This is a genomic window from Streptomyces albiaxialis, assembly GCF_039530985.1.
In the GTDB taxonomy this organism is placed as follows: domain Bacteria; phylum Actinomycetota; class Actinomycetes; order Streptomycetales; family Streptomycetaceae; genus Streptomyces; species Streptomyces albiaxialis.
Genome location: NZ_BAAAPE010000005.1, coordinates 99,361 through 155,687 on the forward strand (window position 1 = coordinate 99,361; position 56,327 = coordinate 155,687).

The 56,327-nt window shown below is 74.1% G+C and carries 47 protein-coding genes and 3 pseudogenes (1 of these 50 running past the window's edge); 29 read left to right on the forward strand and 21 right to left on the reverse strand.

Going from position 1 to position 56,327, the window contains the following annotated elements; genetic code table 11:
- Positions 1–166 precede the first annotated feature (166 nt).
- Both ABD343_RS08550 and ABD343_RS08555 read left to right on the forward strand, forming a co-directional pair.
- Positions 167–1,357: an AAA family ATPase gene (locus tag ABD343_RS08550; RefSeq protein WP_344525786.1), complete on the forward strand. Its 1,191-nt coding sequence runs from the start codon at positions 167–169 to the stop codon at positions 1,355–1,357.
- Positions 1,354–2,859, forward strand: a complete 1,506-nt coding sequence (locus tag ABD343_RS08555) for a VWA domain-containing protein (RefSeq protein WP_425578138.1) — start codon at positions 1,354–1,356, stop codon at positions 2,857–2,859. Before ABD343_RS08550 ends, ABD343_RS08555 begins: the two co-directional genes overlap by 4 nt.
- A 137-nt stretch (positions 2,860–2,996) precedes the next feature.
- On the opposite strand, the gene snpA is transcribed toward ABD343_RS08555, so the two are convergent.
- The gene (gene snpA, locus ABD343_RS08560) at positions 2,997–3,668 is read right to left on the reverse strand and encodes a snapalysin (RefSeq protein WP_344525788.1); all 672 of its coding nucleotides are present in this window, start codon (positions 3,666–3,668) and stop codon (positions 2,997–2,999) included.
- Positions 3,669–3,911: 243 nt separating this feature from the next.
- Between snpA and ABD343_RS08565 the strand changes: the two genes are divergently transcribed.
- Entirely contained in the window at positions 3,912–5,060 is a 1,149-nt protein-coding gene (locus ABD343_RS08565) for a M24 family metallopeptidase (RefSeq protein WP_344525789.1), read from the forward strand.
- Between the two features lie 165 nt (positions 5,061–5,225).
- Positions 5,226–6,098 carry a calcium-binding protein gene (locus ABD343_RS08570; protein ID WP_344525790.1) on the forward strand — a complete coding sequence of 291 codons (873 nt, stop codon included), beginning with the start codon at positions 5,226–5,228 and terminating at the stop codon, positions 6,096–6,098.
- 71 nt (positions 6,099–6,169) lie between these two features.
- Here the strand turns inward: ABD343_RS08570 and ABD343_RS08575 are convergent, their stop codons facing one another.
- Complete coding sequence (locus tag ABD343_RS08575) at positions 6,170–7,117, reverse strand: methionyl-tRNA formyltransferase (protein ID WP_344525791.1); 948 nt, start codon at positions 7,115–7,117, stop codon at positions 6,170–6,172.
- Positions 7,118–7,370: 253 nt separating this feature from the next.
- Here ABD343_RS08575 and ABD343_RS08580 point away from each other — a divergent pair, with 253 nt between their 5' ends.
- From ABD343_RS08580 to ABD343_RS08615, 8 genes are all read left to right on the forward strand, one after another.
- Positions 7,371–8,762 carry a lysine N(6)-hydroxylase/L-ornithine N(5)-oxygenase family protein gene (locus ABD343_RS08580; RefSeq protein WP_344525793.1) on the forward strand — a complete coding sequence of 464 codons (1,392 nt, stop codon included), beginning with the start codon at positions 7,371–7,373 and terminating at the stop codon, positions 8,760–8,762.
- A gap of 11 nt (positions 8,763–8,773) precedes the next feature.
- On the forward strand, positions 8,774–9,832 hold the full coding sequence (locus tag ABD343_RS08585; RefSeq protein WP_344525795.1) for a FecCD family ABC transporter permease: 1,059 nt from the start codon (positions 8,774–8,776) through the stop codon (positions 9,830–9,832).
- Positions 9,833–9,852: 20 nt separating this feature from the next.
- A complete protein-coding gene (locus tag ABD343_RS08590) occupies positions 9,853–10,914 on the forward strand; it encodes a FecCD family ABC transporter permease (protein WP_344525797.1) in 1,062 nt (353 codons plus the stop codon).
- Positions 10,915–10,953: 39 nt separating this feature from the next.
- Positions 10,954–11,880, forward strand: coding sequence for an ABC transporter ATP-binding protein (locus ABD343_RS08595; RefSeq protein WP_425578126.1), 927 nt, complete (start codon positions 10,954–10,956; stop codon positions 11,878–11,880).
- Between the two features lie 106 nt (positions 11,881–11,986).
- Positions 11,987–13,036, forward strand: coding sequence for an iron-siderophore ABC transporter substrate-binding protein (locus ABD343_RS08600; RefSeq protein ID WP_344525799.1), 1,050 nt, complete (start codon positions 11,987–11,989; stop codon positions 13,034–13,036).
- Positions 13,037–13,044: 8 nt separating this feature from the next.
- Positions 13,045–14,916 carry an ABC transporter ATP-binding protein gene (locus ABD343_RS08605; protein ID WP_425578127.1) on the forward strand — a complete coding sequence of 624 codons (1,872 nt, stop codon included), beginning with the start codon at positions 13,045–13,047 and terminating at the stop codon, positions 14,914–14,916.
- Positions 14,917–14,959: 43 nt separating this feature from the next.
- Complete coding sequence (locus ABD343_RS08610; RefSeq protein WP_344525800.1) at positions 14,960–26,125, forward strand: non-ribosomal peptide synthetase; 11,166 nt, start codon at positions 14,960–14,962, stop codon at positions 26,123–26,125.
- Positions 26,112–27,845, forward strand: coding sequence for an ABC transporter ATP-binding protein (locus tag ABD343_RS08615; RefSeq protein ID WP_344525801.1), 1,734 nt, complete (start codon positions 26,112–26,114; stop codon positions 27,843–27,845). The genes ABD343_RS08610 and ABD343_RS08615 overlap by 14 nt, the downstream gene beginning before the upstream one ends.
- Before the next feature lie 27 nt (positions 27,846–27,872).
- On the opposite strand, the gene ABD343_RS08620 is transcribed toward ABD343_RS08615, so the two are convergent.
- Positions 27,873–28,280 (reverse strand): VOC family protein, encoded by a 408-nt coding sequence (locus ABD343_RS08620; protein WP_344525803.1) that lies wholly within the window; start codon positions 28,278–28,280, stop codon positions 27,873–27,875.
- A gap of 40 nt (positions 28,281–28,320) precedes the next feature.
- Entirely contained in the window at positions 28,321–29,508 is a 1,188-nt protein-coding gene (locus tag ABD343_RS08625; RefSeq protein ID WP_344525805.1) for an alpha/beta hydrolase-fold protein, read from the reverse strand.
- 115 nt (positions 29,509–29,623) lie between these two features.
- Between ABD343_RS08625 and ABD343_RS08630 the strand changes: the two genes are divergently transcribed.
- Positions 29,624–29,836 carry an MbtH family protein gene (locus ABD343_RS08630; protein WP_344525807.1) on the forward strand — a complete coding sequence of 71 codons (213 nt, stop codon included), beginning with the start codon at positions 29,624–29,626 and terminating at the stop codon, positions 29,834–29,836.
- Between the two features lie 61 nt (positions 29,837–29,897).
- The gene (locus ABD343_RS08635) at positions 29,898–31,454 is read left to right on the forward strand and encodes an amidohydrolase (RefSeq protein ID WP_344525809.1); all 1,557 of its coding nucleotides are present in this window, start codon (positions 29,898–29,900) and stop codon (positions 31,452–31,454) included.
- Positions 31,455–31,473: 19 nt separating this feature from the next.
- Here ABD343_RS08635 and ABD343_RS08640 read toward each other — a convergent pair whose 3' ends face one another.
- Positions 31,474–32,133 (reverse strand): PepSY domain-containing protein, encoded by a 660-nt coding sequence (locus ABD343_RS08640; RefSeq protein WP_344525811.1) that lies wholly within the window; start codon positions 32,131–32,133, stop codon positions 31,474–31,476.
- A 115-nt stretch (positions 32,134–32,248) separates the two neighbouring features.
- On the opposite strand from ABD343_RS08640, the pseudogene ABD343_RS08645 reads away from it, so the two are divergent.
- Both ABD343_RS08645 and ABD343_RS08650 read left to right on the forward strand, forming a co-directional pair.
- Positions 32,249–32,446: pseudogene (locus ABD343_RS08645) on the forward strand (transcriptional regulator); the annotation flags it as partial.
- Between the two features lie 16 nt (positions 32,447–32,462).
- Positions 32,463–33,158, forward strand: coding sequence for a class I SAM-dependent methyltransferase (locus ABD343_RS08650; RefSeq protein WP_344525813.1), 696 nt, complete (start codon positions 32,463–32,465; stop codon positions 33,156–33,158).
- Positions 33,159–33,669: 511 nt separating this feature from the next.
- Here ABD343_RS08650 and ABD343_RS08655 read toward each other — a convergent pair.
- From ABD343_RS08655 to ABD343_RS08675, 5 genes are all read right to left on the reverse strand, one after another.
- Positions 33,670–33,969 carry a nuclear transport factor 2 family protein gene (locus tag ABD343_RS08655; RefSeq protein ID WP_344525815.1) on the reverse strand — a complete coding sequence of 100 codons (300 nt, stop codon included), beginning with the start codon at positions 33,967–33,969 and terminating at the stop codon, positions 33,670–33,672.
- A gap of 157 nt (positions 33,970–34,126) precedes the next feature.
- A complete protein-coding gene (locus tag ABD343_RS08660) occupies positions 34,127–34,624 on the reverse strand; it encodes a hypothetical protein (RefSeq protein WP_344525817.1) in 498 nt (165 codons plus the stop codon).
- Between the two features lie 88 nt (positions 34,625–34,712).
- Positions 34,713–35,462, reverse strand: coding sequence for a class I SAM-dependent methyltransferase (locus ABD343_RS08665; RefSeq protein ID WP_344525819.1), 750 nt, complete (start codon positions 35,460–35,462; stop codon positions 34,713–34,715).
- Positions 35,463–35,472: 10 nt separating this feature from the next.
- Positions 35,473–36,159, reverse strand: coding sequence for a phosphatase PAP2 family protein (locus ABD343_RS08670; RefSeq protein ID WP_344525821.1), 687 nt, complete (start codon positions 36,157–36,159; stop codon positions 35,473–35,475).
- The gene (locus tag ABD343_RS08675; protein ID WP_344525823.1) at positions 36,152–37,558 is read right to left on the reverse strand and encodes a diacylglycerol/lipid kinase family protein; all 1,407 of its coding nucleotides are present in this window, start codon (positions 37,556–37,558) and stop codon (positions 36,152–36,154) included. The genes ABD343_RS08670 and ABD343_RS08675 overlap by 8 nt, the downstream gene beginning before the upstream one ends.
- Positions 37,559–37,798: 240 nt before the next feature.
- Here ABD343_RS08675 and ABD343_RS08680 point away from each other — a divergent pair, with 240 nt between their 5' ends.
- The 5 genes from ABD343_RS08680 to ABD343_RS08700 all read left to right on the forward strand — a co-directional run bounded on the left by ABD343_RS08680 (position 37,799) and on the right by ABD343_RS08700 (position 41,851).
- Complete coding sequence (locus ABD343_RS08680; RefSeq protein ID WP_344525825.1) at positions 37,799–38,464, forward strand: class I SAM-dependent methyltransferase; 666 nt, start codon at positions 37,799–37,801, stop codon at positions 38,462–38,464.
- Positions 38,461–38,976: a DinB family protein gene (locus tag ABD343_RS08685; protein WP_344525827.1), complete on the forward strand. Its 516-nt coding sequence runs from the start codon at positions 38,461–38,463 to the stop codon at positions 38,974–38,976. The genes ABD343_RS08680 and ABD343_RS08685 overlap by 4 nt, the downstream gene beginning before the upstream one ends.
- A gap of 95 nt (positions 38,977–39,071) precedes the next feature.
- Complete coding sequence (locus tag ABD343_RS08690) at positions 39,072–40,511, forward strand: FAD-binding oxidoreductase (RefSeq protein ID WP_344525829.1); 1,440 nt, start codon at positions 39,072–39,074, stop codon at positions 40,509–40,511.
- Between the two features lie 18 nt (positions 40,512–40,529).
- Positions 40,530–41,327: a thymidylate synthase gene (locus ABD343_RS08695; RefSeq protein WP_344525831.1), complete on the forward strand. Its 798-nt coding sequence runs from the start codon at positions 40,530–40,532 to the stop codon at positions 41,325–41,327.
- 20 nt (positions 41,328–41,347) lie between these two features.
- Positions 41,348–41,851 (forward strand): dihydrofolate reductase, encoded by a 504-nt coding sequence (locus ABD343_RS08700; protein WP_344526391.1) that lies wholly within the window; start codon positions 41,348–41,350, stop codon positions 41,849–41,851.
- Here the strand turns inward: ABD343_RS08700 and ABD343_RS08705 are convergent.
- From ABD343_RS08705 to ABD343_RS08715, 3 genes are read right to left on the reverse strand one after another with little or no spacing between them, the layout of a single operon-like run.
- The gene (locus tag ABD343_RS08705; RefSeq protein ID WP_344525833.1) at positions 41,839–42,513 is read right to left on the reverse strand and encodes a class I SAM-dependent methyltransferase; all 675 of its coding nucleotides are present in this window, start codon (positions 42,511–42,513) and stop codon (positions 41,839–41,841) included. The two genes, ABD343_RS08700 and ABD343_RS08705, sit on opposite strands and share 13 nt — an antisense overlap.
- Positions 42,514–42,533: 20 nt before the next feature.
- Positions 42,534–42,953: an iron chaperone gene (locus ABD343_RS08710; RefSeq protein ID WP_344525835.1), complete on the reverse strand. Its 420-nt coding sequence runs from the start codon at positions 42,951–42,953 to the stop codon at positions 42,534–42,536.
- Between the two features lie 35 nt (positions 42,954–42,988).
- Positions 42,989–43,630: a glyoxalase gene (locus ABD343_RS08715; protein ID WP_344525837.1), complete on the reverse strand. Its 642-nt coding sequence runs from the start codon at positions 43,628–43,630 to the stop codon at positions 42,989–42,991.
- Between the two features lie 130 nt (positions 43,631–43,760).
- On the opposite strand from ABD343_RS08715, the gene ABD343_RS08720 reads away from it, so the two are divergent.
- Positions 43,761–44,111, forward strand: a complete 351-nt coding sequence (locus ABD343_RS08720) for a DUF6204 family protein (RefSeq protein ID WP_344525838.1) — start codon at positions 43,761–43,763, stop codon at positions 44,109–44,111.
- 10 nt (positions 44,112–44,121) lie between these two features.
- Positions 44,122–44,898 carry a hypothetical protein gene (locus tag ABD343_RS08725; protein ID WP_344525839.1) on the forward strand — a complete coding sequence of 259 codons (777 nt, stop codon included), beginning with the start codon at positions 44,122–44,124 and terminating at the stop codon, positions 44,896–44,898.
- Here ABD343_RS08725 and ABD343_RS08730 read toward each other — a convergent pair.
- From ABD343_RS08730 to ABD343_RS08740, 3 genes are all read right to left on the reverse strand, one after another.
- Positions 44,873–45,802: an SDR family NAD(P)-dependent oxidoreductase gene (locus ABD343_RS08730; protein WP_344525840.1), complete on the reverse strand. Its 930-nt coding sequence runs from the start codon at positions 45,800–45,802 to the stop codon at positions 44,873–44,875. The two genes, ABD343_RS08725 and ABD343_RS08730, sit on opposite strands and share 26 nt — an antisense overlap.
- Positions 45,803–45,875: 73 nt before the next feature.
- Entirely contained in the window at positions 45,876–46,322 is a 447-nt protein-coding gene (locus ABD343_RS08735; protein ID WP_344525842.1) for a PPOX class F420-dependent oxidoreductase, read from the reverse strand.
- Between the two features lie 61 nt (positions 46,323–46,383).
- Positions 46,384–47,529 (reverse strand): FAD-dependent oxidoreductase, encoded by a 1,146-nt coding sequence (locus tag ABD343_RS08740; RefSeq protein ID WP_344525844.1) that lies wholly within the window; start codon positions 47,527–47,529, stop codon positions 46,384–46,386.
- 131 nt (positions 47,530–47,660) lie between these two features.
- Between ABD343_RS08740 and ABD343_RS08745 the strand changes: the two genes are divergently transcribed.
- Entirely contained in the window at positions 47,661–48,359 is a 699-nt protein-coding gene (locus ABD343_RS08745; protein ID WP_344525846.1) for a TetR/AcrR family transcriptional regulator, read from the forward strand.
- A 70-nt stretch (positions 48,360–48,429) separates the two neighbouring features.
- Complete coding sequence (locus ABD343_RS08750; protein WP_344525848.1) at positions 48,430–49,224, forward strand: SAM-dependent methyltransferase; 795 nt, start codon at positions 48,430–48,432, stop codon at positions 49,222–49,224.
- A 20-nt stretch (positions 49,225–49,244) separates the two neighbouring features.
- Here ABD343_RS08750 and ABD343_RS08755 read toward each other — a convergent pair whose 3' ends face one another.
- Positions 49,245–50,222, reverse strand: coding sequence for an alpha/beta hydrolase (locus ABD343_RS08755; RefSeq protein ID WP_344526393.1), 978 nt, complete (start codon positions 50,220–50,222; stop codon positions 49,245–49,247).
- Between the two features lie 133 nt (positions 50,223–50,355).
- Between ABD343_RS08755 and ABD343_RS08760 the strand changes: the two genes are divergently transcribed.
- Entirely contained in the window at positions 50,356–51,366 is a 1,011-nt protein-coding gene (locus ABD343_RS08760; protein ID WP_344525850.1) for a helix-turn-helix domain-containing protein, read from the forward strand.
- Positions 51,367–51,397: 31 nt separating this feature from the next.
- On the opposite strand, the gene ABD343_RS08765 is transcribed toward ABD343_RS08760, so the two are convergent.
- The 4 genes and pseudogenes from ABD343_RS08765 to ABD343_RS40950 form a co-directional block, all read right to left on the reverse strand.
- The gene (locus tag ABD343_RS08765; protein WP_344525852.1) at positions 51,398–51,901 is read right to left on the reverse strand and encodes an SRPBCC family protein; all 504 of its coding nucleotides are present in this window, start codon (positions 51,899–51,901) and stop codon (positions 51,398–51,400) included.
- 57 nt (positions 51,902–51,958) lie between these two features.
- The gene (locus ABD343_RS08770; RefSeq protein WP_344525854.1) at positions 51,959–52,882 is read right to left on the reverse strand and encodes a helix-turn-helix domain-containing protein; all 924 of its coding nucleotides are present in this window, start codon (positions 52,880–52,882) and stop codon (positions 51,959–51,961) included.
- Positions 52,883–53,178: 296 nt separating this feature from the next.
- Entirely contained in the window at positions 53,179–54,399 is a 1,221-nt protein-coding gene (locus ABD343_RS08775) for a hypothetical protein (protein WP_344525856.1), read from the reverse strand.
- Positions 54,400–54,551: 152 nt separating this feature from the next.
- A pseudogene (locus ABD343_RS40950) lies at positions 54,552–54,656 on the reverse strand (SDR family NAD(P)-dependent oxidoreductase); the annotation flags it as partial.
- A 99-nt stretch (positions 54,657–54,755) separates the two neighbouring features.
- On the opposite strand from ABD343_RS40950, the pseudogene ABD343_RS40955 reads away from it, so the two are divergent.
- From ABD343_RS40955 to ABD343_RS08790, 3 genes and pseudogenes are all read left to right on the forward strand, one after another.
- Positions 54,756–54,866 (forward strand): annotated as a pseudogene (locus tag ABD343_RS40955) (AraC family transcriptional regulator); the annotation flags it as partial.
- A 67-nt stretch (positions 54,867–54,933) separates the two neighbouring features.
- Positions 54,934–55,446 (forward strand): MarR family winged helix-turn-helix transcriptional regulator, encoded by a 513-nt coding sequence (locus ABD343_RS08785; protein WP_344525860.1) that lies wholly within the window; start codon positions 54,934–54,936, stop codon positions 55,444–55,446.
- On the forward strand, positions 55,443–56,327 hold the 5' portion of the coding sequence (locus tag ABD343_RS08790; RefSeq protein ID WP_344525863.1) for a multidrug effflux MFS transporter. It continues 384 nt past the right edge of the window; only the first 885 of its 1,269 coding nucleotides appear in the window; it begins with the start codon at positions 55,443–55,445; its stop codon lies off the right edge, out of view. The genes ABD343_RS08785 and ABD343_RS08790 overlap by 4 nt, the downstream gene beginning before the upstream one ends.

The window sequence follows — 56,327 nt, forward strand, 5'->3', positions numbered from 1 at the left end:
CACGCGGCGCCGGGGGCGGCGCACCTGCGGCACCCATCCCAGCCGAAGCCGTGGCCTGGAACAACACCGAATCGGATACCGGCCGATTAGTCGTGAGTAATGAAGGGAACGGCGGCCGCCGCGTAATCTTGCACAGGCCGAGGACGATCAGAGGGTCGGGGTGGGGATGGGCGCGGAGGACACCGCGAAGAGACTGCGGATGATCGGCGACGAGCTGGCGGACCGTTTCTACGAGCGGGCGGACGTGGTGCGCACGCTGGTGGTGACGCTGCTGGCGGGCCAGCACTCGCTCGTGCTCGGCCCGCCCGGCACGGCGAAGTCGGAAATGGCCCGGGAGCTGTCGGGCAGGGTCGAGGGCGCGGCGTACTGGGAGATCCTGCTCTCGAAGTTCACGGCGCCGACCCGGATCTTCGGGCCCATCGACGTGGCCGCGCTGGCCCGAGGCGAATACCGCCAGGTGTACGACGGGCGGGCCACGACCGCGCACATCGCGTTCATCGACGAGATCTTCAAGTGCTCCACGGCCGCGCTGAACGAGACGCTGGGCTATCTCAACGAGCGGATCTACCACCCGGAGAACGGCGGCGCCCCGATCCCCTGCCCCCTCATCGGCGCCATCACGGCGAGCAATGAACTGCCCGACGGCGAGGACTCCGCCGCGATCTACGACCGCCTGCTGGTGCGGATCGAGGTCGGTTATCTGGAGGACCCCTCGAACTTCGCCGCGCTCGTCCGCTCCGCCGTCCGCCGCCCGGAGACACCGGCCCGGACCACCGTCGAACTGGCCGCGCTGCGGCAGGCGGTGACCGAGGGCGTCCCGTCCGTGGACGTCCCCGAGCGGATCGTCGACGCGGTGTGCACGCTGCGCGCCGCGCTGCGCCGCAGGGAGCTGGTCGCCTCCGACCGCCGCTGGCGGCAGGCGGTCGGCCTGCTCCAGGCGTCCGCGTACCTCGACGGCCGCCCGGAGGTCGCGGAGGCCGACCTGTCCGTCCTCACGCACGTGCTGTGGCACTCCCCCGCCGAACGCCCCGCCGTCGAACGCGAGGTGCTGCAACTGGTCAACCCCGACGCCAAGGAGGCCCTCGACCTGGCGGACGTCGTCGAGGAGCTGGAGACCCAGCTCGACGCCCTGGCCGGGCAGTCCCGCGAGGCGCTGAGCGACTGGGTCATCAGAAAGGCCCACGGGCAGCTCGCGCAGGCGGGGAAGCGGCTGGAGATCCTGCGCCGGGAGGCGGCGCGCGCGGGCCGTTCGACCGCCGCCATCGACCGGGTCACCGCCCGCCAGCGCGCCGTCCGCGCCCGCGTGCTCACCGAGGCCCTCGGCGTGGACGCGAGCGTGGCGCAGGGGCCGCTCTGAACACCGGAGGCCACGAGGGGCACACGGCCGCCGTCGTCGCGGACGACTACGACCGGGCCACGTGGCGCGAGACGTACGGGCGTTCGGCCGCGCTGCGCGAGCTGGCCGAGGAGCTGGGGGCGCGCGACGCGCACGCCGCCGACCTCCTCGCCGACGTGTTCCTGGCCGCCTACAAGACCGGCCCCCGGCTGCGCGGCCCCGAGGAGATGCCCGCCTCCCGGCTCGTCCAGCAACGGGTCGTCGCCTCGCTCGTGGAGTCGCCGGACTTCGCCGTGCTGCGCCGGGAGTCCGCCGGTGACCCGTACGCCGCCGCCCTGACCGTGCTCGCCCAGGCCTCCGCGCTGCGCCGCTCGCTGGAGCGCGCTCCGGACGCTCGGGACGCCCGGGACGCACGGCGGCAGGAGGGCCGTACGCCCGATCCGGCGGGCCGGGCGGAGGCGGTCCCGCACAACCCCGGGCAGCCGCCCCCGGGCCAGCTCCCTCCCCGAGCCCCGCAGGCTCCCCAGGCCCCTCAGGCCCCGCAAGCCCCCGCCGCGCCCGGGGCCCCCGGTGCCGTACGGCAGGTGGCGGCGCCGCCCGCTCCGGGCGAGGCGCGGGAGGAGGCCGCGCTCGTACGGGCGTGGGGCATGGACCCCGGCGAGCTGGAGCGGCTGCCGTACGACGAGCGGGCGCGGCTCGCCGAGCGGCTGCGCACCAGCCGACTGGCGCGCTGGGCCGAACTGATCGGCCGTTTCCGGCGGATGGCCGACGGCGAGCGCGCCCGCAAGGTCGAGAACACCACCGGGGAGCTGGTCGGCGTCACCCTCGGCGACGATCTCTCCCGCCTCATCCCCTCCGAGCTGGCCCACCTGGGCCTGCCCGAGCTGCGCGCGGTGTTCGCCGCGCGGTACGCCGCCGGGGAGCTGATGCTCTACGAGAGCCAGGACGAGCGGCCCCGGGGCCGTGGCGCCGTCATCGCGTGCGTGGACACCTCGCACTCCATGTACGAGGCGGGTCCGGGCGGGGTGACCCGGGAGGCGTGGGCGAAGGCCTGCGCGCTGGCGCTGCTGGACCAGGCGCGGCACGCCGGACGGGACTTCGTCGGGATCCTCTTCTCCGCCGCCGACAAGGTCCGCGTCTTCCGCTTCCCGGCCGGGGAACCCGGCACCGCCGGTCCCGGCCGCGTGCTCGACTTCGCCGAGAGCTTCCTGGGCGGCGGCACCAGCTACCAGGCGCCGCTGTCGGCGGCGGGCGAGCTGCTGGAGGAGGAGTTCGCCCACGCGGCCCGTACGCGCGGCGACATCGTGATGCTCACGGACGACGAGTGCGAGGTCACCGAGGAGTGGATGCGGGGCTGGCGGGACGCCAAGCGGCGGCTGGGCTTCCGGGTCTTCGGCGTGGCCATCGGCGCCCCGCGCGCCGCCGAGGCCGACTCGGTGCTGGACGCGCTGTGCGACAACCTCCGCTCGGTGGAGGACCTCACGGACGTCCACGCCGCCGCCGATCTGTTCCGTGTCATCTGACCGGAACGGCAGAGAGGCGGAGGCGGCGGCGTGGAGCCGGAGGGACGGGGCTGACCGTCGCTACCGGCGGCCGGGCGCTACCGGCGGCCGGGCGCTACCGGCGGCCGGGCGCTACCGGCGGCCGGGGGCTGCCGGGGCTACTTCCCGAACGCCACCTTGTCGAAGGCGACGCTCGCCACCCCGTTCTGCCAGAGCTGGTCGACGCGGGCGCGCTCCGTCGCGTTGGGCCGGTCGTTGGTGCAGGACGGGCCGGGGCCGCCGCCGGACATCAGCTCGGAGCAGGGGCCCCTGTAGTTGTCGTACAGGCCGAGCACGTGCCCGGTCTCGTGGGCGACGACGCGGTTGGAGGAGTACTGCTGGTTCTGCCGGTAGTCCAGGAAGATGTAGCCCCGCCCGTGCATGTCGGTCTGGGCGTACGAGCCGCGCGGGTCGTTGCCCTCGCGGTAGGTGAAGGACGCGTTGGTGCCCTCACGGAGCTGGACGTTCCGCACGGAGGAGTTCCAGATGGACGTGCTGTTGGCTATCTGGCTCCGGAACGTCGGCGCGCGGCGGGCGTCGTACGTGACGGTGACCTGCTGGATGCCGGGCTTCTCGGCCTGCTTCTCCAGGGCGTCCTGGACGACGGCCTTGAAGAACTTCTCGTTCGCCTTCCGGCTCTCGCCCGCGTCTGTGTAGCCCTGGGTGCTCGCCATCGCGGGTGCGGAGGGGGCGGGTGCCTCCTGCGCGGAGGCGGGGGCGGCGCCCATGCCGAGAGTGACGGCCACGCCCAGTCCGAGCGTCACCGGCAGAGCGGCTCTTCGGTATCTCATCGGGGGGTCTCCTTGTGATCCGCAGACCGGCTCCGCGTGGGGAACGGGGGATCGTGGGGGCGGGGGCCGGTCCTTCCGGTTGGATTCCTGCTGCCGGAGAGTCTGTTCGGGGGCCGGGTCCGGCGGAATGATGCCAAGTGCCGATAGGACGGACGCATCCGCCGATGTGCGAAGTGCCCCTACGGCATATGCGGCGGGCGCGTGAACGCCGGAGGCCGCGGCGGTGGCGCTACCGTGGCCGTCATGATCGAGCCTTCCGAACACCCGTCCGCGTCCGCCCTCGCCGACGAGGGCGCCTCCCGTCTCGCGCGTGCCCGCGAGGTGACCGCCGCAGCGGGGATCGACGCGCTGCTCGTCTCCCCGGGCGCCGACCTGCGGTATCTGACCGGCTATCACGCGCTGCCGCTGGAGCGCCTCACCTGCCTCGCCCTGCCCGCTGACGGCGACCCGTTCCTCGTCGTCCCCGCCCTGGAGGAGCCCGCCGCGCGGGCGTCGGCGGCCGGGGGACTGGGCGTCGAGATCCTCGGCTGGGACGAGACCGACGACCCGTACGCCCTGGTCGCCGGGCGTCTCCCCGGCGACGCGAAGCGCGTCGCCGTCGACAACCACATGTGGGCCGAGAAGCTGCTCGCCTTCCGCACGGCGATGCCCGGCACCGAGCAGGTCCTCGCCGGTGACGTGCTGCGCGAGCTGCGGATGCGCAAGTCCCCCGCCGAGACGGAGGCGCTGCGCCGGGCGGGCGCGGCGATCGACCGCGTGCACCGCCGCATGGGCGAGTGGCTGCGTCCCGGCCGTACGGAGCAGGAGGTCGGGCGCGACATCGCGGAGGCGATCCTGGAGGCCGGGCACGTCACCGTCGACTTCGTCATCGTGGGCTCCGGGCCGAACAGCGCGAGCCCGCACCACGAGGTGAGCGAGCGGATCATCCGTACCGGCGACCCCGTCGTCGTCGACATCGGCGGCACCACGCCCGAGGGCTACTGCTCGGACTCCACCCGTACGTACGCGGTGGGCGAGCCGCCCGCGGAGTTCCGCGAGCTGTACACGGTCCTGGAGCGCGCCCAGGCCGCGCAGACGGACGCCGTGCGCCCGGGCATCACCGCGGAGCGGCTCGACGCCGTCGGGCGGGACATCATCTCCGCGGCGGGCTACGGGGAGTCCTTCATCCACCGCACCGGCCACGGCATCGGCCTCTCCACCCATGAGGAGCCGTACATCGTCGCGGGCAGCAACCTGCCGCTCGAACCGGGCATGTCCTTCTCGATCGAGCCGGGCATCTATCTGGCCGGCCGCTTCGGCGCCCGTATCGAGGACATCGTCACGGTCACCGAGGACGGCGGCGAACGCCTCAACCAGACGCACCGCGAACTCACGGTGCTCCCGGCGGACTGAGGTGCGGGGCCCGCCTCCAGGTGAATGGGCCGGGAACCGGGAATGAATTCCACGGCCCGTAATATTGCACAATCCATTTATTCACCGAAGGCGGGCAACCGGGTGCACGGCCGGGCTGTCACACCACGCGGAAGGAATTCACCACAGCCTCACGGAGGTTATGCAATGTCCTCTCGCCCCGGCAGTCGCGGGATACGCCGTGCCCTGACCGTCTCGACGCTGGCGCCCGTTCTCGGGCTCGGGCTCGCCGTGCCGGTCGCCCTGGCCGGGCCCGCGGCCGGTGCCGAGCCGGTGGCCACCGCCTCGGTCAACGAGTACGGGTGGCACCTCACATACACCGCCGCCCCTGGTCAGACCAACAAGGTGGCCATTGCGCAGTCGTACACCGACGACCGTTCCAAGTTCACCTATGTCATCGACGATTCCGTTCCGGTCGAGGCCGGGAACGGCTGCTCGCACCCCGACGGCGCCGACAAGACGCGGATTTCGTGCACGGTCGAGGCGCCCGAGAGCCAGTCGCCGCTCGAATCCATGGAAATGGATCTGGGCGACGGTGACGACTCCGCCACCTTCGACAATGCCACCGATCAGGTCTATTACTTCAACAGCGTCCGGCTGGGCGACGGAAAGGACGAGTGGAACAGCGACCACGGCGGCAGGACGGACGGCGCCCAGGTGCACGGCGGCGCGGACGACGACGTCCTCGCGACAGGGGCGTACGGCTCGGCCGCGGGTGACGACGGCGACGACACGGTCTCGACCGCCGACGGCGGCGAGTTCCTGGACGGCGGCGCGGGCGACGACGTGCTGCACGGCGGCAAGGGCGACCAGATCCTGCGGGCCGACGACGGCGACGACACGGTCACCGGCGGCGACGGGAACGACGAGATGTACGGCGGCAGGGGCAACGACGTGCTGCGCGGCGACGCGGGCGACGACCGCATGTGGGGCAACAGCGGCGACGACAAGCTGTACGGCGGCCCCGGCAAGGACACGATCTCCGGCGGTCCCGGCAGGAACGTGGTCGTCCAGGACTGACGGCTTCGTCCCCCCACGTACTCGGCGAGGCCCCCATGCGCGCATGGGGGCCTCGTGTGCGGGCGCCCGCCTCAGGGGCGGCTCGTCAGATAGCCGCCCATCGACGTGAAGTAGTCCGTCGCCGCCAGCTCCCGGCCGTCCTCGGCCCGTACGCGGGTGACGGCCAGGCCGTGGTTGCGGCCCGTGCGGGCGTCCGCGCCCGCGACGATCACCACGCCGTCGCCCTCGCGGTAGAAGATCCGGCCGGGCGTGCCCCCGTACCGCCCCTGGGAGACCACGGCGCCGAGGATTTCGAGGCGCTTGCCCCGGTGGAAGCAGAAGGCGCTCGGATACGGCTCGGACTGGGCGCGGACCAGCCGGTCGAGGTCCTCGGCGGGCCAGGTCCAGTCGATGCGGATGTCCTCGGCGGCGCGCTTGTGGAAGAAGCTGGCCTGCGAGCGGTCCTGCGCGGTGAACTCCGTCTCCCCCGCGGCGATCCGGGCGAGGGCGCCGATGGTGACGGGGGCGATGAGGTCGACGGTCTTGTGGAAGAGGTCGGTGGCGGTGTCCCTGGGGCCGACCGGCACGGACTCCTGGCGGACGATGTCGCCCGCGTCCAGCTCGTCGTTCATCATGTGCGCGGTGACGCCGACTTCGGGCTCTCCGTTGATGAGGGCCCAGATGAGCGGGGAGAACCCGGCGTACTTGGGCAGCAGCGAGTCGTGGACGTTCAGGGTGCCGTGGCGCGGCAGGGCGAAGAGGTGAGGGGGGATCCAGGTCCGCCAGTTGTTGGCGACGATGATGTCCGGGTCGGCGTCCTTGAGGCGCTCGAACAGCTCGTCGTCGTCGGGGCGGTTGCGGATCAGCACGGGGACGCCGTGCTCCTCGGCGAGGTCGGCGACGGAGTCGCTCCAGATCTTCTCGTACGCGTGCTCGCTCTTGGGGTGCGTGACGACCAGCACCACGTCGTGCTCGGAGTCCAGCAGGGCTCGCAGGGTGCGGTGGCCCCAGGTCTGGTAACCGAACATGACGACCCGCATGGGTTCCTCCTCAGAAAAGCGCTGACCGGCGAAAACTAAAGCAAGGCTTACCTTAGTGGCCAACGCGCACATGCGGTACCCCACTTGATGGACACCGGAGTCCGCCCATCATCCGGGGCCCCCTATCGACAGCTCCACGGGTTTAGCTTAGGCTCACCTAAGTTGTGAGGGCGTGGCGCCGCTCCACCGGCGTGCCCGTCCCCGTACATCCCCCACGCCTCCACAGGCGGCGGCCCCGCACGATGGGAGTGACATGTCACGGGTTCTTCCTGGTGACGCACCAACGGTCCATGACCTCATAGGGATCGGCTTCGGCCCGTCCAACGTGGCCATGGCGATCGCGCTCGACGAGCACAACGCACGCGTCGGCGAGCGGGAGGCGGTGACCGCTCACTTCTTCGAGCAGCAGCCGCGCTTCGGCTGGCACCGCGGCATGCTCATCGACGACGCGACGATGCAGGTCTCCTTCCTCAAGGACCTGGTCACCCTCCGGAACCCCGCCAGCGAGTTCAGCTTCCTGTGCTACCTCAAGAGCCGGGGGCGGCTGGTCGACTTCATCAACCACAAGAACCTCTTCCCGCTCCGGGCGGAGTTCCACGACTACTTCGAGTGGGCCGCCGCCCAGGTCGACGGCATGGTCTCCTACGGCCACGAGGTCGTCGGCGTCGCGCCCGTCGTCCGCGAAGGCGGCGACGGGGAGGTGGAGTTCCTCGATGTGACGGTCCGTTCCGCCGAGGGCCTCGCCGTGCACCGGGCCCGCAACCTCGTCATCGGCACCGGGCTGCGGCCCCTGATGCCGGAGGGCGTGGAGCGGGGCGACCGCGTCTGGCACAACTCCGAGCTGCTGACGAGGATCGACGCGCTGGAGGCCGCCGAGGGCGGGGAGGGCGCCGAGCCCTCGCGGTTCGTCGTGGTGGGCGCGGGCCAGAGCGCCGCCGAGAACGTCGCGTACCTGCACCGGCGCTTCCCCGGGGCCGAGGTCTGCGCGGTGTTCTCCCGCTACGGCTACAGCCCGGCCGACGACAGCGGCTTCGCCAACCGGATCTTCGACCCCGGCGCGGTCGACGACTACTTCGCCGCGCCCGAGAACGTCAAGCGCCAGCTCATGGACTACCACGGCAACACCAACTACTCCGTGGTGGACATCGACCTGATCGACAGCCTGTACCGGCTGATGTACCAGGAGAAGGTCCTCGGGACCGAGCGGCTGCGCTTCTTCAACGTCTCGCGGCTCGCCGACGTCAAGGAGACCTCCGGCCACGTCCGCGCCACCGTGCAGTCCCTCGTCACCGGCGAGGAGACGCCCCTCGACGCGGACCTCGTGGTCTTCGCCACGGGCTACGGGCCCGCCGACCCCCTCGGGCCGCTCGGCGAGGTCGCCGGGAGCTGTCTGCGCGACGAGGAGGGCCGCGTCCGCGTCGAGCGGGACTACCGCGTGGTGACGGACCCGGGACTGCGCTGCGGGATCTACCTCCAGGGCGGCACCGAGCACACGCACGGCATCACCTCGTCCCTGCTGTCCAACACCGCGGTCCGGGTCGGCGAGATCCTCGACTCGCTGCTCGCCGCGGGCGGCGGCCCCCGCACAGCGGGCGCCGCGGCATCGGCCGAGGTCCCGTCCGGTGGCCCGGCACCGAAGGGATAACGTACGGCGGCATGGCCACGACTGCACTGGAACGCCCTGCTCCCGGGGTCACGACGGGGGTCCGCCGGCGACGGCTCGCCGGACTGGTCGCGCTGGGCGCGCTGCTCGTGGTCGCGGCGGCGCTGTCGCTGGCCGTCGGTGCCCGCGCGCTGAGCCCGGCCGAGGTGTGGCACGGGCTCTTCGCGCCGCCGGACCCCGACCAGCGGCTCACCGAGATCCGGCTCATCGTGCGGACCGTGCGGGTGCCCCGCACGGTCCTCGCGGTGGTGGCGGGCGTCGCGCTGGGCGTCGGCGGGGCGCTGATCCAGGGGTACACCCGCAATCCGATCGCCGACACGGGCCTGCTGGGCGTGAACGCGGGCGCGTCGTTCGCCGTGGTCTCGGTGATCGCCCTGTTCGGCTTCAGCAACCCGTTCCAGTACGTCTGGTTCGCCTTCGCCGGGGCGGCGCTCTCGGGCGTCGTCGTCTTCGGGCTGGCGAGCCTCGGGCGGGGCGCCGGGAATCCGCTGACGCTCGCGCTGGCCGGGCAGGGGATCACGGTCTTCCTCGCGGCGATGACCACGGCCGTCGCCCTCTCGGACAAGCAGTCGCTCAACGCGCTGCGGTTCTGGAACACGGGCTCGGTGGCCGGGGTCGGCTTCGACGTCATCTGGCCGGTGGCCGGATTCATCGCCGTCGGGCTGGTGCTGGCACTGACCACGCTGCCCGCACTCAACCTGCTCAACCTGGGCGACGACGTGGCGCGGGGGCTCGGCGTGAACCTCGCGCTGAGCCGGACCGTCGGCATCCTCGCCATCACCCTGCTCGCGGGCGCGGCGACGGCCGCGTGCGGGCCCATCGCGTTCCTCGGGCTCATGGTCGCCCACGTGGCCCGCTATCTGACCGGCCCCGACCAGCGCTGGCTGGTCCCGTACGCGGGGCTGCTGGGCGCCGTCGTGCTGCTGGTGTGCGACATCGTGGGGCGGCTGGTCGTACGGCCGGGCGAGCTGGACGCGGGGGTCGTGGTCGCGCTGCTGGGCGCCCCGTTCTTCGCGGTGCTGGTCTGGCGCGGAAAGTTCAAGAAGGCGTGAGCGGCACCATGAACGGAACCATGGACGGAACAGAGGCCAAGGCGACGGTGCCGCCGGGGATACGGGTCGGCCCCGTGTCGTTCGTATGGCGGCCGTGGCTCGTGACCGTGACGGTGGTGCTGGCGGCGGCGACCTTTCTGGTGTTCTGCCTCTCCATCAGCACCGGCGACTTCTCCATCGCGCTGCCCCGGGTGATGGCCACGGTCTTCGGCCGGGGCGAGCAGGCCGACGAGTTCGTGATCATGGACCTGCGGATGCCGCGGGCCCTGGTCGGGCTCCTGGTCGGGATCGCGCTGGGGGTCTCGGGCGCGATCACCCAGTCCGTCGCGCGCAATCCGCTGGCCAGCCCCGACGTCCTGGGGATCACCGGCGGCGCCGGGGTGGTCGCGGTGTTCCTCGTGACGACGTCGGGCGGCGCGGCCAGTGCGGTGGCCGGCTCGGTGGGCCTGTCCGTCGCCGCGCTCGCGGGCGGGCTCGGCGCGGGGCTGCTGGTGTACTTCCTCGCCTGGCGGCGCGGCATCGACGGCTTCCGCCTCATCCTCATCGGCATCTCGGTGAGCGCCGTGACGCAGGCGCTGACGACCTGGCTGCTGGTCGAGGCCGACATCAGGGACGTGGCCAAGGCCCAGGCCTGGCTGGTCGGTTCGCTGGAGGACCGCTCCTGGGACGAGGTGCGGATGGCGCTGTGGTGCGCGCTGGCCCTGCTCGCCGTCGTGACCTGCGTCGCCTTCCAGTTCAAGCCGCTGCACTTCGGCGACGAGATCGCCGCGGGGCTGGGCGTGCGGTACACCCGCGTACGGGCCGTCCTGCTGCTGTGCGGCGTCCTGCTGGCCGGTGTGGCGGTCAGCGCCGCGGGACCGGTGCCGTTCGTCGCGCTGGTGGCGCCGCAGGTGGCGATGCGGCTCGCGCGGTATCCGACGCCGCCGATGGCGGCCTCCGGCCTGGTCGGGGCGCTGCTGCTGATCGGTTCGGACCTGGTGGCGCGCGTGGCGCTGCCGTTGACGCTGCCCGTCGGCGTGGTCACCGCGGCGATCGGCGGACCGTTTCTCGTCTACCTGCTGGTGCGGGCGAACCTCCGATAGATGTACAAAGGCTAGGCGAACCTAAGTCGAGGGGGTCTTGTGACCGCTCAGCACATCACCGGGACCGGAACGGGCGGGACGAAGACCGTCCCCGGGGACGCGGACGTCCCGCGTACGGACGCGCGTACGCCCGGCCGTACGAACGGGCGCACGGACGGGCCGCGCACGGACGACCCCCGGCTGGCCGTCCGTGACATCACGGTCGGGTACGGGAGCCGGAGCATCATCGACGGGCTCGACGTGGCGATACCCCCGGGGGTCATCACCACGATCATCGGGCCCAACGGCTGCGGCAAGACAACCCTGTTGCGGACCCTGTCGCGGCTGCTCAAGCCCGCGAAGGGGACGGTCGTGCTGGACGGCGACGACATCGCCAAGCTCCGGACCAAGGACGTGGCCAAGAAGCTCGGCCTCCTGCCGCAGGCGCCCGTGGCGCCCGAGGGGCTCACGGTGGCCGACCTGGTCGCCAGGGGGCGGCATCCGCACCAGAGCTGGCTGCGCCAGTGGTCCTCGGACGACGCCGGGATCGTGGAGCGCGCGCTCGCGATGACCGGCGTCGCGGATCTGGCCGACCGGCCGGTGGACTCGCTCTCCGGCGGGCAGCGCCAGCGCGTGTGGATCTCCATGACGCTGGCTCAGGGCACCGACCTGCTGCTGCTGGACGAGCCGACGACGTATCTCGACCTGGCGCACGCGGTCGACGTGCTCGACCTCGTGGACGACCTGCACGAGACGGGGTGCGCCGTGGTCATGGTGCTGCACGACCTCAACCTGGCGACGCGCTACAGCGACAACCTGATCGTGATGAAGGACGGGGCGATCCTGGCGCAGGGGCACCCGCGCGAGGTGATCACCGCCGAACTCCTCGACGAGGCATTCGGGCTGCGGGCCAAGGTGATCGACGACCCGGTCGGAGACCGCCCGCTCATCGTCCCGATCGGCCGGACCCACGTGCTGCTCGGCTAGATCCGCGCAAGGCACATTTAGGCTAGGCTAACCTCATCTCAGCCGGGCGCCGCTTGCGCCCGCGCACAGGGACGCAGCGGTCGGCGCGAAAGCAGAGGATTGACGGATGCTCCTCCACAGAACGACGTTCACGGGACCGGTACGGCGACTGGCGGCAGTGGTGTCCGCCGCCGCGCTCGGCATCGGCCTCCTCGCGGGATGCGGTTCCGACTCCTCGGACCAGCCGAGCGACGACAGCCCGGCCGCCGCCAAGGGCGCGTTCCCGACGAGCGTGGAGCACGCGTTCGGCACCACGAAGGTGGAGAAGGCCCCGCGCCGCGTCGTCACCGTCGGCTACACGGACGACCAGGCCGTCCTCGCGCTCGGCACCAAGCCGGTCGGCATGACCGACCAGTACCCGAACCCGCAGGGCAAGTCCCCCGACATCAACACCCAGTGGCCCTGGGTCAAGGACAAGTGGGGCGACAGCAAGCCCGAAGTCATCATGAAGAACGGCGACTCCGGGCCGAACTACGAGAAGATCGCCTCCCTCCGCCCCGACCTGATCATCGCGGTCTACTCCGAGATCGACCAGGCCGCGTACGACAAGCTCTCCAAGATCGCTCCCACGGTGGGCCGCACGAAGGCCGAGAAGGAGCCCTTCAGCGCCCCCTGGCAGGACAACGCGCGCCACATCGCCAAGGCGCTCGGCCAGGAGAAGAAGGGCGACAAGCTGGTCCAGGGCATCGAGGACAAGATGACGGAGGCCCGCAAGAAGCACCCGGACTTCAAGAACCAGACCGCCGTCGCGCTGTCCTGGTACAAGAACTCCGTGGCGCCCTTCACCACCAAGGACGTACGCGGGCAGTTGCTGTCCGGCATCGGCTTCAAGGGCGAGAAGAAGATCGACAAGATCGCGGGCGACAAGTTCTCCGTCGAACTCTCCCCCGAGCGCGTCGACCTGGTCGACGTCGACCGGATCTTCGTCATCAACGACAAGGCGGACCAGAAGGCGCTGAAGAAGTTCAAGCTCTTCGCCAACCTGGACGCGGTCAAGAAGGACAAGGTCTCCTATCTGCTGGACAGCGAGGGCCCGGCCGCCGGCGCCGCCATGTCGCAGGCCACGCTGCTGTCCCTGCCGTACGCGATCGACGAACTCGTGAAGTCGGCCGGGTAGCGGCGGGCGTGAGCACGACCGAGACGCGCCCCGACGAGGCACGCGCCCCCGGCCCCCGGCCCCGGGAGACCCTGCGCACGGCGAGCGGCCGCGAGGCCGCCCGCTGGGTCGGCGCGCACTGCCGCGAGAGGCCCTGGCTGTCGACGGCCACCGTGGTGAGCACGGTGGCGGGCGCGGCACTCCAGGTCCTCCCCGTGCTCCTGCTCAGCCGGGTCGTGGACGGGGTGGTCGGGGACGAGCCCCGCTCGGTGCTCGCCACGATCGGAGTGGTGCTCGTGGCCGCCGCGCTGCTGGGCGCGGTGGCCACCGCCGTGTCGACGTACCTGATCGGACGGCTCGGCGCCGACCTGCTCGCGACGCTGCGGGAGGGCGCCGTGCGTTCCGTGCTGGGCATGCCGAGCGCGCGGATCGAGCAGGTGGGCCGGGGCGATGTGCTCTCCCGGGTCGGGGACGACGTGGCGGTGCTGTCCAAGGGCATCCGCATGGCCATCCCCACGGTCTTCTCGGCGGGCGTCCTCGTCGCCATCGCCACCGTCGGCATGTTCGGGCTGGACTGGCGGCTGGGCCTCGCGGGCGCGGGCGCGCTGCCCGCGTACGCGCTGGCGCTGCGCTGGTACCTGCCCCGCTCCGCGCCGCTCTACCGCAAGCAGCGCGCCGCCCAGGCCGACCGCGCGCAGGCGCTGATCAGCGGTCTGGACGGCATCGACACGGTCCGCGCGTACGGGCTGGAGGGGGTCTTCCGGGAGAAGGTCACCGAGAAGTCGTGGCGGGTGCGCGACCTGGGCATCGAGGTGTTCCGGTTCTTCGGGCGGTTCGTCGGCCGGGAGAACCGCGCGGAGTTCATCGGCCTGGTCCTCATCATCGTGGTGGGGTACGCCCTGCTGGAGGCCGACGCCGCGAGCCTCGGCCAGGTCTCGGCGGCCCCTTTGATGTTCCATCGGCTGTTCACGCCGCTGGGCGCCATCATGTTCACGTTCGACGAGGCGCAGAAGTCGGGCGCCAGCCTGACCCGCCTCGTGGGCGTGCTGGGCGAGGACGCCGAGGACAGACTGGTGGGCGACGCGCCCGTCGCACGGCCCGGCGCCGGGACCGAGGGCGAGTCCGGTGTGGTGGGTGCCGCGGCGCCCGCCCCCCTCGCGGTCAACGTCGAGGGCCTGACCTTCCGTTACCCCGGCACCGAGGAACCCGTCCTGCGCGACGTCGGCCTCACGATCCCGGCCGGGGGTTCGCTCGCGCTCGTGGGCGCCACGGGCGCGGGCAAGACGACGCTGGCCGCGCTGATCGCGGGCATCGGGACGCCGGAGGCCGGGTCGGTGCGCATCGGGCCGACCGACCTCGCGGACCTGGACGAGGCCGGGGCGCGTGCGTTGGTGAGCATCCTGACGCAGGAGACGCACGTCTTCTCCGGCCCGCTCGCCGACGACCTGCGGCTGGCCGCACCCGGGGCGACCGAGGCCGAACTGCGGGACGCGCTGCGCACGGTCGGCGCCGAGGAGTGGGCCGAGGCGCTCCCCGAGGGGCTGCGCACCCGGGTCGGCGAGGGCGGCGAACGCCTGGACGTCACCAAGGTCACCCAGATCGCGCTGGCCCGGCTGGTGCTGGGCCGGGCCCCCGTCGTCGTGCTCGACGAGTCGACGGCGGAGGCGGGCAGCGAGGGCGCCGCCGAGCTGGAGCGGGCGGTGCTGGCCGCCTGCGCGGGTCGCACCACGCTCTTCGTGGCGCACCGGCTGACCCAGGCGATGGCGGCGGACCGGATCGCCGTGCTCGACGCGGGCCGCGTGGTGGAGCAGGGCACGCACGAGGAGTTGGTGGCGCTCGGCGGCTGGTACGCACGGCTGTGGCGAGCCTGGCGAGGCGGTAGTGACAACGCCACAGGTTAGGTTAGGCTAACTTTCATTCGTTGGAAGGGACGCTGAGTCTTCGATGATGGAACGCCCCCGTCTCGCCCTGCTGTCTCGCCACCGTCTGACCGGCGTGCGCCGGCGGATCGGCGACTATCCCGACCGGACCATCGCCACGGCGTGCGCCATCGGACTGGCGTACTGGGCGACGGGCCGCAGCCCCGAGGGCATCGCCCTCTCCCCCGACACCCCCTTCCCCGACGTCCTGGGCTGGGCCGACAACGGCGGGCCGGGGCCCGCCGGGTGGGACGTCGTCGGCCCGGACGAGGCGGACGCCGGGGGCACGGGCGGGGCGGACGCCGGGGGCACGGGCGGGGCGGACGGCTTCGGCCCGGGCGCGGCGGAGGGCTGGAGCATCGCCGTCCCCGAGGGCGTCGATCCGGCCGAAGCGCAGCTCGCTCTCGACGACCTGGCCGACTTCCCCGACCGCCCGCTCGGCACCATCGCGCCCTCCAGCGTGGCCGCGCGGATCGAGGAGCTGGCGCGGTGGAACGACACCCGGGCCGACCGTGAACGCCCCACCCTCGTCGAGCTGTTCCACGAGCAGGTCAGGGCCAGGCCGGACGCCGTCGCGATCGTCGACGAGCACCGCTCGCTGACCTATCGTCAGGCGGCCGAGCTGTCGGCGCAGTTGGCGCACCATCTGCGCGAGCGCGGGCTCGGCGCCGAGCAGACCGTGGGGATATCCCTGGGCCGCTCCGCCGAGATGGTCGTCGGGCTGCTCGGCGTGCTCCAGGCCGGAGGCGCGTTCGTCCCGCTCGACCCGCAGTGGCCCGCCGAGCGCCGCGCCGTCGTCATCGACGACGCCCGCGTCGTCGCCCAGCTCAACGGTACGGGCACGCGGCCGCCGGGCGAGCCGCCCGCCGTCCCCGTCGACCTCGACGACTGGGCGTTCGGCGCGCTGCCCGTCGAGGCGCCCGGGGTCGCGCTGCCGGGCGACGCGCTGGCGTACGTCATCTTCACGTCCGGGTCGAGCGGGCGGCCCAAGGGCGCGATGATCCGGCACGAGGCGATCAGCGAACGGCTGCTGTGGCAGTCGCGGGAGATCCTGGGCTTCGGCCACGACGACGCGTCCCTGTTCAAGGCGCCGCTGTCCTTCGACATCTCCATCAACGAGATCTTCCTGCCGCTGGTGTGCGGCGGCCGGGTCGTGGTCCTGCGGCCCGGCGGCGAGCGCGACCCGCACCACCTGCTGGGCGTGATCGCCGAGCAGCGCGTCACCTTCACGTATCTCGTCTCGTCCATGCTGGACGTGCTGCTGGAGATCGCGGCCGGCTCCGGGCGGCTGAGCAGCCTGCGCCATGTGTGGTGCGGCGGCGAGGTGCTCACCCCGGAGCTGTACGAACGGTTCCGCACGCAGCTCGACATCCCGCTGTACCACGGGTACGGCCCGGCCGAGACGACGATCGGCGTCTCCCACGTCATCTACCGGGGCGAGGCCGAGCGCCTCTCGACGTCCATCGGCAAGGCCAACCCCAACACCTCGCTGTACGTGCTGGACGACGAGCTGCGCCCGGTGCCGGTCGGGGTCGGCGGCGAGCTGTACGCGGGCGGGTTCCTCCTCGGCCGCGGCTACGTCGGCGCGCCGGGCCTGACCGCCTCCCGCTTCGTGGCGAACCCTTTCGCCTCGGACGGCTCCCGGCTCTACCGGACCGGTGACCTCGCGCGGTTCGCCCCCGACGGCTCGCTGGACTTCCTCGGCCGCGCCGACAACCAGATCAAGATCCGGGGCATGCGGCTGGAGATCGAGGACGTCGAGGCGGGCCTCGCCGAGCACCCCGCCGTACGGCACACGTGCGTCGTCGCGCGGAAGAGCCCGGCGGGCAGCACCTCGCTCGTGGGCTATGTGATCCCGGTGTCCGGCAGGGAGGACCTGCGGGCCGAGGAGGTCACCGAGTGGGCCGCCGCGCACATGGTGGAGCACATGGTGCCCGCGCACGTCGTGGTGATGGAGGAGTTCCCGCTCACCGCGAACGGCAAGCTCGACCGGCGCGCGCTGCCCGAGCCCGTGATCCGTACGGGCTCCGTCGTCCCGCCCTCAACCGACAACGAGCGCGTGGTGTGCGCGGCGGTCGCCTCGGTGCTGGGGCTCGACGAGGTCGGCGTCGACCAGGACTTCTTCCGGCTCGGCGGGGACAGCCTGCTGACCATCTCGCTGCTGAGCGCGCTGCGCGAGGCGGGCCTCCATGTCACCGTCCGGCAGATCTTCACCCACAGCGGCATCGGCGCGCTGGCGGCCGTCGCGAGCCGGGAGGACGCCGCCCCGGTCGACCACGCCGACGTGGCGGACGGGCCCGTCACGGGCTCGCCCATCGTCCAGTGGCTCGGCGAGACCACCGGCGCGATCGACGGCTTCACGCAGTCGGTGGTGCTCAACACCCCCGGGGCGCTGACCCCGGAGGCGCTCGGCACGCTCCTCGGCGCGCTCGCCGACCACCACCCGATGCTGCGCGCCCGGCTGGTGTGCGGCGAGCGCTGGAGCTTCGACATCCCGGCGGAGGCGGGTCCCGCCGCCACGGGATGGCAGGAGAGCGACCTGCCGCTCGACGCGTGCGTGGCGCGGGCCACCGCCGCGCTCGACCCGGAGAGCGGCGCGATGCTGCGCGCCGTCTGGCGCCGCGCGGAGCGCCAACTGGTCCTCGTCGCCCACCATGTGGTCATCGACGGCGTCTCCTGGCGGGTCCTGATGGAGGACCTGGCCACGGCCTGGCGCCAGTACGCCGCGGGCGAGCCGGTCGAACTGCCCCCGGTGCGTACGTCGTTCCGCCGCTGGACCCAACTGCTGGAGGGCACCGCGTTCGACGCGGAGCGGGCCTTCTTCCAGGAGCCCCTGCCGGGGACGGACCTGCCGGTGGGCAGGCGCGCGCTCACCGGCGACGACACGGTCGCGCGGGAGCGGATACGCACCGTCACCGTCGGCCCCCGGACCACCGCCGCGCTGCTGGGCGAGGTCCCCGCCCGGTTCCACGCGGGCGTCAACGACGTGCTGCTGACCGCGCTCGCCGTCGCCCTCGCCCGGTGGCGCCGCGACCTCGGCCAGGACCAGACGTTCGCGCACATCGAGCTGGAGGGGCACGGGCGCGAGGGCCGCCATGTGGCGGCGACGGCCGGAGCGGAGCCGGATCTCTCGCGCACCGTCGGCTGGTTCACGACGCTGTTCCCGGTGACCGTGGACCCGGGACAGCCGGGACAGCCGGGACAGCCGGGACAGCCGGGGCGCCCAGGACAGCCCGGACAGCCGGGGCACGCGGACCGTTCCGGATCCGCCGCCGGCTTCACCGCGCCGGGCTACCTGGCCGCCGCGCTCAAGGCCGTCAAGGAGGACCTCGCCCGCGTGCCGGGCAACGGCCTCGCGTACGGCGTGCTGCGCCATCTGCACGGCACCGCGTTCGACGCGCCCGCGCCGCAGGTCCTCTTCAACTACCTGGGCCGCTTCGACTCGGGCTCCGCCGAGGACTGGCAGCTCGCGGGCCCCACCGGGCAGCTCGGCGAGCGGCGCGACCCGGCGATGCGGCTGCCGCGCGCCCTGGAGTTCAACGCCATCGCCGAGCCGTCACCGGGCGGCGGACACGAGCTGACCACCGCCGTGTCCTGGCCCGAGGGCGTCTTCCACGACGCGGACATCACCGCCCTCGCGGGCTATTTCCAGGACGCGCTGCACGGCCTCGCCGACCTCGACCAGGGCGGCCACTCCCCCAGCGACTTCGCCCCGGTTCCGCTCACGCAGGCCGACGTGGACGCCCTGGACGGCCCGGCGCTGCGCGACATCCTGCCGCTGACCCCGCTCCAGGAGGGCCTCTACTTCCACTCGGTCTACGACGAGGACTCGGCGGGGAGCTACGTCGAGCAGCAGCTCCTGACCCTCGAAGGCGAGGTGGACACCGACCGGCTCGCGGCGGCGGCCACCCGGCTGCTCTCCCTCTTCCCGAACCTGGCCGCGCGGTTCGTCCCGCTCGCCGACGGGCGGGTCGTCTCGGTGCTGGAGAGCGGCGTGGAGGCCCCGTTCACCGTCCTGGAGAGCCCCGGCATCTCCGACGAGGAGATCCGGGACCTCGCCGAGCGGGACCGCCGCGCCGGGTTCGACCTGGCCGCCGGGCCGCTGATGCGCTGCACCCTGGTCCAGGCGGGCCCGGGCCGGAACGTGCTGGTGCAGACCGTGCACCACCTCATCGCCGACGGCTGGTCGGTGCCGCCGATGCTCCGCGCCCTGCTCGCCGAGTACCACGCGCCGGGCACCGTGCATCCCCTCGGCGGCTTCGCTGACTACGTCCGCCGGCTCGCCGGGCGCGACGAGGAGGAGAGCGACCGGGTCTGGGGCGAGCAGCTCGCCGGGCTGCCGGGTCCCTCGCTCGTCGCCGAGGGCCACACGCCCTCGGACCGGTTCGCCGAGACCGCCGTGGTGCCGCCGCTCGACATCGACGCCGCCGCCTCCTCGGCCGGAGTGCCGCTGAGCGTCGCCGTGCACAGCGCCTGGGCGGTGACGCTGGGCGGCATCCTGCACAGCGACGACGTGGTCTTCGGCTCCACGGTCTCCGGCCGCGACGCCGACGTGCCCGGCATCGCGGACATGGTGGGCCTGTTCATCAACACGATCCCCGTGCGCGCCCGTTGGACCGGCACCACCACGGCCCGCGACCTCCTCACCGCCGTCCGGGAGCACCAGGGCGCCGTCCAGCCGCACCAGCACGTCTCGCTGGCGCGGACGAGCCGGCAGGCGGGCGCGGGCCCGCTCTTCGACACGCTCGTGGTCTTCGACGTCGCCACCGACGTGGTCGCGCTGCGCCGCCCCGGCGACACCCTCGTCATCTCCGACGTCGTCAACGAGGGCGCCCCGCACTATCCGCTCACGCTGGTCGTCGAGCGCACGCCCGACGGCGGCCCGCGCTTCAACCTGATCCACGACGGCGCGCTGCTGCGCGAGGCGAGCGCCCGGCACATCCTGCGTACGTTCACGCGGACCCTCGCCGGGCTGCTCACCCGGCCCGGGGCGCGGGTCGGCGAACCGGCGCCCGGGGACGAGCGGCTCCCCGCGCGGGAGGAGCCGACGACGCTGGGCGCGCTCTTCGACACGGCCGCGCGGCGCGATCCCGCCGCCACCGCCGTCACCCAGTGCGCGCTCGACGGCGCCACCCGCTCGCTGACGTACGGCGAACTCGGGGACGCGAAGGACGCCCTGGCCTCGTCGCTGCGCGCCGCGGGCATCGGCCCCGGCAGCCGGGTCGCGGTGGCCCTGCCGCGCTCCCTGGAGCAGGTCGTCGCGCTGGTCGCCTGCGCCGGGGCGGGCGGCGCGTACGTGCCGCTGGACCTCGCGTATCCGGACGAGCGGCTGGAGTACGTCCTCACCGACGCGGCCCCGCAGGCCGTCCTCGTCGACCGCGAGCACCGTGACCGGTTCGCCGAACTGCTGGCGCGGACGGGCGTACGGGCCCGGCTGCTCGTGCAGGGCGACGAACCGCCCGCGGACACGGGCGGGGCCGCCCCCGGGACCGTGTCCGGGAACGTCACCGCGCCGGACCCGCACGACCCCGCGTACGTGATCTACACCTCCGGGTCGACGGGCAGCCCCAAGGGCGTCGTCGTGCCGCACTCCGCCGTCGTCGCACTGCTCGCGCACACCCGGGCCGACATGGGCTTCGGCCCCGACGACGTGTGGGTGCAGTTCCACTCGGCCTCGTTCGACTTCGCGGTCTGGGAGCTGTGGGGCGCGCTCACACACGGGGGCGAGCTGCTGGTGCCCGAGCACGCGCTGACCCGCTCCCCGCTCGACTTCCACCGGCTGGTTCGCGAGCGCGGCGTGACCGTCCTCAACCAGACGCCGTCGGCCTTCTACCAGTTCGCCGAGGCCGACCGGCACACCGGCGAGCCGCTCCCCGCGCTGCGCCGGGTCGTCTTCGGCGGCGAGGCCCTCGACCTCGGGCGGCTGCGCGGCTGGGTCGAGCGGCACGGCACCGGGACGCCCGAGCTGGTGAACATGTACGGGATCACCGAGACCACCGTCCATGTCACCCACCGGGTGCTGACCGACGAGGACTTCGACGACGGTGCCGGAGCCGAAGTCGGAGCCGGTGCCGGAATCAGTGCCAGTCCGATCGGCGGGCCGATCCCCGGCCTCGTCGCCCACCTGCTGGACGACCGTCTCCGCCCCGTCCCGCCGGGCAGGGTCGGCGCCATCTACGTCGCGGGCGACCAGGTGGCGCTCGGCTATCTCGGCAAGCCGGGGCTGACCGCGAGCCGGTTCGTGGCGAACCCGTTCGCGGGCGACGGCTCCCGGATGTACCACACGGGCGACCTCGCCCGCCGCACCCTCGACGGCGAACTGCGGTTCGTGGGCCGCGCCGACGACCAGGTGCAGCTCAAGGGGTTCCGCATCGAGCTGGGCGAGGTCGAGTCGGCGCTGCGGGAACTCGACGGCGTGGTCGACGCGGCCGTGACCGTGGCGGACAGCGGCGACCATCTGGTGGCGCACGTCGTGGGCCGTACGCCCGACGACGTCACCGGCCCGCTCGCCGCGAAGCTGCCGCCGCACATGGTGCCGGGACGGGTGCTGGCGGTCGGCGCGCTGCCGCTGACGGTCAACGGGAAGCTGGACCGCGCGGCCCTGACGGAGAGCGCCGCGTCCACGGACGAACCACGGGCGGACGCGCCCGAGCCTCCCTCCGCGCTCGCCGAGCTGGTCGGCATCTTCGCGGAGGCGCTGCCCGGCGCCGCCGTCGACGCCGACACCGACTTCTTCCGGGCCGGGGGCGACAGCATCGTCGCCATCACCGTGGTCAACCGGGCCCGGGCATGCGGGCTGGAGGTCTCGCCGCGCGAGGTGTTCCTGCACCGGACGCCGCGCGCACTGGCCGGGAACCTGGCGGCGGGTGCCGCGCAGGCCGCGCCGTCCGCGCCCGTACGCCGCCGCGCTGACGGCCCGCTGCCGCCGACACCGATCATCCTGCGCCAGCGCGAACTGGGCGGCTCGCTCGACCGGTTCGCGCAGGCCCGGACGCTCGCGGTCCCGGACGGCGCCGGGCTCGCCGAGGTCCGGCGCGCGGCGGAGACGGTCGTGGCGGCGCACCCCGTGCTGCGGCTGCGGCTGCGCGTCGAGCACGGCGTGTGGGCGCTGCGCACCGAACCGGCCCGCGAGGTCACGGTCGTACGGTCGGACGCCGCCGACGCGACGGCCGCCGCGAACGAGGCCGCCAGGCGGCTCGATCCCGAGTCCGGCGACGTCGTCGCGTTCTCGTGGCTGGAGGAGAGCCGGACGCTGGTCGTCACCGCGCACCATCTCGCCGTCGACGCGGTGTCCTGGCTGGTGCTGCTGGACGACCTCGCCACGGCGCTGCGCGGCGAGGCCCTGGCCCCGCCCACCACGTCCTACGCGGAGTACGCCGAGGCACTGGCGCTCCGGCCGGTCCGGGCGGGCGACGACGGGCTCGGGCACTGGATCACCACGCTCCAGGCGCCCCCGCTGCTGCCCGAGGCCGCCGGGCCGTCCGGGGCCGCCGGGCGGCGCGAGGCCGCCGTCGTGCTCCCGGCCGGTCTCAGCGACACGGTCACCCGTGCCGCGCCCGCCGCGCTGCTCGTCGGCCTGACCGAGCTGCTGTGCGGCGCGCTGCGCGCCGCCCTCACCCGCGTCCAGTCCTCCCCCACCGACCTCGCCGTCGAACTGGAGCGGCACGGCCGGTTCCCGGTCGAGGAACACCACGACTACACGCGTACGGTCGGCTGGTTCACCTCCATCGCGCCCGTACGGCTCACGCCGCGCACCGATCCCGTCGCGGCGGCCCGCGAGGTCGCTCAGCGGCAGCCGGACGAGTGCGCGCACCTCGCGTACGGGCGGCTGCGCCATCTCGGCCCGCAGACGGCCCCGCTGCTGGCCGCCCTCCCCCGGCCCCAGGTGCTCTTCAACTACCTGGGCCGGGGCGGCGAGTCGGAGGTGCCGCGCGTCACCGGGGGCGAGCAGGGCAGCCCGTACGCGGTCGAGGTCAACGCGTGGACCGACGAGACCACCGGCCGCCTGCACGCGGACTTCACCCTCTCCGACGGCGTCCCGGACGCGCTGCCGGGGCGCTGGTACGACGCGCTGGAGCGGATCGCGCACGCCGCGACGGCCGCCGAGCGCACCGCGCCGGTCACCCCGCTCCAGCGGGGCCTGTACTTCCAGGCCCAGTTGGCGGGCGATTCCGCGCCGTACGTCGCGCAGAGCTGGTTCACCTTCGACCGGCGGCTGGACCCGGACGCGCTGTCCGAGGCGATGGCGTACGTCGTCGCGCGCCACCCCGTCGTCGGCGCGGGCTTCGCCACGGACGACGGCGGCGACCCGGTGCAGGCCCTCGGCGGAGAGCGGCGGATCGCCGTCCGTACGGTCGAAGCCGTGGCGGACGCGGACGTCGAGGCCCTCCGGGACCGGGACCGCGAGGCGGGGTTCGACCCGGCCGAACCGCCGCTGGTGCGGCTGACGGTGGTGCGGCTGCCGGGCGGCAGGGACGGGCTGCTGCTCAGCTACCACCTGCTGCTGTGGGACGGCTGGTCGCGCGAGATCGTGCTGCGGGACCTGTTCGCCGCGTACGAGGCCGTGGTCGCGGGCGGGCCGCTGGAGGCGGTCCCGGCCACGCCGGGCTTCGAGGAGCACGCGCGGCGGCTCGCCGCGAAGGACCCCGCGCCCGCAGAACGGTTCTGGGCGAAGCACCTGGCCGGGCTGCCGGGCCCGACGCTGCTGGCCGGACCGGCGCCGACCCTCACGGACGGCGCGCCGGGCACGCTCGTGCACACGCTCTCCGCCGAGCGGTCCGAGCGGCTGCGCGAGGCCGCCAGGGCGCACGGCGTGACCCTGAACTCGGTGCTGACCGGCGCGTTCGGCCTCCTCCTCGGCGCCCGTACGGGGCGCGGCGACGCCGTGTTCGGCGTGACGGTGTCGGGGCGCGAGGGCGAGGGGCTGGACGAGGTCGTCGGCGTGCTGCTCAACACGGTGCCGATGTGGACGAGGGCCCGGCCCGGCGACACGGTCCGCCGGTATCTGGAGACCGTGCAGGAGTCGCGGGTCGCGGCGATGGAGCACGAGCACCTGGGGCTCGGCGAGATCCAGCGGGCCGGCGGGCACGACACGCTCTTCGACAACCTGTTCGTCCTCCAGAACTTCCTGGACATGGACGCGTTCGCCGCGATGAACGCGCGGCACGGCATCACCTCGGTCGAGGCCGACGACTCCACGCACTATCCGTTCACCTGGGTCGTCACGCCCGGCGAGCGGCTCACGGTCAAGCTGGAGCACCGCGACGGCGACACGGCGGGCGCCCGCGCCCTCCTCGACGGCTACCTGCGGGTGCTCGACGAGGTGGCCCGCGCGGACGGGCCGGTGGGCACGCTGCCGGTCCCGCTGCCGTCCCCGGAGGCCCAGGCCCGTACGGACATCGGCACGGACACCGTCGTGGACCGCTTCGACGTGGCGGCCGACCGCGCCCCCGAGCGGGTCGCGCTCGTCGCCGAGGGCGCGTCCCTGACCTTCGCCGGGCTGCGGGACCGCAGCCGCGCGGTGGCCGGTGTGCTGGCGGCGCGGGGCATCGGCCCCGAGACGACGGTGGGCCTGGCGGTCCCGCGCTCCCTCGACTCGATCGTGGCGCTGTTCGCGGTGCTGCGCGTCGGCGCCGCGTACGTGCCGCTGGAGCTGGACCACCCGGACGAGCGGATCGCGGCGATCGTCGCCGACGCCCGCCCGGAGGTGATCCTCACCGTGAGCGAGGTCGCGCCCCGGATGGCGGGCGGGCCCGCGGGGGCCTGCGAACTGATCGAGCTGGACCGGCCGTTGCCGGAGGCCGAGCCGTACCGTACGTTCGCGCCCGGCGACCCCGCGCGGCTGCGGCACCCCGCGTACACGATCTACACCTCCGGGTCGACCGGGAAGCCGAAGGGCGTGACGACCGAGTACGCCGGGCTCACCAACATGCTGGTCAACCACCAGCGGCGGATCTTCGAGCCGGTGCTGGCCGAACACGGCCACCGGGTCTTCCGGATCGCACACACCGTCTCGTTCGCCTTCGACATGTCGTGGGAGGAGCTGCTCTGGCTCGCCGACGGGCACGAGGTGCACATCTGCGACGAGGAGCTGCGCCGCGACGCGCCCCGGCTGGTCGCCTACTGCCTGGAGCACTCCGTCGACGTGATCAACGTGACCCCGACCTACGCGCAGCAGCTCGTCGCCGAGGGCCTGCTCGACGACCCGGCGCGGCGGCCCCCGCTGGTCCTGCTGGGCGGCGAGGCCGTCACCCCGGCCCTGTGGCGGCGGCTCGCGGAGACGGAGGGGACGGTCGGCTACAACCTGTACGGGCCCACCGAGTACACGATCAACACCCTCGGCGTCGGCACCTTCGAGTGCGAGGACCCGGTGGTGGGCGTCGCCATCGACAACACCGACGTGTACGTCCTGGACCCCTGGCTGCGCCCTGTGCCCGACGGCGTGCCCGGCGAGCTGTACGTGGCGGGCGTCGGCATCGCCCGCGGCTATCTGGGGCAGCCCGCGCAGACCGCGCACCGCTTCGTCGCCTGCCCGTTCGGCGCGCCCGGCGAGCGCATGTACCGCACCGGGGACCTGGTGCTGCGGCGGCCCGACGGGAACCTGGCGTACCTGGGCCGCACCGACCAGCAGGTCAAGATCCGCGGGCACCGGGTCGAGCCGGGCGAGGTGGAGGCCGCGTTCGCCGCGCACCCGGCGGTCCGGTTCGCCGCCGCCGTCGCCCAGTCCGACCCCCAGGTCGACGGTGGCTACCGGCTGGCCGCCTACCTCGTGCTGGAGGACGGCGCGGAGCTGGCGACGGTCGCCGCCGAGGCCGGCGCGGGGCTGCCGGACTTCCTGCGCCCCACGCACTACGCCCGGGTCGACACGATCCCGCTCACGGTCAACGGGAAGGCCGACACCAGGGCCCTGCCGGAGGCCAAGCCGCTGGGCGCGCTGAGCACGGCGGGGCAGCGCGGGCCGGAGACGGAGACCGAGACGGTGGTGTGCGAGTTCTTCGCGGAGGCCCTGGACCTGGATGATGACGAGGTGAGCGCGGTGGGCGACTTCGTGTCCCTCGGGGGACACTCGATGCTGGCGGTACGGCTGGTCGGGCTGCTCCGCCGGGAGTACGGTCCCGTGGTCACGATCCGCGATCTGTTCACCCTGCGAACCCCGGAAGCGATTGCCCGCCATCTCGATGACCACTGCTGAGACCCCCCTCCCTGAGGCCACCGTCCCCGACACCCGCCCGCCCCGCGCCGGGAGCGGCATCCTGCGCACGGCGCTGCGGCGCAACCTCGGCGCCATGTTCGGCGGCACGGTCCTGATGGGCCTGTACCAGGCGGGCGAGACCGCCTTCCCCATCGCGCTCGGCATGATCGTCGAGCACACGATGCGGGACGACCGCACCCTCGGCTCGCTGGGCCTGTCGATCGCGGCGCTGGCCGTGATCATCACCACGGTGTCGCTGTCGTGGCGGTTCGGGATGCGGATCCTGCAGAAGGCCAACACGACCGAGGCGCACCGCTGGCGCGTACGGGTCGCGGCGTGCGGCCTCCAGCCGGTGGCGCGGGACGTGGACCTCAAGTCCGGCGAGGTGCTGACCATAGCCACCGAGGACGCCGACCAGACCGCCGACATCGTCGAGGTCGTGCCGATGCTGATCAGTTCGCTGGTCGCGGTGCTCGTCGCGGCGGTCGCGCTGGGCATGGCCGACTTCCGGCTCGGCCTGCTGGTGATCGTGGGCACCGTCGCGATCCTGTCGATCCTCAGCGTCCTCTCGAAACGGATCGGCTCCACGACCCACGAGCAGCAGGCCCGCGTGGCGCGCGCGGGCGCGAAGGTCGCCGACCTGATCACCGGGCTGCGCCCGCTGCACGGCTTCGGGGGCAACGCCGCGGCGTTCCGCTCGTACCGGGACGTCAGCACCGAGGCGAAGCACCAGGCGATCACCGTCGCCCGGGTGAACGGCGCGTACGCGGGCGCCGCGCTGGCCCTCAACGCGATCCTCGCCGCCGCCGTGACGCTGACCGCCGGGTGGCTGGCGTTCGAGGGCCGGATCACGATCGGTGAGCTGGTGATGGCCGTGGGCCTGGCGCAGTTCATCATCGAGCCGCTGAAGCTGTTCTCGGAGATGCCGAAGTACGTGATGGTCGCGCGGGCCTCGGCCGAGCGGATGGCGCTGGTGCTGGCCGCGCCGCCGGTGGCCGAGCCGGGCCCGGAGCGTACGGCCGGGGGTGGGGGCCTGGAGGTGGACTCCGTGCGCCACGGGGCCCTGCGCAAGCTGCGCTTCCAGGTGCCCGCGGGCGAGTTCGTGGCCCTCACCTCCTACCAGCCGCGCGCGGCGGCCGACCTCGCCGCGCTGCTGGCGGTGCGGGTCCCGCCGCAGGCGTACGAGGGGACGGTGCGGCTCGGCGGGGAGGAACTGGCGGACCTGTCGGTCGAGTCGGTCCGCGCGCGGCTGCTGGTGAACCCGTACGACGGGGAGATCTTCGAGGGCACCCTCCGCTCGAACATCGACCCGTCGGGCACCAGCCGTACCGTGTCCGAGGCCGTCGAGGCGTCCATGCTGACCGACGTGGTGGCCCTCCACCGCGAGGGGCTCGACTACGCCGTCCACGACCGGGGCGCGAACCTGTCGGGGGGCCAGCGCCAGCGCCTCTCCCTGGCCCGGGCGCTCGCCGCGGACCCCGACGTCCTCGTGCTGCACGATCCGACGACGGCCGTCGACGCGGTGACCGAGCAGCTCATCGCCCGCAACGTCGCCGCGCTGCGCCGGGGCCGCACGACCCTCGTCCTCACCAGCAGCCCCGCGCTGCTGGACGCCGCCGACCGCGTCCTCGTCCTCGACGACGGCGTCGTCACGGCCGAGGACACCCACCGCAATCTGCTCGCGCAGGACGAGACGTACTGCCTGGCGGTGGCACGCTGAGGGAGGGGCGGTCCCGCTCGGTGCGGCTCAGCCGGAGGTCGCCGGCCCCGCTCGGCCTGTGGTCGCGGTGCGCTCGGACTCGCTGCGCAGGACGCAGAATTCGTTGCCCTCGGGGTCGGCGAGGACGGCCCAGCCGGTGCCGTCGGGATTCCGGCGGTCGGCGACGAGGGTGGCCCCGATGCCCAGCAGCCGCTCGACCTCCTCCTCGCGCGTGGTCGTCGGGCGCAGGCACAGGTGGATCCGGTTCTTGACGGTCTTCGGGTCGGGCACCTCGTTGAAGTGCAGCAACGGGCCCTCGGGCAGCAGCACGTCGATCTCCGGATCGCCCGGCCCGTCCTCCGGGTCGAGCGGGTGTCCGGTCACTTCGCTCCAGAAGCGCGCCAGCTCATAGGCGTTCCCGCAGTCGACCGCGATGTTCTGCAGCACCGAAACCATGCGGATCATCCTGCACGAACGGCGCCCGCTCCACCACCGGTCACCTCACCGTCGGCCGGGTCTCCGGGGCCAGCGTCCAGGCGACGTCGCGAAGCAGCGCGTGGCGCCAGCCCGCGCGGTCGTGGCCGGAGGCCGAGCGCGACACGCGTACGGTCGCGCCCGTCTCCTCGGTGAGGCGCTCGACCGTCTCGCAGTGCGGCAGCATCCGTGTCTCGTGCTCCCCCACGTCGAACGCGGCGCGCAGGCCCGGCAGCGCGGGGCGTTCGCGCAGCCGCGCGGCGAGGGCGCCGCCGAGCGGGCCGCCCAGGGGGTCCGGCGCGCCCACGGCCCCGGGCGTCCACCAGAACGACGCCGACTGGCACGCGACGCGGGAGACCAGGCCCGGGAACTCCAGCGCCGCGTACAGCGCGCTCAGTCCGCCGAGGCTCTGCCCGGCGACCACGAGCCGGCCGGGATCCGGGTCGGCCGGGACGCCGGACTCCGCGACGAGCGGCAGCAGTTCGTCCCTGACCGCCTCCCACAGCTCGGGGCGGCATCCGAACTCGGCCTCCCTGTCCTTGGCCGGGAGGAAGACGAGCGTGGCGGGCGGCATCGCACCGGCGGTGAACGCCGCGTCGAACGCGGTCGCCGCCGGGTGCAGGAACAGCCAGTCGTCCCCGTCGAGCAGCAGCACCACCGGTCCCCCGCCGCCCACGGGATGGACGCGCACCGTGCGCCGCCCGCCGAGCCGCCCGCCGAGCCGCTCGCTGGACCAGCGGATCCGGGTGCGCGGGAGCGGCGGGACGTCGTCGGGGCCGACGACCGGCCAGTGCGGCTGGGGCGGGGCGTCGGGGGTGGCGGCGAGGGACCGGTCGGGGCCCGCGCCGACGGGGTTGAGCGGATCGGCGTACGCGGCGCCGTCCACGAGGAACTGGTACGTCAGCCGCATCCGCGCGGGCAGGCGCACCTCGGCGTACCAGCAGTCCGTGTCGCCGAAGCGGCGCAGCGGCACGGGGTCGGCCCCGCTCTCGAAGCCGACGTCGGCCCGGTCGGCGGAGGAGGCGGGACCGCGCCACAGGAAGAGCGCCCTCCAGCTCCCGTCGTCGGCGGGCACCGTGACGGGCGTGCCGCCCTCGGCCGCCGCGGCCCAGAACTCGTCGGTGCCGGGCGTGGTGGGCAGCCCGAACCCGGCGAAGGCAGAAGCGGAGGCAGAGGCAGAGGCAGAGGCGAGGGCGCTCTCCGGGCGCATGAACGTCTCCTTGTGAGAGGGGAAGCGGCCAGCTAGGCTCGCCGCGATGTCATGGTTAGGTGAGCCTAACTTCATCATGGCACGGACCCGTCGGTCCCGAGGAGGCACGGAACACATGAGCACCAACCCGTTCGACGACACCGAAGGCCGCTTCCTGGTCCTGGTCAACGACGAGGGCCAGCACTCCCTTTGGCCGTCCTTCGCCGAGGTGCCCGGGGGGTGGGAGGTCGTCTTCGGCGAGAACACCCGGGAGGCGTGCCTCGACTTCGTCGAGTCCCGCTGGACGGATCTGCGCCCGCGCTCCCTGCGCGAGTCCACGGACGCGTGAGGGCGGAGCGCTGACGCCGCCGACGCTCTGCACGAGGCTCACGAACGCGCGGTTCCTCACCATGGACCCGGACCACCCCGTCGCCCACGACCTGGGCATCTGGCGGGGCCGGATCGCGGGCCTGGACGAGGCCGCGACCTCCGTACCGGCCCGCGAGGTGATCGACCTCCAGGGCGCGACCGTACTGCCGGGGTTCATCGACGCCCATGTGCACCTGGCCTGGACGGGGTTCAAGGAGAGCACCCCGAGCGTCGCGGGCCGCACCCGGATCGACGACGTCCTCGCCGCCGTCGAGGAGGCCGTGCAGGACGCCGTCGCCCGGGACGGTGCGCCCGGCGGCTGGGTGAGCCTCGCGGGATACGACCAGCGGGCCCTGGGCCGCCATCTGACCGCCGCCGAGCTGGACCGGGTCAGTCACGGGCGCCAGGTGTTCCTGCTCCACGACTCGGGGCACGGCTGCGTCGTCAACACCGCCGTCCTGGACCGGCTCCCCGCCGGCGTCCCGCACGAGAACGGCTTCCTCGCCGAGGGCGCCATGGGCGCGGCCCGCGCCCTGCGCCTCCCGTACTCCCAGCGCGAGCTGGCCGCGGCGATCGGCCGCGCCGCGCGTACGTGCCTGGCGGAGGGCGTCACCGCCTGCGCCGAGGCGGGCATCGGCGGCACGCTCTTCGGCCACAGCCCCGTCGAGCTGAGCGCCTACCAACTCGCCCGCGACGACGGGCTGCTGCCCCTGCGGGTGCAGCTCATGGTCTCCGCCGACCGGCTCCGCCCCGTCGGCGCGCACACGGACGACGGCATTCCGCGCGCCCTCGACCTGGGCCTGCGCACCGGGTTCGGCGACGAGTGGCTCTCCGTGGGCGCCCTGAAGGTCTACACGGACGGCGGGATGATGGCCCGTACTGCCGCGCTGACCCGCCCGTACGAAGGGCTGGACCACGCCGGGCAGTTGCAGGACGACCCCGAGGCGCTCGCGGACGTCATCGTGGACGGCCACCTCGCCGGATGGCAGCTCGCCGTCCACGCGATCGGCGACCGCGCGGCCGACGTCGCGCTCGACGCCCTCGAACGGGCCCAGCGGCTGCGGCCGCGCGCCGACGCCCGGCACCGGATCGAGCACGCGGGCCTGATCCGCCCCGACCAGCTCGCGCGCTTCGCCCGGCTGGGCGTCACCGCGGTCGTCCAGCCCCACTTCCTGCGCGCGTTCGGCGACGACTACGCGGCGGTCATGGGCGAGGAGCGCGCCCCGTGGATGTACCGGGGCAGGGCGTTCCTGGACCACGGTATCCCGCTCGTCGGCAGCTCCGACCGGCCCGTCTCGGACGGATCCCCGCTGCGGGCCGTGCAGTTCATGGTCGAGCGCGCCTCCGCCTCGGGCCGGGTCATCGGCCCGGACGAGGGCATCACCGTAGAGCAGGCCCTGCACGCGTACACGGTCGCGGGCGCGCGGGCCTGCCGCTGGGAGGACACCCTCGGCAGCCTCACCCCGGGCAAGCTCGCCGACCTGGTCGTCCTCGGCGACGACCCGCGGCATGTCGCGGCGTCGCGGATCGGGGAGACCGAGGTGGTGGCGACGTACGTGGGCGGACGCGACCGGACGCCGGCCCGGGCCCCGGGCTGAGGCCCAGGCGACTCTCCTGTCAGTCGCGGTCGACGTGCTCGCGCAGCACCTTGCGGTTGGTGACGTCGATGTCGTAGGTCGTCTTGTTCCAGTCGTTGGGCGTGACCACGTCCACGGACCAGAGCACCTTGCCGCTGTCGTTGTCGTCCAGCTCGATCGCGGCGACGGTGCCCTTCTTCTCGCCGATCGCCACCTGGGCCGCCTGCTCGGCCGAGACCCTGGCCTTGCCGAGCCAGGAGGCCAGCTCCTTGCGGTCGTCGCCGTCGTCGTCCTCGGCCCGTGGCTTCGCGGCCTTGCCGGAAGCGGCGTCGACGGCCACGGAGTGTGCCGTGCCGTCCTCGGTGGCGACCTCCGTCTCCCACCTCGCGCGTCCGCCGGGCCCCGCGTCGAGCTCGGCCTTGACCGGTTCGCTGTCCTTGACCGCCTTGGTGGCCGCCGCCAGCGCCTTGTCGTACGTCACCTTCGCCTTGGGGATCAGCGCCTTGCGCTCGCGCTGGTCCTCGGTGAGGCTGCTGTCCTTCTTCCCGCCGCCCGCGGATGCGGACGCGGACGGCGACGCGTCGTCGCCCCCGCTCTTCTCCTCGTCCCCGCAGCCCGCGAGCAGTCCGCCGACCGTCACGGCGAGCACGCACACGGCACCCGCCGTCCGCGCCAGCCTCTGTCCCGTTGTCCCGTCCATTTCGCATGCCTCCATATCGGGAACAATAGGGACGGGTCTCCTCCGATTCCGCGCGGAAACGCGTACGCCCGCCGGATGCCCGGAAGCGAGGCCCCGGGCGTCGTACGGTCGAGGTGTGGACAACCGTCGAGAGGTCCGCGAGTTCCTCACCTCGCGGCGAGCCAGGATCACCCCCGAGCGGACGGGACTGCCCGCCGGGCCCCGGCGCCGCCCCGCCGTCCCCGAAGCCCGCGCCGACGCGCTCACCACGGGGCCCGCCTTCGTCCGCAACGGCCGCATGGACCTGGTCGCCGTCAATCCGCTCGACCGCGCCTCGAACTGAGGCACCCGTGGGCACGGCGCTCCCCGGCGACTACGACAGCGATCCTGGACGCTTCTCCGCGAACCAGGAGGCCACCCGGCGCTTCGCGGCGCTCGACGACGTCCACCCCGGGGTCGCCCGGCGGCTGGCCGCCGAGGGCTGCCGCACCGTCATCGACATCGGCGGCGGCAACGGCACCCTGGCCGTATGCCTCGCGGCCGAGGGCGTGGCCGCCGTGGGGGCCGACACGGCCCGCCACCTCGCCTCCGCTCCCCGCCCCGCGGTCCTCGCGGACGCCCGTCGGCTGCCCTTCCCCGACGGGACGTTCGACGGCGCGGCGGCCCTGTGGATGCTCTACCACCTGGCGGATCCCGTGACAGCGCTGCGGGAGGCCCGCCGGGTGCTGCGGCCGGGCGGGCTGCTCGCGGTCAGTACGAGCGGCCGGTTCAACGACCCGGAACTCGCGTCCGTCCTGCCCGGCTGGGGGCGGCCGTCGAGCTTCGACGCGGAGAACGCCCCGGACCAGCTCGCCCGCGTCTTCGAACACGTCGAGATCCAGCGCTGGGACCGCCCCGCGGTCCACCTCCCCGACCGTGCCGCTCTCACCCTCTACCTACGGGGCCGGGGCCTGTCCGGACACGACGCCCCCCTGGCCGCACGGCGCCTCCCCACCCCGCTGACCGTCACCAAACGCGGCATGACCGCCTGGGCCCGCAGGAACTGAGGTCCCTCAGGCCTCCGGGGCTCCCTCGTGGTCTGTCACGGTGATGCGGAAGGCGGGGTGGTCGGTGGGGGTCGGGGAGGTCCGCGAAGGTGCGGGACACCGAGGGCAGCTTGCCGTACTGGCGCAGATACTCCTCGACCAGCGACGGCAATTGCTCGGCGGGGACCTCCTCCGCCGTGAAGCGCTCGACCCGGCCCCGCCGGGTGAGCCTGCCCTCGCCCGAGGCGCGCAGATTGCGCGACCACTCCGTGTCGCCGTACGCGAGAGCAGATACTCGTGGCCCTGGTGCCGCAGGACGGCGGCCGGGTTGGAGCGCCACTCCGCGCTCGACCGCCCGGGCACCGAGAGCAGGCTGACGACCTGCGGCTTGAACAGGCGTGCCATTCGGGCGCCGATGACGCGCGCGGCCCAGGGCGGGCGCACGTATTTCCTGGTCATCGCTGCTCCTTTCCAGCGGCCGAGGGCGAGGGCGGGGCGGTGTGCGGGGGCTCAGTCGGGTGGCGAGCAGCCGTCACTCGGGGCCGCCGGTGAACACGAGGGTCACGCGGAACGAGCCCTCGACGGGCTGCCCCTTCTGGGTGCCGCGCTGCGTCTGGGTGCCGACGACGACGGCGCTCCCGTCGCCGTACCGCGTCGGCGTGTCCGGGGCGAACTCGAAGTCGGTGTACGCCAGTCCGTGGCCGAACCGCTCCAGCCACTGAGCGCGGCGGAGCAGGAATCCGTACGGGCCGACGGCGAGGAAGTCGGGGTGCAGCAGGCCGTCCAGAGCCCCGGCGTCCCCCTCGCGCTCGGCACGCGCCCAGGCGGCCACCTGTTCGTCGACCGGCGGCTCAACGAGGGCCTGAGCGACGACGAACGCGGCACGCTCGCCGCGCTCCTGCGCCGCCTCGCCCGCAACGCCGGCGCGGAGGAGCCCGCCGCGGGCCCGCCCTGGACGGGCCTGGCCGAACGGTCGGAGACCTGAGGCCTCAGGCGCGCACGCGCCACCGCCGCCGGGGCGCGGGCGACGTCCCTCGCCGGGTCGCCCGTACGTAGGACAGGAACGCCGCCGCGAGGAGCGCCAGTACGGCGATGCCGAGAAGCCCGTGGTACCAGCGCCAGCCCACTCCGAACCCGACGAGGCCGTCCGCGATCAGCACCACCATGCCCGCGCCGACACCGGCGGAGGCGAGCGTGAGCGCGCCCAGCATCAGGACGCGCGGGATCCGGCGCCCGGCGGCGGCCACCGTCGCGAGGAAGAGCGCGGCGCCCAGCAGTCCGTTGGACGCGGCGAGCCACTGCGCCGTGGCCACGTCCATCATGTCGCGGGCGTAACGCTCGTACTCCTCGGCGGGGACCGCGGGGCCGCCCGGGAAGCCCAGCTTGCCCTGCGCCGCGAAGACGGCCTTCCCGAGGCCGTATCCGAGGAACAGCGCCGCCATCGTCCAGCCGGGCCACCGCACTTGGCGCCCTGGTTCGCTCCACATGCGAGCACCGTAGGAGCCGTGGGCGCGGCCGGACGTCCCGCCCGCGGAGGAGCCTCCTCCGCCGCGCGGCGGAGGGGCTACGGCGGCGCTACGGCCGTTCGGCGGAGACGATCAGGAAGTTGGGCAGGCGGACGTAGGACTCGATGCCGGGGGTGGTGGGCGCGGCCTCACGCGCGACGGACGGGTCGAGCCCCGGCTCGGCGAGCGCGCGCAGGCGGCAGCCGAGGTCCGCGAGCGCGTTGAGGTACGCCGAGAGAGGGCGGTGGAAGTCGGACGCGAGAGGCTGGGGGATCTCGTACTCCTCCAGATAGCGGCTGAGGCGGTAGTCGCCGTGCGCGCGCCACGTCGACAGCAACTGTTCGAAGGCCGGGTGGTTGAGGGAGAAGACGAACAGCCCGCCCGGGCGCAGCGCCTCCACGCAGGCGCGCATCGCGGGCTTCCAGTCGGGGACGGCCGCCAGCACCATGCTGCACACCACGGCGTCGAACGGGCCGCCCAGGTCCGGCAGTCGGCACAGGTCGCCCTGGACGTACGTGATGCCGCGCGGCTCGGCCGCCTCCTTCTCGCGCGCGTAGGTGAGCATGGTGTCGGTGGGTTCGACGCCCGTGACGTCGGCGCCCCGGCCGGCGAGCATCCGGCTGAAGTAGCCGTGCCCGCACCCGGCGTCGAGGACGCGGCGTCCGCGTACGTCGCCCAGCAGCCGCAGCAGTTCCGGGTTCACCAGGTGGTGCTTGGCGAAGTCGCCGTGGGGCTCCATCGCTTCCAGTGCCTCGCGCGGGATGCGGTTCCATTTGCGGATCGCGTCATCGTTCGCCCGGTTCGCCCGTGGGGTGCTCATCCGCGCGAGACTAGCCCCGGTTCCGGCGGCTGTCGCGGGTGCCGTCGGGGAGTGCGGCGCGGCGCATCAGGGCGCGGGTCGCCGCGAGGGACACCGCCGCGGCGGCGAACCCGAGCACACCGCCGCCCGCGACGTCCCCCGGATAGTGCACTCCCGTGTGCACCCGGGAGTAGCCGACGGCGACCGCCAGCGCGCCGAGCGGCACCGCCGCCGGGGGCAGGACGACGCCCACGGCGGTGGCGAACGCCGTCGCGGACGCCGTGTGCCCGGACGGGAACGAGGCCGACTCCGGCATGCGCACATGCCGGTCCACGCTGACCTGGGCCTTCTCCCGGTCGGGCCGCCGACGACGGACCATCCGCTTGCCGAAGAGGTTCGAGGCCGTCGAGGCGAGCCCCACCGCGCCCGCACCGGCCAGCGCCGCCCGCCGGGACCGCCCGGGCACGAGGGAGAGCCCCGCCGCGACGGTGAGCGAGATCTTCGAGTGGTCCGCCGCGTGCGACAGGCTCCGCAGCGCTCGGTCCAGCGTGGGCGTCGGCGTGGCCGCCACGGCCGCGTACAGGGCACCGTCGACCGCCCGGAGATCGCCGAGCACCCCGGCCACGGCCTCACGCGCCGCCCCGAACGGCGACCCGCTCGCGGCACGCCCCGGGGCCCCGCCCGGGTCCCGAGGGCCGTTCCGGTCCCAGTCAGGCATGGGGCTGCTCCTTCGACGGCGACGGCGAGGGCGACGGCGAAGGCGACGGCTCCGCCCGGCCCAGGGCGAGGGCGAGCAGGCGGCGCCAGTTGACGGCGGGGGCAGGGGGCGGGGCCAGGGCGCCAGGCCGGTCGCGCGGGACGCGGACCCGCAGCGCGCCGGGGCGCAGCGTGCACACGACCGGCGTGGGCATCCGCAAGGCCTCGCCGTCCACCGCCACGGAGATCTCGTCGGCGCCGGGGGAGGTCACCTCGGTCCGCCGCGCGGTCATGACCGTCAGGCCCGGGGACTGCGCACCGCGTACGGCCAGGTCCGCGGCCTGCGCCGCGCTCTCCACCCGGATCCCCAGCACGCCCAGTTCGCCGCCGTCGAGGCGGGGGCGGCGGGCTCCCTCGGTGAGGGCGTCGGCCGCCGCGTACGGGTTGTTGCTGACGAGCAGCGCCTGCTGGACGGTGAGCGCGGTGCCGTCGATCCGGGCGTCGAGCCGCCGTACGCCCTCGCCGACGAGCAGGTCGGGCAGGAGGCTCAGCGCCGTGCCCGCCTTGTCGTCGCGGTACTCGGGGCGCTGTACGACATCGGCGTAGACCCCGAACGACACGGTGTTGACGAAGGCCCGGCCGTCGACGTCACCGAGGTCCACCCGTAGTTCCTCGCCGTCGCGCAGGGCGTCGAGGCAACGGGACGGGTCGCCCCTGTCGAGGCCGAGGTCCATGGCGAAGTGGTTGCGGGTGCCCGCGGAGACGACGAGGAACGGCAGGCCGTGCTCGGCGGCGACGGCGGCGACCAGCGCCTGGGTGCCGTCGCCGCCCGCGACACCGAGCAGGTCCGCTCCCCCGGCCACCGCCTCCCGGGCGAGCGCGGCGACGTCCGCCGGGGCCGAGGGATCGAGGAGGACGACCCGGGCACCGAGTTCCTCCGCCTTCCCGACGAGCCCGAAGCGGCCGACCTTCCCGCCGCCGGACTTCGGGTTCATGATCAGGACCGGGTGCCGGGGCCGGGGCGCGGCGTTCGCCCGTCCGGGGCGGTCGGTCCGCGATCTGCGCAGCGCCGCCCGCGCGCACGCCAGTGCCGCGCCCCAGCCCACGCACGCGACAAGGGCCGTCAGCCACAGCCCCTCCCAGGTGAAGAGCACGAGGACCGCGACGGGCGCCAGGACGGCGACGCCGAGCCCGAGCAGCCGTACGACCCCGCGGTGCGCCAGGAACCACCACACGCCCGCGACGCAGACGACCAGCCCGAGCAGCCCCGCGCCGACGATCACCAGTCCGCCCGCGCCCCACGCCAGCAGCAGGACGGCCACGGCGGCGGCCGCAGCCAGCAGGGCGCACCACGCGAGCAGCCGTGCGGCCACGCCCCCGGGAGAGCCCGCCGTCCGCGTCCTGCCCATGGTCCTGCCCATGGCGTTCGCTCCCTGCCGTGTCCGGGCCGCTACGGGCACCAGCCTGGCCACACCGGTACGGGAGGGCACCCGGGCGAGGCCATGCGGGTGAGCGGGCACCAGCACCCGGCACCGGATGTGCGGATCCGCAATTTTTCTTGCCGCCCGGCGACGGCCGTACCGATGCTGTCGGTACCTCACCGGCGCCACGGGCCCGCCTCGGAGCCCGCCCGGCACGCCGGCCGACGAAGGGCACCGCACATGAACTCCACGGACTCCAAGGACTTCACGGACTCCACCACGCTTCCGGACGACGCCCAGCGGTTCTGGGAACGGCACTACCGCGCCCAGCGCGCCTGGGGCGTGCGCGTCAATCCGCTGCTCGCCGAGACCGCCGCCCCGCTGCGCCCCGGCGACGCGCTCGACCTGGGCTGCGGCACCGGGGGCGACACCGTCTGGCTCGCCGAGCAGGGCTGGCACGTCACCGCCGTGGACATCTCCGGTACGGCCGTCGCGCGCGTACGGGAACGCGCCCGCGAACTCGGCTTCGGTGAACGGGTCGCCACGCAGCGGCACGACCTGGCCGAGAGCTTCCCCGAGGGGCGGTTCGACCTCGTGTCCGCGCAGTACTTCCACACCCCGTTCCCGCTGCTCCGCGCCCGCGTCCTGCGTACCGCCGCGCACGCCCTGCGCCCCGGCGGCCTCCTGCTGGTCGTCGACCACGGCTCCGCCGCGCCCTGGTCGTGGAACCAGGACCCGGACGTCCACTACCCCACGCCCGACGAGACCGCCGCCGAGATCGGCCTCGACCCCGGGGGCTGGTCCGTTCTGCGCGCCGACATGCCCCGCCGCCGGGCCACCGGGCCCGGCGGGGAGACGGCCACGGTGGTGGACAACGTCCTGCTCGTGCGGCGGGGTGCGGCATGAGCGCCCGTACCGGACAGGCGCGCCGGGCCCGTTCGCGTGCGCGGGACTCGGGCCCGCCGTCGTCCGCGCCCGACGAGAAGGCCACCCTGTGCGCCTTCCTCGACTACCTGCGCGAGTCGATCGCCGACAAGGTCGCGGGCGCGCCCGAGCCGCAGGTACGGACGGGCGCCGTGCCCTCGGGCACCTGCCTTCTCGGCCTGCTCAAGCACGTGACGTCCGTCGAACGGTTCTATTTCCTCGGTGAGGAGCCGGCCGACTGGCCCGCGACGCTGCGGCCGTCCGCCGAGGACACCGTCGAGGGCGTGCTCGCCGCCTACCGTACGGCCGTTGAGCAGGCCAACGCGGTCATCGACGGCTGGCAGGACCTGACGCTCCCCGCCCCGCGCCCGCCGCGCCGGGGGCCGGGGCCGTCGATGCGGTGGGTCCTGGTGCACATGATCGAGGAGACCGGCCGCCACGCGGGCCACGCGGACATCCTCCGCGAGCAGATCGACGGTGCCACGGGCCGCTGAACACCGCAATTCTCAGGAAGCACCGCTGTGCCCCCGCTCCCTACGGTGAAGACGGCGAACGAAGGAACGCCACACCACCAGCGGAGGAAGCGCCCATGACCACCGGAAAGACCGGGCCCACCGGACCCACCAGAGCCGCCGGAACCACCGGAACCACCGGAGCCGCCGGAACCGACGCCTCCCTCGGTGACGCGCTGCGCGCCGCCGTCAGGGGCCCGGTGGTCGTGCGGGGCGACGACGGCTTCGACGACGCCCGCCGCCCCTGGAACCTCGCCGTCGACCAGCCGGTCGCCGCCGTCGTGGAACCCCTGGACGCCGACGACGCCGCTGCCGCCGTCCGGTTCGCCGCGCGCACCGGACACCCGCTGCTGCCCCAGCCGAGCGGGCACGGCGCCTCGGGCGACGCGGCGGACGCGCTCCTGCTGCGCACCCACCGCATGGACGACGTCACGCTCGATCCCGTACGCCGCACGGCCCGGGTCGGCGCCGGGGCCAAGTGGGGCCAGGTGCTCACCGCCGCCGACCCGTACGGGCTGACCGGGCTCGCGGGCAGCTCGCCGGTGGTCAGCGTCGCGGGGTACGCGCTCGGCGGCGGGCTGAGCTGGTTCGGCCGGGCGCACGGCTTCGCGGCGCACAGCGTCCGGGCCCTGGACGTCGTCGACGCGACCGGCACCGCGCGGCATGTGACGGCGGAGTCGGACCCGGAGCTGTTCTGGGCGCTGCGCGGCGGCGGAGGCGACCACGCGCTGGTCACCGCCCTCGAAATCGACCTCGTCCCCGCGCCGGAGCTGTACGGCGGGGCGCTCCTGTGGCCGGGCGCGGCGGCGCCTGACGTGCTCGGCGCGTACCGGGAGGTGACCGCGGCGGCGCCGGACGCGCTGACGGTCTGGTTCAGCCTCGTGCACTTCCCGGGCGCCGAGCCGATGACCGCCGTGCACGCCACCTACCTCGGCCCGCCCGAGGAAGGCGCCGCGCTGCTGCGCCCGTTCGAGAGGGCGGGCGGCACGCTGACCGACTCGCGCGGCGCCCTCTCCCCCGCCCGCCTGGGCTCGGTCACCGCCGAGCCGACGGCTCCGCAGTCCGGGCTGTCCAGCGCCGAGCTGCTCACGGAGCTGACGGACGAGGCGGCGGAAGCCCTCCTCGCCCGGCCGATCGAGCCGCTCCTCAACGTCCAGCTCCGGCACCTGGGCGGCGCGTTGGCGCGTCCCCCGGCGGACGCGGGCACGGAAGCGGGCGCGTGCGGCGTCCTCACCGAGCCGTACCTGCTGTCCACGTACGGCAGGGTGCCCGACCCGGGGGCGGCGGCGGGCGTACGGGAGCGGCAGGCCGAACTGGCCCGCGACCTGCGCCCGTACCTCACAGGCCGGAAGCCCTACACGTACCTCTCCCCCGGCGAATCCGCCGCGGCCGCCTTCCCGGCGCCCGCCCTGGCCCGGCTCCGCGCCCTCAAACGCGAGCGCGACCCCCGGGGCGTCTTCCGCGCGAACGCCCCGGTCCTCGGCCCGCCGAGCCCCCTCGGGTCCGCGCCGAGGTGACGTCTAGACTCGTCGGCTGTGGCGGACACCCAGTACGAAGATCTTTTGCGGCATGTGCTCACCTCCGGAACGCCCAAGGGCGACCGGACAGGAACCGGAACCCGGAGCATTTTCGGGCACCAGCTACGGTACGACCTCTCGCAGGGGTTTCCGCTGGTCACGACCAAGAGGGTGCATCTGAAGTCGATCGTCTACGAGCTGCTGTGGTTCCTGCGCGGCGACTCGAACGTCGGCTGGCTGCGTGAGCACGGCGTCACCATCTGGGACGAGTGGGCCGACGCGAACGGCGACCTCGGCCCGGTCTACGGCGCGCAGTGGCGCTCCTGGCCGACCCCGGACGGGCAGCACATCGACCAGCTCGGCGAGGTCCTGGACACGCTGCGCCGCGACCCGGACTCGCGCCGGATCATCGTCTCGGCCTGGAACGTCGGCGAGCTGTCCAAGATGGCGCTGGCGCCGTGCCATGCCTTCTTCCAGTTCTACGTGGCCGACGGCAGGCTCTCCTGCCAGCTCTACCAGCGCAGCGCCGACCTGTTCCTCGGCGTCCCGTTCAACATCGCGAGCTACGCCCTGCTCACGCACATGGTGGCGCAGCAGACGGGCCTGGAGCCGGGCGACTTCATCTGGACGGGCGGCGACTGCCACATCTACGACAACCACGTCGAGCAGGTGACCGAGCAGCTCTCGCGCACCCCGTACGACTTCCCCCGCCTGCGGCTGCGCGAGGCCGGCTCGCTCTTCGACTACGCCTACGAGGACGTGGAGGTGCTCGACTACCGGCACCACCCGGCCATCAAGGCCCCGGTGGCGGTGTGAGCGCGGCCATGGGCACGGGCATGACGGTCGGGCTCATCTGGGCGCAGGCCCGGGGCGGCGTGATCGGCGCGGACAACGGGATCCCGTGGCACGTCCCCGAGGACATGGCCCACTTCAAGGCGACCACCCGCGGCCACCCGGTGGTCATGGGGCGCCGGACGTGGGACTCGCTGCCCCCGCGCTTCCGGCCGCTGCCCGGCAGGCGCAACATCGTGGTGACCCGCGACCCCGGGTGGGAGGCGGACGGCGCCGAGCGCGCCGGGTCCCTCACCGCCGCGCTGGAGAGCGCCGCACGGCCGGAGGGGGCGGACCGCCCCTCCGAGGTGTGGGTCATCGGCGGCGGGGAGATCTACCGCGCCGCGATGGAGCACGCCACCGTCCTGTCCGTGACCGAGATCGACACCACGGTGAACGGCGACACGTACGCCCCGGAGCCGGACGCGGCGTGGCAGGTCACCGAGGACCAGGGCTGGCGCGCCTCGAAGTCGGGCCCTCGGTACCGCATCCGCACCTACTCCCGCTGAGCCCCTCCCGGCCCGGCGTCGCGCCGGGCCAGCAGGTACGCGCGCCGGGTCTCGGCCTCGTGGGCGTACGGGCCGCGCTCCATCCGCATCTCCACGCGGAATCCGGCGGACTCGGCCAGCTCGGCGGTCCGTGCGGGGTCGAGGAAGCGGAAGTCGACGTCCACGGCGTGCCCCCACCAGGTGTCCATGTGCCTGACCTCCTCGCCGGCGTGGAAGGAGAGGAGGAGCAGCCCGGAGGGGCGCAGCACCCGCGCCGCCTCGTCGAGGGCCGGGCGCAGTTCGTCGGGGGCGAGGTGGATGAGCGTATAGAGGGCGACGGCGGCACCGAACTCGCCGTCCCCGGCCGGGAGGCCGAGCAGGTCGCCCCGGCGGAACTCCACCCGGTCGCCGAAGCGGCGGCGCCCGGCCTCGACCATGCCGGGCGACAGGTCGATCCCGACCGTACGGGCGGCGCCGTTCTCCGCGAGCCAGGCCGCCACATGGCCCGGGCCGCAGCCGAGGTCGGCGACCGTGGCGCCCGGCCCGGTCTCCTCCAGGAGGGCCGCCAGGAGCGCCCGGTCGAGCGGTTTGCCGGCGAGTTCGTCGTGCAGTCGGTCGGTGTACTCCTCGGCCACGGTGTCGTAGCTGCGCCGTACCGCGTCGTGCCGCGCGTGGTCCCCCATGCGGTCTCCGTTCCGTCTTCTCAGCCCGCTGCCTTCTCGATGAGCGCGCCGACGCGCTCCTCGTCGGCGGCGGTCGGCTTCGTCAGAGCGTAGGCGGTCGGCCACATGGTGCCGTCGTCGAGCGCCGCCTCGTCGCTGAACCCCAGGGTGGCGTACTTCGACTTGAACTTCTGGGCGCTCTGGAAGAAGCAGAGGACCTTGCCGTTCTTGGCGTACGCGGGCATCCCGTACCAGAGGCGCGGGGTGAGTTCCGGGGCGCGCTTCCGGACGATCTCGTGGATCCGCTCGGCCAGGGCGCGGTCCGCGTCCGGCATCTCGGCGATCTTCGCGAGGACCTCGGGCTCCGGGTCGGCCTTGGCGCCGCGCCGGGTGGCCTTCAGCTCGCTCGCGCGCTCCTTCATGGCGGCGCGTTCCTCGGGGGTGAATCCTTCGTGGCTCATGGCGGGTTCCTCTCGGGTGCGTGGGGTGCGCGGGGTCAGGACGACGCGGGGGCGGCGAGGGACGCGGCCTCCCAGGCGAAGCCGTCGGGGTCGGTGAAGGACCCGGCGGAGCTTCCGAGGACGATCCGGTGCGAGCCGGTGCCGTCGGCGGGGACACCGGCGACCTTGGCGAGCCCCCGGCGCTTGTAGAGCGCCAGCGTGAAGGGGCCGCCGCTCTCGTCGGCGGCGAACTCGACGTACTTGCCGCCGAAGCTCTTCTCGACGGCCAGCCCCTGCTCGACGTAGAACTGCTTGCTCGCCTTGACGTCCTCGACGCCGAGGAGGACCACGAGCGACTCGACGGTGCGGGTGGCGGGGCCGTCGTCCTTCTTGGCGGACGTCGCGAGCTTCCAGATCGTCCCGTCCGGGGCCTGGACGACGCTGCCGTAGCCCCAGAGGGACTTCTCGGGCGCCTTGAGCGGGGTGGCACCGGCGTCGAGCGCGGAGTCGGTGAGGCTGCGGACGTCGGCGGGGCGGGGCACGGTGATCGACAGCGTGAACCCGCGGAATCCGGCGGTGGGGGCCTCGGAGGCCCGCAGGCGGATCTCCTGGGGGCCGAGCCCGAAGGCCGTCTCGTGGAAGCGGCGGGTGGCCGAGGTGTCGGCCACTTCGAGGGTGACGGATGCGAGGGAGGTCATGCCCAGAACGCTAGTTCCGGGGTGCCGGGCGGTGCTTCTCCATTCCTGCTCGATGCGGCGGCCCGTGCCTGCCTCTGCCCGCCCGGAAACGGAGTGGAGCCGCACGGACCCGGCTCGTTACGGTCGCGGGATGAGCATCCGTACCTTCCGGATCACCGTCCGCGGCGTCTTCGACGGCCTCACCACCGACCAGAAGGCCGAACTGCTGGCCGAGGCCCCGCAGCACGACATGCTGGTCGCCGCGTTCACCCCCGAGGGCCATCTCACCTATGACATCGCCGCGCGGCCCGCCTTCACCTTCCGCTTCCAGGACTCGGGCGAGGCCGAGGAGGACATCCTCGCGGCCACCGAACGCGCGCAGGAGGCGGCGCGGGCGTGGCTGACCGGCCGGGGCTACGGCTGGAAGAACCTCCGCTCCCAGGCCGAGGACCTCTCCCAGGCCCCGCTGGGCAAGCGGCAGCGCCGCCGCGCGGCCGGCTGAGGGCCCCGCGATGACCCCGTACGCACCGCGGGAGCACGTGCTCACCGACCCCTCGGGGCTCACGGAACGGGCCCGGCGCTTCCTGCGGGAGCACGCCTCGCGGGACCCCTTCGACGCCGCGAAGGGGCCCTCGGACGAGGAACTGCGCCATCAGTTGCGCACGTTCTTCGGCATCACCGACGACGGGACGCTCACGCGGCTGCGACAGGCGCAGGCCCGCTACGGCGGCCTGCGCTACCGCAGCGTCCCGCTCCACGCGGATGTCGTCTTCGCGCCCTGGCCGGAGTACGAGGCCGAGGACGGCGAGCCGATCGCCTGGTTCCTCGACCTCATGGTGGCGCTGCCGCTGGCGGTCTGGATGCTCGCCGACGGCACGGTCGCCTACTGCCAGCCGGGCCCGCCCGCCCCCGGCGGCACCGTCGTCCCGGCCTTCCCCACGGCCGACGCGCTGATCGAATCGGACGCGCTCCACCACGCCCCCGCGCCCTGGACCCGCCTCACAGACCCTCCCCCGCTCCCGGCGCACGCGGTCCACGCCACCGCCGAACGCCTGCGCCTCCCGCCGCTGGCCGCCGCCTCGGGCTTCACCGAACACTGGTGGCAGCGCTCCGGCTTCCGCATCCACGTCTCCTCCACGTTCGCCAGGATCTCCGAGCGGCCGGAGGACGCGACGTGGCACATATGGACGGCCGACGCCGGGGGCCGGGACGCGGCGCGGGACTTCCTCGCCGAGGCGACGGCCCAGGCGGGCGCGGGGCCGGTCACAGGGACGGCGGCAGGCCCGTGAGTTCGGCCGTCCGGATCCAGAGGGTGTCGCAGCGGGCGGGGTCGGTGGTGTGGGGGGCCGTTGTGGCCTGTCGGCGCTTGACGTAGAAACGGCCCGTGACGTGCTCGGTCTCGGGGGACGTCGCCAGCCAGGCGGGGGTGTCGGCGCCGACGTCCGGGCCGGGGAAGAAGGGGTTCAGCAGGGGGCTCAGGGACTTGAGCGCGCCGAGCGAGTCCTCGCCGATCCCGGTGCCCTTGATGATGCCCGGGTGCGCGCCGTTGACGGTGATGCGGCTGCCCTTGAGGCGGTCGGCGAGGGCGTGGACCAGCATTGTGTTCATGTTCTTGCTGCGCGCGTAGCAGGTGAAGGCCTTGAGCCCCGGGGCCGGTCGCCGCCCGCCCGGAGCGGCGGCCGGGTCGTGCACGTCGACGGGGAACCTCGCCAGCACCGTCGGGGAGGCGCCCACGACGACGAACCGCGCCCGGCGTCCGCCTATCGGCCCGACGAGGGAGCGCAGCAGGACGTACGGCGCGAGGTAGTTGGTGGCGAGCGTGCGCTGCAGGCCCTCGGACGTGACGTCGTCGGGCGGCGCGATGACGGCCGCGTTGCTGACCACCACGTCGGGCGGCGGCTGCTCGCCCAGCCGCGCGGCCAGCTCCCGGACCTCGCTCAGCAGGGAGAGATCCGCGCGTTCCGTACGCAGCTCCGCGTGCGGTACGGCGGCGAGGATGCGGCGCCGGGCACGGTCGAGACGCGCGTCGCTGCGGCCCACCAGGACGACGGTCGCGCCCCTGGCCGCCAGCCGACGGGCGACGGCCTCGCCGATCCCGCCGGTGGCCCCGGTGACCACGGCCCGCCGCGCCTCCGCCGCTCCCGCTCCCCGCGGCCTCTGCCCCTGCCCCTGCCCCTGCTCGCCTCGCTCCATGTCGCGCGACAACTCCCTCTGCTGGACGGCGCCCCGGGCTGACCGGCGGCACCGTACATGATCGGGGCAGGTCTCAGGAGGCCGGGACCGGGCCGCCCGGGCGGAAGCGCTCCACGCCGACGATGTGCCGCACCTTCGTCGGCCGTACGACGACCGCGACCCGCTCCTCACCCGGCATGATCCACTCGAACCGCTCGCTGCCGAGGTACTTCCGGGCCAGCCGGTCCATCCGGTCGTGCGCCTCCTGGCCCTCGATGAAGCGGCTCACCTCGCCGCTGATCTGCACGCGGTCGAAGGGGTCGGCGGCGTCCGCGTGCGAGAGGTAGACGCGGGGGTCGCGGCGCAGGTTCTCCTCCTTGACCCGGCCCACCGAGGTGTTGAAGGTCAGCTCCCCGTCCCCCTCCAGGTCCACCCACATCGGGCTGACCTGCGGCGCGCCGTCGGCGAACACGGTCCCGACGTACCAGATGTTCGGGGCGCGCAGCCGGTCGCGGACGGCTTCGTCGAAGTTCGCAGTCATGCCCGCGAGGCTATCAACCAAGATCAATAGCGCGGACGGCCCCACCCGCGCGGACGGCGCCTCAGTGGTGCGCCGTCATGTGGGCGAGCAACCGCGCGGCGCCGTCGGGCGAGAAGGCGTCGTCCAGGGCCTCCGCGGCTCCCGCGGCGGCCTCGGCGGAGCGGGGCAGGAGCACCTTCTCGTACGCGGCGACCGCCTCGTCGAGGGCCACGACGCCGTCGGCCGCGTGGTCGGCGAGGGCCCGGGCGAGGTCCGCGCCGTCGCGCATCGCGAGGTTGGCGCCCATGCCGGAGAACGGGGACATCAGGTGCGCGGCGTCGCCGAGCAGCGTGACGCCGCGGGTGGGCTCCCACAGGTGCGGGACGGGCAGGGCGAACAGCGGGCGGTTGACGTAACCGGTGTCGGTGTCCGTGAGGAACCCGCGCAGGGCCGGGCCCCAGCCGTCGAAGCGCTCCAGCAGCGCCCGGCGGACCGCGGCCGGGTCGGCCGGGTCGGCACCCGCGCGGCGGTGCCAGTCCTCGGGGACGCGCATCCCGGCGTACACGCGGATGTGGCCGTCGCTGTTGCGCTGGGCGACGATGCCGAGGTTGTCGTCGAGCGCCATCATCGTGCCCTGGCCGGTGAGGGCCGCCGGTCCGGGGTGGCGGACGTCGGCGTCGTCCAGGCCCGTCTCGACGAAGGTGACGCCGGTGTAGCGCGGCGTGGCGCCGGACACCAGGCGGCGCACCCGCGACCAGGCCCCGTCGGCGCCGACGACCAGGTCCGCCTCGGCGGTACGCCCGTCGGCGAAGCGCAGCCGGTGACGGCCGCCGCCCAACGGCTCGGCGCTCTCCAGCCGTTGCCCCCACCGGACGGTGCCGGGGGCGAGGGAGTCGAGGAGCAGGGCGCGCAACTGGCCCCTGTCGATCTCGGGGTTGCCCTGCCCGTCCTCCGGCGGCGCCCCGTCGAACGTCACCGTCCCGTCCTTCCCCACCAGGCGCCACTGGTCGCCCTCGGGGCGCGCGACGGCGGCGAACGCGTCCCACACCCCGGCGGCACGCAGCGCGAACTGGCCGGTGCCGGGGTGCATGTCGAGCGTGCCGCCCTGGTCGCGGGCGGCCGGGGAGGCGTCGAGTTCGTGGACGGTGACGTCGATGCCGTGGCGCTGGAGCACGCGGGCGCAGACGAGACCGCCGGGTCCGGCACCGACGACGGCTATGTGCTTCATGGGGCGTCTCCTCGGTCGTACGGCCGTACGAGTGGGTCGTACGGGGTCGATGACCGACACAAAAGCAGAGCCGCTCAGAAAGTGCAACGATACAACTTTTTGCGTCGGGCACTCTTCGCTACGATGCCCCCATGCCCACGACTCCCCCCGGGCGGCGCGAGCGCAAGAAGGCCGCCACCCGCAAGGCCCTCGCCGACGCCGCCCTGCGCCTGTTCACCGAGCGCGGCTACGACGCCGTGACGCTGCACGATGTCGCCGAGGCCGCCGACGTCTCCACCACGACCCTCCTCAAGCACTTCCCCGGCAAGGAGGCCCTCGTCTTCGACGAGGAGGCCGACCAGGAGGCCGGGCTCGTGGCCGCCGTCCGCGACCGCTCCCCCGGCACCTCGCTCCCCCGGGCCCTGTGCGCGCACGTCAAGCGCGCCCGCCTCCACACCGCCGCCACCGACGAGGCCGCCGCGACCGACGGCCCCGCCACCGGCGGCCCGGCGCCCGGTGTCCGTTACGAGGACTTCCGCGACCTGGTGACCCGCACCCCGGCCCTCAGCGCGTACGCGCACCGCATGTGGATGCGGCACCAGGACGCGCTCGCCCGCGCGATCGCCGAGGACGTCGGCGCCCCGGCCGACGACCCACGCTGTGCGGCGCTCGCCCGCTTCGCCCTGGAGACCTCGGCGCTCGCGCACGGCGCCCCGGACGCCGAACACGCCGAGCACACTGTCGACGCCGCCTTCGATCTGCTGGAGCACGGATGGCATGCCACGGCACCCGGCCCGGGTCCGGACCCGGGCCCGGGCCGGGGCAACTCCGGTCACACGCACCGCAGATGATGTGGCAAGCTTTGGCCAGCCATTCGCGGGCAGGCAGGCACGCGGTGGCGGCAGCCGAGAGGAGCGCAGCGTGAGGCAGGACGGCTTCCGCGCCGAGGAGATCGACACCAGCAGGCCCCACCCCGCGCGGATCTACGACTATCTGCTGCGCGGCAAGGACAACTACGAGGTGGACCGGCACGCCGCCGACGAGCTGGCCGCCGTGGCACCCGAGGTGCGTATCGGCGTACGCGCCAACCGGGCGTTCCTCCAGCGCGCGGTCCGCCAGGTGACCGAGAGCGGCATCCGCCAGATCCTCGACATCGGCACCGGGCTGCCCACCTCGCCCAACGTGCACGAGACCGCCCAGGAGATCGCGCCGGACGTGCGCGTCGCGTACGTCGACAACGACCCGATCGTGAACGCGCACGCCAGCGCCCTGCTCAGCCGTTCCGGCGGGACCCGCATCGTGCTCGGCGACCTGCGCGACCCGCGGGCGATCGTGGAGCACCCGGACGTCCGCGAGGTCGTCGACTTCGACGAGCCGGTGGCCCTCCTCCTCGTCGCCATCCTCCACTTCCTCACCGACGAGGAGCGCCCCGAGGAGGTCGTCGCCACGCTCCGCGACGCGCTGCCCGCCGGGAGCTGCATGGTCCTCTCGCACGCCACGGACGACTTCGCCGACCGCAGCGCGGCCCAGGCCGTCTACAGCAAGGCCACCGCCAGCCTCAACCTGCGCTCCCGCGCCCAGGTCGAGCGCTTCTTCGACGGCTTCGAGCTGATCGAGCCCGGCCTGGTCCAGGTCCCGTTCTGGCGCCCGGACGCCCCGCCGCCCCCGCAGTCCGAGGAGATCGGCTTCTACGGGGGCGTCGCCCACAAGCGCTAGCAGACTAGCGGACGTACGCGTCAGGGCTTGCGGAGCCGGTCGAGGATGCCGTCGAGGTCGCGGCCGAAGAGCTTCGTGCGGAAGACGTGCCCGCCGGGCTCCTCGTGCCGCTCGTGCGGGATGCCCGCCGCGTCGAGCCGGTCGTGGAACTCCCGCTGCCCGGCGAGCACCTGGGTCTCGGTGACCCAGTCCGCCCAGTCGACCGGGTCGGGGCTGGTGCCCGCGGCCAGGAAGACCCGCTTCCCCCGGTAGGCGGGCACGTGCTCGACCGGGTTGTCGGCGCTGACCCTGGCCTCGTTCCAGCGCGGCACGCCGTAGACGCTGCCCCCGGCCAGTTCGGCCGCGGCGGAGGAGACGTTGGCCCAGTGGGTGACGAGGCCCGCGTCGCGGCGGAGGCTGGCCGGGCCGGAGTGGGAGCTGACCGACGCGAAGTGGCCGGGGTGCTTGGCCGCGTACTTCAGGGCGCCGAACCCGCCCATGGAGAAGCCCGCCACGGCGCGGCCGTCGAACTCGGCGTACGTACGGAAGTTCCCGTCGATCCAGGGCAGGAGCTGCTCGATGTGGAACGTCTCCCAGTTGCGGGGCCCGGAGTTGGAGTGGACGGGGTCGCAGTACCAGCCCGCGGGCCCTCCGTCGGGCATGACGACGATGACGGGCCTGCCCGCCGTGAGGGCGCGGATGTTGACGCTCTCGTAGTCGAAGGAGCGGAAGTCCTGTCCCAGGCCGCCGCCGTGGAGGAGATAGAGGACGGGGTAGCGCCGCCCGTCGGCGTAACCGTCGGGGAGCAGGACGTTGACCGCCGGGTTCCAGCCGATCGCTTCGGTGGCGAAGCGGTAGTACTTCATGCGCGGGTCCTTCTCGTCGCGCTCGACGACCCGCAGGCCGAAGCCGTCTCCGGCCGCCCGTGCCGCCGTCGCCGAGGCCAACAGGCCCGATCCGCCGAGCACCGCCGCCGCGGACACTCCGCCCGCCGCCTTCAGCACGCGCCGGCGGGACATGTACGACTGACTCACCACAACCTCCTGGTGGGGGGATTCGCGGGGCAGGGATGCTAGGTGCGCGACGGGTCCGGCGGTGGCGGGCTTTTCGGGCTCCGCCGAATTGCCCTCGTGAGGGGCCTACGCTTACCCGATGGCCGGCGTTCTGCGCATCCACTTCAGCGACCGCGACTTCCGGTACGTGCAGCTCGCGGGGTCGGCGGATCCGATATGGGAGGCGATCCTCGGCCTCCACGTGCTCACCACGCCCCCGTCCCGCCTCCCCGCCCGCCTGCGCCCGTGGCGGCGGAGGGCCGCGGAGCGGCAGCGGGACTCGGAGCGGCAGCGGGGCTCGGAACTGCGGGCCGCGTGCCGCCTGTTGGGCGATCTCGCGCCGCCCGACGCCCCGTACTTCCCCGACTTCCTCACGCCCGTCGAGTCGGAGGACGGCATCTCGGCCGGGCTGCGGACGCTGCGCGCCACATCCGGCGCCCGGCTCGCCCGCGAGCTGCGCGAGGCGGCGCGGCACCGCGCCCTGCCCGGGTGGACGCGGCGGCTGGCCTCTGGCGACCGGGAACTGCTCGACCGGGTCGCGGACGCGCTCCTGCACTTCCACGCCCAGCTCATCGCCCCGGGCTGGAGCGAGGTCGAGGCCACCGTCGCCGCCGACGCGGAGGGGCGTGCGCGGGCGATGGAGGGCGGCCTGGTGGCGGTGCTGGAGCGGCTGGGGCCCTTCGCGTGGCGGGACCCGGTGCTGACCGCGCCGTATCCGGTGGACCTCGATCTGCGGCTGCGGGGACGGGGGCTCCGGCTGATCCCGTCGTTCTTCTGCCACACCATGCCGATCGCGGTCGCCGACCCCGACCTGCCGCCGGTGGTGGTCTATCCGGTCTCCCCGCCCGCGCAGGAGCCACGGGCGGCGCCCCGAGCGGGCGCGGGGGACGCGCTCGGCGCGCTGCTCGGCACCGGCAGGGCCCGCGTCCTCGACGCGCTCACGGCCGCCTCCACCACGGGCTCGGTCGCCGCGCGCCTGGGCATGTCCGCGTCCACGGTCAGCGGCCATCTGAAGGTCCTGCGCGGCGCCGGGCTGGTCCACAGCGAACGCGCCGGGCCGCATGTGCGGCACCGCCTGACCGGCCGGGGCCGCCACCTGCTGGGCAGGTGAGAGGTCCGGGCGCGCGCGACGGGCGGGCCGGTCACGCGCCCGCCGTGTCGGCGTCGGCGTCCTCGGGCGCGTCGGCGTCGGCGTCCTCGGCCTCGTCCGCGTCCGTCGCCTCGGCGTACGCGGCGAGGCCGTCGGCCATCCGCTGCATGAAGCGGGTCAGGTACCAGCGCCACAGCGGGCCCGAGAGAGGCAGCTTGGGCTCGAAGACGGCGGTCCAGATGATGTCTGTGCCGCCCTCCGGCGTCTCGGCGAGCGCGATGGTGCCCTGGTACGAGCGGAACGGGCCGCCCACGTTCTCGTAGCCGAACCGGCGGTTCTCGGCCAGGTCGACGATGCGCTCCCGGGAGACCGTCCGGCCGGTGCGGAACACCCGCGTGTCGCCGACCCCCTGCGGCGTTCCGGGGTCGCCCCCGTCCTCCAGCCCGGCGGCGTCGATGGGCGACCACGACGGCCAGGTCGAGGCGCGCAGCAGCGTGGAGAAGACGGTTGCGGGGTGTGCCCGCGAGCGTGCGGTGACGGCGTAGCTGTACGGCATTCCGCCACGCTAGGCCGGGCCCGCCGGTCCGGGGGATGCGCGGAATTGCCCTGCCGGCTACGACATCTTGCGGTACGCGGACGGGCGTACGCCCACGTGGGCCAGGAACGTGGTGGACAGGCTGCCGGGGCTGGAGAAGCCGCAGCGTTCGGCGATCCGCGCGACGGTGAGGTCCGTGTCCGCGAGCAGCCGCCGCGCCCGCGCGATCCGCAGCCCCGTCAGGTACCGGTGCGGGGTCTCGCCGGTGGCGTCCCGGAAGACGCGGATGAAGTGGTAGACGCTCAGGTGGGCTTCCGCGGCGATGTCCGCGAGCGTCAGCGGATCGGCGAGCCGGTCCCGCATGAGCGCGATGCCCCGGCGGACGGCGTCGCGCTCGCCCCCGGGGACGCCCGGGTCCGGGTCCGGGCCCCGGCCCGAGGTCCGGCCCGGGATCCGTTCCCGGCCCCGCGTCAGCAGATGCGTCACCAGGAAGGCGGCGGCCGACTCCGCGTACAGGTCGTCGGTGGCAGCGGCGGCGGGGAGCGCCCGTACGAGCTGCTCGACGACCGGGTCCCCGGCGGCCAGGGCGGCGCCCATCGCCTCGAAGTCGGGCTCGGGCCCGCCCAGTTCGGCGGCGATCCGCGCGACCGTCGCGCGCGGGACGTGCACCTGGACGCTCCGCATCGGGGACGTCGCGCGGTAGCTGCGCTCGGTGGTCCGGCCGGGGAGCATCAGCTCCAGACGGCCGGGGGCCCAGCGCCGCCGCACGGCCCGCCCCCCGTCGCGCACCCGCAGCTCCGCGTCCCCGCCAGTGCACAGCACGAGGTGGAGGTCGGCCACTCCCGGCAGCGGAACGGAGTCCGCCTCCCCGGCGTGGCTGAAGCTCTGCACGAGCAGGGAGCGCCACCCGGAGTCGTGCCAACTGCAGTAGGTATGCCGCACGAGGCCGGTCGTCTCGACGCCGGCGTACGGCGCCAGGTCGAAGTCGGGCGAGTCGAACACACCGCCACCCTACGTCCGCTCCGCCCCCGGGCCGCCAGCGTGACCGCATGCCCCGCGTTCCCGCCCTCACCCTGGCCCCGCACCGCTTCACGCGCGAGGAGATCGCCGGGACCCCGGCATCCCCCGGAACGGGCACCCGTGGATCGGGCTGCTCATGGTGCACGACGACCGGCGCCCGGACGTCCGGTACGGCAGGCCCTGCGTTGTGCTGCACAAGGCCCTGACCTGACGCACCGGGGTCGTGGTCCGGGCCGGGGCCGGGGCCGGGGCGGCGGGGTGCCCGCCGCCCCGTCCGTTCAGGAGGCGAGGGAGTCGCCGGCGTCGTCGGCGTCGCCCTGCGCGGAGGCCCGCAGTTCGGAGATGCAGTCGGTGATCGCCTTCTGGAGGGTCTCCAACTGTTCGAGCAGCTCGTCCTCGTACAGGTCCGCCGCGTCGTCGAGGGTCAGCTCCTCGAACGCCTTGGCGGCCTTGCGCACCTTGCCCTGGAACCGCGCCCGGCGTTCGTGGGCGCGCAGTTGCGGGTCGCTCTCGACGGCCTCGGTGACGAGCGAGCGCACGGCCTTCTGCGCGTCCGCGACGTAGGGCGCCTCGTCCTCCTCGTCCAGGCCCTCGATGAGCGCGAGGTGCTGCTTCGCCTCGGCGACGACGTGCTCGGGCGCGGGCACCCGGTCGCCGCTGGGCGTGGTCATCTCGCCGTTGTCGATCAGGTCGCGGACGAACTCCACCGAGGTGGCCGTACGGGCGGCCGCCGCCACGGTCTTGGACAGCTCGCCGGTGCGCGCGATGTCCTTCGCGAGGTCCTCGCCCAGCTCGGGGTCGTCCTCCAGCCGGTCCAGCAGCGCGTGCCGGGCGGCCTGCGCGGTGCCCGGGTCGGCGAGGATCGCGGCGCGCAGCGCGGTCGGGTTCTCCGCCACCTCCAGCGCCTTGGTCGGGCGGATGCCCTCCGCCTCGGCCACGGCGGAGATCGCCTGGCCCCGGGGCGAGTCGCCGCTGGAGCGCGAGGTGTAGTAGCCGAGCCAGACATCGGCGTCGGGCAGGTCGATGTCCTCGCCGGGGACGAGCGCCTCGAAGACCGGGACGACGCCGTCGTCCGCCGCCCGGTCCCAGGCGCGGTAGAACCGCATCACGCGCTCCGGCGAGCAGCCCGCGAGCCGGGCGAACTCCTTCGCCGACACCTTCGCCCCCGGCCCGCCCGCCTCCCCGGCGTGCGCCCCGCCGGGCCGGACGCTGCGCGCGACCTTCAGCGCGAACGTCCAGCCACCGGTGCGCGCGAACTTGCCGAACTCCCGCGCGTCCCGCTCCACGGCGCCGTCGCCACCGCCGTCGCCCTCACCGGCCTCCGGGACGGGCCGCGCCGCCTCCCCCGTGAGGTCCGGCTCCCCGGCGGGCGCCGGGAGCGAGGGGGCGGCGGCGGTCTCCTCCTCGTCGAGGGGCTCCGTCCACACGTTCTCGTCCTGCGCCGGAACGGGGGCGGCGGCGGTCTCGGCGGCGAGTGCGGTGTCCGGGGTTGTGGTCATGGAAACTCCGTCGGTTACGCGTACGTGAACCCTCCGATTCTCCGTCACCGCCCCACGTGGTCCGCGCAGGTCCCCCCGGTCCGGGTGTCCGCCGCCCGGCCGCCGTCAGTCCGGCAGCGGCTCGACGACGTCCACGAGGACGGCGGCCTCCTCGCGCGGGGGCCCGACAGCTCGTACATCCGCCCCGCGTGGCCGTCCCCGGTGAGCGCGGCGACGGCCACGGCGGCGATGTCCTCGGCATCCACCAGGCTCGCCGCCAGCCGAGCGCGCCTGCTGCGCGCCTGGTCCGACGGCCCGGACACCGTCCCGCCCACCCGGCCGTGGACGGTCGCGGAGCTGGCGGCCCGGGTGGGCGCGTCGCCCGCAGGGTCGGCTACGCCAACGCCTTCGCCCTCAGCGTCACCTTCAAGCGCCTGCACGGCACCCGCCCCAGCGCGCACATGGCTCGCCAAGAGGATAACAAGTAAACACATCCCATTTCTCGACCCCTTACCGCCTTGATGGATCACATCGCCAAGCATTAGCTTGTCATCCATGGGTGAAGATACGGGCTCGTCCGACGAGCGGGATGTATTGCTGGCCGAGTCGCTGCGCTGGGGCGTGTCGCGGCTGGCTTCGCGGCTGCGTGCCGAACAGCCGGGGAGCGGGCGGGTGTTGACGCGGCTGGCCGCCTCGGTCCTGGCGAACCTGCGGCACAGCGGTCCGCTCACCCCCTCCGAACTGGCCGGGATCGAGGGCCTGCAGACCCAGTCGCTGACCCGGGTCCTCAACGACCTGGAGGAGCAGGGCCGCATTCGCCGTACGCGCAGCGACGTGGACGCGCGCCGCCAGGACATCACGCTGACCGCGGCGGGCCGGGAAGCGCTGGACGCGCACGTGCGGGACGGCAACGCCTGGCTGGCGGCGGCGCTGCGGCAGACCCTCTCCCCCGCCGAGCGCGACATGCTGCGGATCGCCGCCGGGCTGCTGGAGCAGGTCGCGGTGGCCGAGGTGCCGGGAGGCGTCCGGCGGGCGTCCGGTGACGACGGCGCGGCCCCCGCGCTGTGAGGCCGGGCACGGGGCGTACGGGGCCTACGGGGCGGCGCGCGGCCAGCCCTCCGTACGCCCGCCCCGGCACACCGCCCTCGCGGGCACGGCTCCTGGCGGTGCTGGCCGGGCTGAGCGGCGCCAGCCCGCTGGCCACGGACATGTACGTGCCCGGACTCCCGGACGTGGCACGATCGCTGGGCACGGACGCGTCCGGCGCGCAGACCTCGCTGACCGCGTTCCTGGCGGGCATCATCGCCGGGCAGCTCCTGCTGGGCCCGCTCAGCGACGCGACCGGGCGCCGCCCCGTCCTGCTGTGGGGCACGGGGCTCTTCGCGCTCTTCTCCCTCGCGTGCGCCCTCGCCCCCACGCTGGCGGTCCTCGACGCCGCACGCGTGGGGCAGGGCGTGGCGGGAGCGGCGGGGATCGTGGTCTCCCGCGCCGTCGTCACCGATCTGTTCGACGACCGCGAACTCGCCCCCGTCTTCTCCCGTCTGGGAGCCATCACCGCGACGGCGCCGGTGCTGGCGCCGCTGGCCGGCGGCGCCCTGCTGCTGCTCCTGCCCTGGCGCTGGGTCTTCGCCGCGCTCGCCCTCGTCGGCCTGCTGATGACGGCGGGCGTGGCGCGCTGGGTCCCCGAATCGCATCCGCCGGAGGCCCGGCGAGGGGGCGGACTGCCGGGAAGCCTGCGGATGATCGGCCGGCTCGCGGCGGACCGCGCGGTGCTCGCGCCCGTACTGGCGCTCGCGTTCGGCGGCGCCGCGGTCTTCGCGTACATCGCCGGGACCACCTTCGTCTTCCAGGACATCCACCACCTCTCCCCGGCCGTCTCCAGCGTCGTCTACGGGGTCAACGCGCTCGGCAACATGGCCGGAAGCCTCGCCTACGGCCGCCTGGCCCGC

Bases quoted from the DNA above. Each gene is read 5' to 3' on its own strand.
- ABD343_RS08720 (WP_344525838.1), top strand. From the start codon at position 43,761: ATGAGCATCCGTACCTTCCGGATCACCGTCCGCGGCGTCTTCGACGGC.
- ABD343_RS08740 (WP_344525844.1), bottom strand. From the start codon at position 47,529: ATGAAGCACATAGCCGTCGTCGGTGCCGGACCCGGCGGTCTCGTCTGC.
- ABD343_RS08625 (WP_344525805.1), bottom strand. From the start codon at position 29,508: ATGCGCCCGGAGAGCGCCCTCGCCTCTGCCTCTGCCTCTGCCTCCGCT.
- ABD343_RS08575 (WP_344525791.1), bottom strand. From the start codon at position 7,117: ATGCGGGTCGTCATGTTCGGTTACCAGACCTGGGGCCACCGCACCCTG.
- ABD343_RS08565 (WP_344525789.1), top strand. From the start codon at position 3,912: ATGATCGAGCCTTCCGAACACCCGTCCGCGTCCGCCCTCGCCGACGAG.
- ABD343_RS08675 (WP_344525823.1), bottom strand. From the start codon at position 37,558: ATGGGCAGGACCATGGGCAGGACGCGGACGGCGGGCTCTCCCGGGGGC.
- ABD343_RS08680 (WP_344525825.1), top strand. From the start codon at position 37,799: ATGAACTCCACGGACTCCAAGGACTTCACGGACTCCACCACGCTTCCG.
- ABD343_RS08660 (WP_344525817.1), bottom strand. From the start codon at position 34,624: ATGTGGAGCGAACCAGGGCGCCAAGTGCGGTGGCCCGGCTGGACGATG.
- ABD343_RS08725 (WP_344525839.1), top strand. From the start codon at position 44,122: ATGACCCCGTACGCACCGCGGGAGCACGTGCTCACCGACCCCTCGGGG.
- ABD343_RS08735 (WP_344525842.1), bottom strand. From the start codon at position 46,322: ATGACTGCGAACTTCGACGAAGCCGTCCGCGACCGGCTGCGCGCCCCG.
- ABD343_RS08730 (WP_344525840.1), bottom strand. From the start codon at position 45,802: ATGGAGCGAGGCGAGCAGGGGCAGGGGCAGGGGCAGAGGCCGCGGGGA.
- ABD343_RS08690 (WP_344525829.1), top strand. From the start codon at position 39,072: ATGACCACCGGAAAGACCGGGCCCACCGGACCCACCAGAGCCGCCGGA.
- ABD343_RS08745 (WP_344525846.1), top strand. From the start codon at position 47,661: ATGCCCACGACTCCCCCCGGGCGGCGCGAGCGCAAGAAGGCCGCCACC.
- ABD343_RS08765 (WP_344525852.1), bottom strand. From the start codon at position 51,901: ATGCCGTACAGCTACGCCGTCACCGCACGCTCGCGGGCACACCCCGCA.
- ABD343_RS08590 (WP_344525797.1), top strand. From the start codon at position 9,853: ATGGACGGAACAGAGGCCAAGGCGACGGTGCCGCCGGGGATACGGGTC.
- ABD343_RS08580 (WP_344525793.1), top strand. From the start codon at position 7,371: ATGTCACGGGTTCTTCCTGGTGACGCACCAACGGTCCATGACCTCATA.
- ABD343_RS08755 (WP_344526393.1), bottom strand. From the start codon at position 50,222: ATGTCCCGCCGGCGCGTGCTGAAGGCGGCGGGCGGAGTGTCCGCGGCG.
- ABD343_RS08600 (WP_344525799.1), top strand. From the start codon at position 11,987: ATGCTCCTCCACAGAACGACGTTCACGGGACCGGTACGGCGACTGGCG.
- ABD343_RS08550 (WP_344525786.1), top strand. From the start codon at position 167: ATGGGCGCGGAGGACACCGCGAAGAGACTGCGGATGATCGGCGACGAG.
- ABD343_RS08615 (WP_344525801.1), top strand. From the start codon at position 26,112: ATGACCACTGCTGAGACCCCCCTCCCTGAGGCCACCGTCCCCGACACC.
- ABD343_RS08585 (WP_344525795.1), top strand. From the start codon at position 8,774: ATGGCCACGACTGCACTGGAACGCCCTGCTCCCGGGGTCACGACGGGG.
- ABD343_RS08635 (WP_344525809.1), top strand. From the start codon at position 29,898: ATGGACCCGGACCACCCCGTCGCCCACGACCTGGGCATCTGGCGGGGC.
- ABD343_RS08710 (WP_344525835.1), bottom strand. From the start codon at position 42,953: ATGAGCCACGAAGGATTCACCCCCGAGGAACGCGCCGCCATGAAGGAG.
- ABD343_RS08570 (WP_344525790.1), top strand. From the start codon at position 5,226: ATGTCCTCTCGCCCCGGCAGTCGCGGGATACGCCGTGCCCTGACCGTC.
- ABD343_RS08630 (WP_344525807.1), top strand. From the start codon at position 29,624: ATGAGCACCAACCCGTTCGACGACACCGAAGGCCGCTTCCTGGTCCTG.
- ABD343_RS08670 (WP_344525821.1), bottom strand. From the start codon at position 36,159: ATGCCTGACTGGGACCGGAACGGCCCTCGGGACCCGGGCGGGGCCCCG.
- ABD343_RS08700 (WP_344526391.1), top strand. From the start codon at position 41,348: ATGACGGTCGGGCTCATCTGGGCGCAGGCCCGGGGCGGCGTGATCGGC.
- ABD343_RS08610 (WP_344525800.1), top strand. From the start codon at position 14,960: ATGATGGAACGCCCCCGTCTCGCCCTGCTGTCTCGCCACCGTCTGACC.
- ABD343_RS08760 (WP_344525850.1), top strand. From the start codon at position 50,356: ATGGCCGGCGTTCTGCGCATCCACTTCAGCGACCGCGACTTCCGGTAC.
- ABD343_RS08640 (WP_344525811.1), bottom strand. From the start codon at position 32,133: ATGGACGGGACAACGGGACAGAGGCTGGCGCGGACGGCGGGTGCCGTG.
- ABD343_RS08705 (WP_344525833.1), bottom strand. From the start codon at position 42,513: ATGGGGGACCACGCGCGGCACGACGCGGTACGGCGCAGCTACGACACC.
- ABD343_RS08785 (WP_344525860.1), top strand. From the start codon at position 54,934: ATGGGTGAAGATACGGGCTCGTCCGACGAGCGGGATGTATTGCTGGCC.
- snpA (WP_344525788.1), bottom strand. From the start codon at position 3,668: ATGAGATACCGAAGAGCCGCTCTGCCGGTGACGCTCGGACTGGGCGTG.
- ABD343_RS08685 (WP_344525827.1), top strand. From the start codon at position 38,461: ATGAGCGCCCGTACCGGACAGGCGCGCCGGGCCCGTTCGCGTGCGCGG.
- ABD343_RS08775 (WP_344525856.1), bottom strand. From the start codon at position 54,399: ATGACCACAACCCCGGACACCGCACTCGCCGCCGAGACCGCCGCCGCC.
- ABD343_RS08665 (WP_344525819.1), bottom strand. From the start codon at position 35,462: ATGAGCACCCCACGGGCGAACCGGGCGAACGATGACGCGATCCGCAAA.
- ABD343_RS08620 (WP_344525803.1), bottom strand. From the start codon at position 28,280: ATGGTTTCGGTGCTGCAGAACATCGCGGTCGACTGCGGGAACGCCTAT.
- ABD343_RS08715 (WP_344525837.1), bottom strand. From the start codon at position 43,630: ATGACCTCCCTCGCATCCGTCACCCTCGAAGTGGCCGACACCTCGGCC.